This window comes from Mycolicibacterium sediminis, assembly GCF_010731735.1.
In the GTDB taxonomy this organism is placed as follows: domain Bacteria; phylum Actinomycetota; class Actinomycetes; order Mycobacteriales; family Mycobacteriaceae; genus Mycobacterium; species Mycobacterium sediminis.
Genome location: NZ_AP022588.1, coordinates 1,358,270 through 1,415,940, shown reverse-complemented (window position 1 = coordinate 1,415,940; position 57,671 = coordinate 1,358,270). Strand labels below are relative to the sequence as shown.

48 protein-coding genes and 1 pseudogene (2 of these 49 running past the window's edge) are annotated in these 57,671 nt (G+C 69.0%); 21 read left to right on the top strand and 28 right to left on the bottom strand.

Translation table 11 applies throughout. From position 1 onward, the window contains the following. The 4 genes in view from G6N64_RS06915 to G6N64_RS06900 are tightly spaced (at most 49 nt apart) and all read left to right on the top strand, a layout consistent with a single transcriptional unit that may run on beyond the window. Nucleotides 1-2,221, top strand: the end of a protein-coding gene (locus G6N64_RS06915; RefSeq protein ID WP_163796206.1) for a type I polyketide synthase. The gene continues 10,211 nt to the left of window position 1, outside the view; only the last 2,221 of its 12,432 coding nucleotides appear in the window; its start codon lies beyond the left edge, outside the window; it ends in the stop codon at nucleotides 2,219-2,221. An 18-nt stretch (nucleotides 2,222-2,239) separates the two neighbouring features. Next, nucleotides 2,240-4,582: a PEP-utilizing enzyme gene (locus G6N64_RS06910; RefSeq protein WP_163796205.1), complete on the top strand. Its 2,343-nt coding sequence runs from the start codon at nucleotides 2,240-2,242 to the stop codon at nucleotides 4,580-4,582. A 49-nt stretch (nucleotides 4,583-4,631) separates the two neighbouring features. Then, nucleotides 4,632-5,867 (top strand): acyl-CoA dehydrogenase family protein, encoded by a 1,236-nt coding sequence (locus G6N64_RS06905; RefSeq protein ID WP_163796204.1) that lies wholly within the window; start codon nucleotides 4,632-4,634, stop codon nucleotides 5,865-5,867. Continuing rightward, nucleotides 5,864-6,679 (top strand): tyrosine-protein phosphatase, encoded by an 816-nt coding sequence (locus G6N64_RS06900; protein ID WP_163796203.1) that lies wholly within the window; start codon nucleotides 5,864-5,866, stop codon nucleotides 6,677-6,679. The genes G6N64_RS06905 and G6N64_RS06900 overlap by 4 nt, the downstream gene beginning before the upstream one ends. Nucleotides 6,680-6,690: 11 nt before the next feature. Here the strand turns inward: G6N64_RS06900 and G6N64_RS06895 are convergent, their stop codons facing one another. From G6N64_RS06895 to G6N64_RS06860, 8 genes are all read right to left on the bottom strand, one after another. After that, on the bottom strand, nucleotides 6,691-7,011 hold the full coding sequence (locus G6N64_RS06895; protein WP_163796202.1) for an EthD family reductase: 321 nt from the start codon (nucleotides 7,009-7,011) through the stop codon (nucleotides 6,691-6,693). A 332-nt stretch (nucleotides 7,012-7,343) separates the two neighbouring features. Continuing rightward, on the bottom strand, nucleotides 7,344-7,826 hold the full coding sequence (locus G6N64_RS06890) for a DUF456 domain-containing protein (RefSeq protein ID WP_163796201.1): 483 nt from the start codon (nucleotides 7,824-7,826) through the stop codon (nucleotides 7,344-7,346). Nucleotides 7,827-7,835: 9 nt separating this feature from the next. Then, a complete protein-coding gene (locus G6N64_RS06885) occupies nucleotides 7,836-8,537 on the bottom strand; it encodes a haloacid dehalogenase type II (protein WP_163796200.1) in 702 nt (233 codons plus the stop codon). Continuing rightward, complete coding sequence (locus G6N64_RS06880; RefSeq protein ID WP_163796199.1) at nucleotides 8,534-9,499, bottom strand: NADPH:quinone oxidoreductase family protein; 966 nt, start codon at nucleotides 9,497-9,499, stop codon at nucleotides 8,534-8,536. The genes G6N64_RS06885 and G6N64_RS06880 overlap by 4 nt, the downstream gene beginning before the upstream one ends. A 6-nt stretch (nucleotides 9,500-9,505) precedes the next feature. Next, nucleotides 9,506-10,372, bottom strand: coding sequence for an SDR family oxidoreductase (locus tag G6N64_RS06875; protein WP_163796198.1), 867 nt, complete (start codon nucleotides 10,370-10,372; stop codon nucleotides 9,506-9,508). Between the two features lie 49 nt (nucleotides 10,373-10,421). Next, nucleotides 10,422-11,831 carry an aldehyde dehydrogenase family protein gene (locus tag G6N64_RS06870; RefSeq protein ID WP_163796197.1) on the bottom strand — a complete coding sequence of 470 codons (1,410 nt, stop codon included), beginning with the start codon at nucleotides 11,829-11,831 and terminating at the stop codon, nucleotides 10,422-10,424. A gap of 103 nt (nucleotides 11,832-11,934) precedes the next feature. Further along, nucleotides 11,935-12,891, bottom strand: coding sequence for a class I SAM-dependent methyltransferase (locus G6N64_RS06865; protein ID WP_163796196.1), 957 nt, complete (start codon nucleotides 12,889-12,891; stop codon nucleotides 11,935-11,937). A gap of 144 nt (nucleotides 12,892-13,035) precedes the next feature. Continuing rightward, complete coding sequence (locus tag G6N64_RS06860) at nucleotides 13,036-13,677, bottom strand: TetR/AcrR family transcriptional regulator (protein ID WP_163796195.1); 642 nt, start codon at nucleotides 13,675-13,677, stop codon at nucleotides 13,036-13,038. Between the two features lie 197 nt (nucleotides 13,678-13,874). Between G6N64_RS06860 and G6N64_RS06855 the strand changes: the two genes are divergently transcribed. Then, nucleotides 13,875-14,435, top strand: a complete 561-nt coding sequence (locus G6N64_RS06855; RefSeq protein WP_163796194.1) for a TetR/AcrR family transcriptional regulator — start codon at nucleotides 13,875-13,877, stop codon at nucleotides 14,433-14,435. Nucleotides 14,436-14,484: 49 nt separating this feature from the next. Continuing rightward, on the top strand, nucleotides 14,485-16,641 hold the full coding sequence (locus G6N64_RS06850; protein ID WP_163796193.1) for an FUSC family protein: 2,157 nt from the start codon (nucleotides 14,485-14,487) through the stop codon (nucleotides 16,639-16,641). A gap of 49 nt (nucleotides 16,642-16,690) precedes the next feature. Here the strand turns inward: G6N64_RS06850 and G6N64_RS06845 are convergent, their stop codons facing one another. Next, nucleotides 16,691-17,662: a pirin family protein gene (locus G6N64_RS06845; protein WP_163796192.1), complete on the bottom strand. Its 972-nt coding sequence runs from the start codon at nucleotides 17,660-17,662 to the stop codon at nucleotides 16,691-16,693. Between the two features lie 159 nt (nucleotides 17,663-17,821). Beyond that, nucleotides 17,822-19,522, bottom strand: coding sequence for a phosphoenolpyruvate--protein phosphotransferase (locus G6N64_RS06840; protein WP_174266770.1), 1,701 nt, complete (start codon nucleotides 19,520-19,522; stop codon nucleotides 17,822-17,824). Between the two features lie 102 nt (nucleotides 19,523-19,624). Here G6N64_RS06840 and G6N64_RS06835 point away from each other — a divergent pair, with 102 nt between their 5' ends. The 12 genes from G6N64_RS06835 to G6N64_RS06780 all read left to right on the top strand — a co-directional run bounded on the left by G6N64_RS06835 (nucleotide 19,625) and on the right by G6N64_RS06780 (nucleotide 34,848). After that, nucleotides 19,625-20,404: a DeoR/GlpR family DNA-binding transcription regulator gene (locus G6N64_RS06835; protein WP_163796191.1), complete on the top strand. Its 780-nt coding sequence runs from the start codon at nucleotides 19,625-19,627 to the stop codon at nucleotides 20,402-20,404. After that, complete coding sequence (gene pfkB / locus G6N64_RS06830) at nucleotides 20,401-21,378, top strand: 1-phosphofructokinase (protein WP_163796190.1); 978 nt, start codon at nucleotides 20,401-20,403, stop codon at nucleotides 21,376-21,378. The genes G6N64_RS06835 and pfkB overlap by 4 nt, the downstream gene beginning before the upstream one ends. 27 nt (nucleotides 21,379-21,405) lie before the next feature. Beyond that, nucleotides 21,406-23,421: a PTS fructose transporter subunit IIABC gene (locus G6N64_RS06825; protein ID WP_163796189.1), complete on the top strand. Its 2,016-nt coding sequence runs from the start codon at nucleotides 21,406-21,408 to the stop codon at nucleotides 23,419-23,421. 43 nt (nucleotides 23,422-23,464) lie between these two features. Then, on the top strand, nucleotides 23,465-23,722 hold the full coding sequence (locus G6N64_RS06820) for an HPr family phosphocarrier protein (protein WP_163796188.1): 258 nt from the start codon (nucleotides 23,465-23,467) through the stop codon (nucleotides 23,720-23,722). Between the two features lie 226 nt (nucleotides 23,723-23,948). After that, nucleotides 23,949-25,298, top strand: a complete 1,350-nt coding sequence (gene mycP / locus G6N64_RS06815) for a type VII secretion-associated serine protease mycosin (RefSeq protein ID WP_163796187.1) — start codon at nucleotides 23,949-23,951, stop codon at nucleotides 25,296-25,298. Then, nucleotides 25,295-26,692 (top strand): type VII secretion protein EccE, encoded by a 1,398-nt coding sequence (gene eccE, locus G6N64_RS06810; protein WP_163796186.1) that lies wholly within the window; start codon nucleotides 25,295-25,297, stop codon nucleotides 26,690-26,692. Before mycP ends, eccE begins: the two co-directional genes overlap by 4 nt. A 51-nt stretch (nucleotides 26,693-26,743) precedes the next feature. Continuing rightward, on the top strand, nucleotides 26,744-28,294 hold the full coding sequence (locus G6N64_RS30465; RefSeq protein ID WP_163796185.1) for a PPE domain-containing protein: 1,551 nt from the start codon (nucleotides 26,744-26,746) through the stop codon (nucleotides 28,292-28,294). Beyond that, nucleotides 28,291-28,635, top strand: a complete 345-nt coding sequence (locus tag G6N64_RS06800) for a YbaB/EbfC family nucleoid-associated protein (protein WP_174266769.1) — start codon at nucleotides 28,291-28,293, stop codon at nucleotides 28,633-28,635. The genes G6N64_RS30465 and G6N64_RS06800 overlap by 4 nt, the downstream gene beginning before the upstream one ends. Nucleotides 28,636-28,912: 277 nt before the next feature. Next, a complete protein-coding gene (locus G6N64_RS06795; RefSeq protein ID WP_163796184.1) occupies nucleotides 28,913-29,860 on the top strand; it encodes an ESX-1 system-associated protein in 948 nt (315 codons plus the stop codon). Nucleotides 29,861-30,031: 171 nt separating this feature from the next. Then, a complete protein-coding gene (locus G6N64_RS06790; protein ID WP_163796183.1) occupies nucleotides 30,032-31,153 on the top strand; it encodes an ESX-1 system-associated protein in 1,122 nt (373 codons plus the stop codon). A 1,041-nt stretch (nucleotides 31,154-32,194) separates the two neighbouring features. Beyond that, the gene (locus G6N64_RS06785) at nucleotides 32,195-33,688 is read left to right on the top strand and encodes an EspK C-terminal domain-containing protein (protein ID WP_163796182.1); all 1,494 of its coding nucleotides are present in this window, start codon (nucleotides 32,195-32,197) and stop codon (nucleotides 33,686-33,688) included. A 341-nt stretch (nucleotides 33,689-34,029) separates the two neighbouring features. Next, on the top strand, nucleotides 34,030-34,848 hold the full coding sequence (locus G6N64_RS06780; protein WP_163796181.1) for an ESX-1 system-associated protein: 819 nt from the start codon (nucleotides 34,030-34,032) through the stop codon (nucleotides 34,846-34,848). Nucleotides 34,849-35,135: 287 nt separating this feature from the next. Here G6N64_RS06780 and G6N64_RS06775 read toward each other — a convergent pair whose 3' ends face one another. After that, entirely contained in the window at nucleotides 35,136-35,360 is a 225-nt protein-coding gene (locus G6N64_RS06775) for a 9-bladed beta-propeller domain-containing protein (protein WP_163796180.1), read from the bottom strand. A 171-nt stretch (nucleotides 35,361-35,531) separates the two neighbouring features. On the opposite strand from G6N64_RS06775, the pseudogene istA reads away from it, so the two are divergent. Both istA and istB read left to right on the top strand, forming a co-directional pair. Further along, a pseudogene (gene istA, locus G6N64_RS06770) lies at nucleotides 35,532-37,051 on the top strand (IS21 family transposase). After that, nucleotides 37,048-37,860 (top strand): IS21-like element helper ATPase IstB, encoded by an 813-nt coding sequence (istB, locus tag G6N64_RS06765; RefSeq protein WP_174266768.1) that lies wholly within the window; start codon nucleotides 37,048-37,050, stop codon nucleotides 37,858-37,860. The pseudogene istA and the gene istB overlap by 4 nt, the downstream one beginning before the upstream one ends. On the opposite strand, the gene G6N64_RS06760 is transcribed toward istB, so the two are convergent. From G6N64_RS06760 to G6N64_RS06680, 17 genes are all read right to left on the bottom strand, one after another. Further along, nucleotides 37,857-38,213, bottom strand: a complete 357-nt coding sequence (locus G6N64_RS06760) for a 9-bladed beta-propeller domain-containing protein (protein WP_163796179.1) — start codon at nucleotides 38,211-38,213, stop codon at nucleotides 37,857-37,859. The genes istB and G6N64_RS06760 overlap by 4 nt on opposite strands. Before the next feature lie 16 nt (nucleotides 38,214-38,229). Continuing rightward, the gene (locus tag G6N64_RS06755; protein WP_163796178.1) at nucleotides 38,230-38,982 is read right to left on the bottom strand and encodes a hypothetical protein; all 753 of its coding nucleotides are present in this window, start codon (nucleotides 38,980-38,982) and stop codon (nucleotides 38,230-38,232) included. A 229-nt stretch (nucleotides 38,983-39,211) separates the two neighbouring features. Next, nucleotides 39,212-40,051, bottom strand: a complete 840-nt coding sequence (locus tag G6N64_RS06750) for a hypothetical protein (protein ID WP_163796177.1) — start codon at nucleotides 40,049-40,051, stop codon at nucleotides 39,212-39,214. 12 nt (nucleotides 40,052-40,063) lie between these two features. Continuing rightward, nucleotides 40,064-41,593, bottom strand: coding sequence for a type VII secretion integral membrane protein EccD (eccD, locus tag G6N64_RS06745; protein WP_163796176.1), 1,530 nt, complete (start codon nucleotides 41,591-41,593; stop codon nucleotides 40,064-40,066). Beyond that, on the bottom strand, nucleotides 41,590-42,993 hold the full coding sequence (locus tag G6N64_RS06740; protein ID WP_163796175.1) for a MinD/ParA family ATP-binding protein: 1,404 nt from the start codon (nucleotides 42,991-42,993) through the stop codon (nucleotides 41,590-41,592). Before G6N64_RS06740 ends, eccD begins: the two co-directional genes overlap by 4 nt. 119 nt (nucleotides 42,994-43,112) lie before the next feature. After that, nucleotides 43,113-43,400, bottom strand: a complete 288-nt coding sequence (locus tag G6N64_RS06735; RefSeq protein WP_163796174.1) for a WXG100 family type VII secretion target — start codon at nucleotides 43,398-43,400, stop codon at nucleotides 43,113-43,115. A gap of 37 nt (nucleotides 43,401-43,437) precedes the next feature. Beyond that, nucleotides 43,438-43,740, bottom strand: a complete 303-nt coding sequence (locus G6N64_RS06730; RefSeq protein WP_163796173.1) for a WXG100 family type VII secretion target — start codon at nucleotides 43,738-43,740, stop codon at nucleotides 43,438-43,440. 95 nt (nucleotides 43,741-43,835) lie between these two features. Beyond that, nucleotides 43,836-45,101, bottom strand: a complete 1,266-nt coding sequence (locus G6N64_RS06725; RefSeq protein ID WP_163796172.1) for a PPE family protein — start codon at nucleotides 45,099-45,101, stop codon at nucleotides 43,836-43,838. A 72-nt stretch (nucleotides 45,102-45,173) separates the two neighbouring features. After that, nucleotides 45,174-45,470: a PE family protein gene (locus G6N64_RS06720; RefSeq protein ID WP_163796171.1), complete on the bottom strand. Its 297-nt coding sequence runs from the start codon at nucleotides 45,468-45,470 to the stop codon at nucleotides 45,174-45,176. Between the two features lie 145 nt (nucleotides 45,471-45,615). Continuing rightward, nucleotides 45,616-47,388 (bottom strand): type VII secretion protein EccCb, encoded by a 1,773-nt coding sequence (gene eccCb / locus G6N64_RS06715; RefSeq protein WP_163801486.1) that lies wholly within the window; start codon nucleotides 47,386-47,388, stop codon nucleotides 45,616-45,618. A gap of 5 nt (nucleotides 47,389-47,393) precedes the next feature. After that, the gene (gene eccCa / locus G6N64_RS06710; RefSeq protein ID WP_163796170.1) at nucleotides 47,394-49,619 is read right to left on the bottom strand and encodes a type VII secretion protein EccCa; all 2,226 of its coding nucleotides are present in this window, start codon (nucleotides 49,617-49,619) and stop codon (nucleotides 47,394-47,396) included. Next, nucleotides 49,616-51,094, bottom strand: a complete 1,479-nt coding sequence (eccB, locus tag G6N64_RS06705) for a type VII secretion protein EccB (RefSeq protein WP_163796169.1) — start codon at nucleotides 51,092-51,094, stop codon at nucleotides 49,616-49,618. The genes eccCa and eccB overlap by 4 nt, the downstream gene beginning before the upstream one ends. A 13-nt stretch (nucleotides 51,095-51,107) precedes the next feature. Beyond that, nucleotides 51,108-52,829, bottom strand: a complete 1,722-nt coding sequence (gene eccA, locus G6N64_RS06700) for a type VII secretion AAA-ATPase EccA (protein ID WP_163796168.1) — start codon at nucleotides 52,827-52,829, stop codon at nucleotides 51,108-51,110. Continuing rightward, nucleotides 52,822-53,370, bottom strand: a complete 549-nt coding sequence (locus G6N64_RS06695) for a YbaB/EbfC family DNA-binding protein (RefSeq protein WP_163796167.1) — start codon at nucleotides 53,368-53,370, stop codon at nucleotides 52,822-52,824. The genes eccA and G6N64_RS06695 overlap by 8 nt, the downstream gene beginning before the upstream one ends. 23 nt (nucleotides 53,371-53,393) lie before the next feature. Next, the gene (locus G6N64_RS06690; RefSeq protein ID WP_163796166.1) at nucleotides 53,394-54,239 is read right to left on the bottom strand and encodes an ESX secretion-associated protein EspG; all 846 of its coding nucleotides are present in this window, start codon (nucleotides 54,237-54,239) and stop codon (nucleotides 53,394-53,396) included. A 13-nt stretch (nucleotides 54,240-54,252) separates the two neighbouring features. Beyond that, a complete protein-coding gene (locus G6N64_RS06685) occupies nucleotides 54,253-54,579 on the bottom strand; it encodes an ESX-1 secretion-associated protein (RefSeq protein ID WP_163796165.1) in 327 nt (108 codons plus the stop codon). A 20-nt stretch (nucleotides 54,580-54,599) separates the two neighbouring features. Further along, nucleotides 54,600-55,940 carry an EspA/EspE family type VII secretion system effector gene (locus G6N64_RS06680; protein WP_163796164.1) on the bottom strand — a complete coding sequence of 447 codons (1,341 nt, stop codon included), beginning with the start codon at nucleotides 55,938-55,940 and terminating at the stop codon, nucleotides 54,600-54,602. 378 nt (nucleotides 55,941-56,318) lie between these two features. Here G6N64_RS06680 and G6N64_RS06675 point away from each other — a divergent pair, with 378 nt between their 5' ends. Continuing rightward, nucleotides 56,319-57,671: the 5' portion of a MinD/ParA family ATP-binding protein gene (locus G6N64_RS06675; RefSeq protein ID WP_163796163.1), read on the top strand. It continues 135 nt past the right edge of the window; the window shows 1,353 of its 1,488 coding nt (coding positions 1-1,353); its start codon is at nucleotides 56,319-56,321; its stop codon lies off the right edge, out of view.

Genomic DNA, 57,671 nt, shown 5'->3' with positions numbered 1-57,671 from the left:
CGCCGACGAACCGCTGGGTGCGGGCCGCATCCGAGTCTCGATCAAGGCCATTGCGGCCAACTTCCGCGACGTCATGATCACGCTCGGGCTCTACCCGGGCGAGGCCGTGATGGGCATCGAGGCCACCGGCGTCGTCACCGAGATCGGACCGGACGTCGCGGGCGTCGCCGTCGGCGACCGCGTGATGGGCCTGTTCCCCGAGGGCACGGGCACCGTCGCCACCACCGACGCGCGGGTCGTGCTGCCGGTGCCGTCGGATTGGCGCGACGCGCAGGCCGCGGGCTTCACCGTCGGCTTCGCGACGGCGTTCTTCGCACTGCGCCAGATCGCCGACGTGCAGCCCGGCCAGTCGGTGCTGATCCACGCCGCGACCGGCGGAGTCGGCATGGCGGCCGTGCAGCTGGCCCGGCACTGGGGGCTGGAGGTCTTCGCGACCGCCAGCCGTCCCAAGTGGGACACGTTGCGCGCCATGGGCTTCGACGACGATCACATCGGCGACTCGCGCACCCTGGACTTCGAGCAGAAGTTCCTCGCCGTCACCGGCGGGCGTGGCGTCGACGTCGTGCTCGACTCGCTGGCGAACGACTTCGTCGACGCGTCGCTGCGGCTGCTGCCGCGCGGTGGCGCGTTCCTCGAGATGGGCAAGACCGACATCCGGGACGCGGACACGGTGGCGGCCGCTCACCCGGGCGTCCACTACCGGGCCTTCGACCTGTTCGAGGCCGGCGCCGACGGCGTCGCCCGGATCCTGGCCGGCGTCTCGGATCTGAGCCGTACCGGCGTGCTGAAGCCGCTGCCCGTCGACACGTGGGACGTGCGCCGCGCACCGGCGGCACTGCGACACCTCAGCCAGGCCAAGCACATCGGCAAGGTCGTCATGACCATGCCGGACGCGTGGACCACCGGCACCGTGATGATCACCGGCGGCACCGGCATGGCGGGCGCCTCGGTGGCCCGGCACGTCGTCGCAGAGCACGGTGCTCGGGACCTGCTGCTGGTGTCGCGTCGCGGGCCGGACGCCCCCGGGGCGGCCGACCTCGTCGCCGAACTCACCGAGGCGGGCGCCAACGTGCGCGTCGTCGCGGCAGACGTGTCCGACCGCGACGCGCTGGCCAAGGTGCTGGCCGAGATCGACCATCCGCGGGCGCTGTCGGCGGTGTTCCACACCGCGGGCGTGATCGACGATGCCGTCGTCACCTCGCTGACGCCCGAGCGCGTCGACACCGTGCTGCGCGCCAAGGTCGACGCCGCGGACAACCTGCACGAGCTGACCCGCCACCTCGACGTGTCGGTGTTCGTGCTGTTCTCCTCGATGGCCGGTCTGGTCGGCGGGTCGGGTCAGGCGAACTACTCGGCGGCCAACGCCTACCTCGACGCGCTCGCGACGCACCGCCGCAAGATGGGCCTGCCGGCGATGTCGCTGGGCTGGGGCCTGTGGGACCAGGCCGGCGGCATGGCGGGCGACCTCGACGAGGCAGGCATCGCCCGGCTCGCACGCGACGGCATCCTTGCGATGTCGGTGGGCGAGGCCCTGACGCTGTTCGACAAGGCGCTGGTCGTCGACGAGCCGTTCCTGGTGCCCGCCCGCATCGATCGTGCTGCGCTGCGGACGAAGTCGTCGGCGGGCACGCTGCCGCCGATGTTCAACGAGCTGATCTCCGGACCGGCGCGTCGCCAGGTCGGCGACTCGCTGGCGGCGGCACAGTCGCGGTCGGCGCTGACGTCGCGGCTGGCGGGGCTGCCGGTCGACGAGCAGCAGGCCGTGCTGCTGGACCTGGTGCGCTCGCACATGGCGACCGTGCTGGGCCTGCCCTCACCGGACGCGATCGGGGCGGACCTGGCGTTCCAGGACCACGGCTTCGACTCGCTGACGGCGGTCGAGCTGCGCAACCGGCTGAAGGCCGCGACGGGTCTGAACCTGTCGCCGACGCTGATCTTCGACTACCCGAACCCGACGGCGCTGGCGGAGTACTTCCGCACCCAGCTCGGCGGCGAGACCGACGACGCCCCGGCGGTCAACGCGGTCGAGGCCGAACTGCAGCGCGTCGTCTCGTCGATCCCGATCAAGCGACTCCGGCAGGCCGGTGTGCTCGACATGCTGCTGAACCTGGCGGGCCAGTCCGACGTCGTCGACGAGTCCGCGGGCGACCGCGGATCGCAGAGCATCGAGGACATGGACCTGCAGCAGCTGCTCAACGCGTTCGACGACGATGACGACTAGCTGCCCGGATCGGACCCCGTGAGGGTCCTCGTCGCCGGCGCCGACGGCCCCCTCGGCCGGGGGGTCGCATTGCGGCTCGTCAGCCTGGGCCACGACGTCGTCGGCGTCGGGGACGTCCGGCCCGAAAGTTGGCCCGGCTCGGTCGACTTCGTGACGACTCTCGGGGCGGGCGTCGACCTCGGCGGCTTCGACGCCGTCGCGATGTGCGCCGACGTGGACCTGCCCGGCGGGCCGGCCCGTCGCGTCGTCGTCCGGCATCCGCTGGTGCTGGGCCGCGACGCCGACGAGTCGGCGCTGCAGGCCTTCGCGCGGCCCGTGCACTTCTACTCCGGCGACGAGGTCGACCGGCCGCTACAGGTGGTGCACCCGCACGACCTCGAGCGTGCCTACGTCGCGGCCGTCGTCGGCGGCGTCACCGAACCCGTCGAGGTCGCCGCTCCAGGGCAGACCACGTTCCGCGCGATCGCCTCGGCGGTGGGACGCCCGCTGGTGCGGGTGCCGCGCGGACGCGGTTCGGCGCCCATCGAGTTCGGCCCGTGGCTGGACGGCGAGAGCTTCATCCATCCCACCTGGACCGCGACCGAGTGCCTCGAGGACTTCGCCCTGGTGGTGCGCGCCCGGTTCGCCGTCCGGTTCCCCGGTACGGCGGGCCACGTGATCGCACTGCCGTGGCGGCTCCCCCGGGTGCGCGAGATCCCCGCCGTCGACACCCCGTCGGACGACGGCGTCGTACCCGTCCCGGCCGAGACCACCGGCGCCGGAGGCGAATTCGACACCCCGATCGACCCGCGCTTCCCCGCGTTCGTCGCGACCAACCTGTCCGAGGCGCTGCCGGGCCCGTTCTCGCCGTCCTCGGCGTCGGTGACCGTCCGCGGCACGCGCGCCGCCGCGCTGGTGATCTCGCAGCGGCTGCGGCCGGGCGGCGCGGTGCAGCGCGAGATGGCCAAGCGCACGACCGGGGTGTTCGGCCACCGGTTGTACGCGGGCATCACGTCGGGCCACTTCATGGCGCAGACCGTGCCGCTCGTCGACCCGGACCTCATCATCAACGGCTTCTTCGGCCAGACCGTCGAGGGGCTGTCACTGTTCGGCGACGAGCTGCCACCCGTCGAGAAGCGAACGCTCCCAGGGCATCTCCGCGGTGTCCTGACGTTCGCCAACAACCTGCTCGGGCTGACGGCCGGTTCGGGGCGCGACACCCGCGACCTGGTCCGCGACGTCGACCGGCTCGAGGTGGCGGCCGCGCACCTCGCCGACGTCGACGACCAGAAGCTGCGCGAGCTGATCGTGCTGGCCCGCGACCACGTCGTGCACGCCTGGGTGCTGGCGTCGGCGTCGATCCTGGTGTGCACGGCCTACGGCGTCATCCTGCGCATCCTGTGCGGCCGCGACGTGCTGCCGTCGGCGGGACCGGACGTCGCGAGCGCACAGTCGCTCGCCGCGGTACACCGCCTGGCCGCCCTGGCGCGCCGCGACCCGGCGCTCAGCGCGCTGCTCAAGGCCGAGGACCCCGACCCGCAGACGCTGGCGCACGTCGCACCCGACTTCGCCGCCGAGCTGGCGCGCGAGATCCGGGCGATCGGCCACCGCGGGCCCGGCGAGGTCGAGATGCGCAGCGCGTCGTTCGCCGACGATCCCCGCCTGCTGCTGCGGATGGTCGCCAAGACCATGGAACTGCCGCCGTGGGAGCCGCCCGCGCCGCCCGAGATCCCGCTGCTGGTGCGGCCGATCGCCGCGGCGGCGTCCGGGCAGATGCGCGACCGCGAGGTCCGCCGCGACCGCATGGTCCGCACCATCTGGCTGCTGCGCGGCCTGCTGCGCGAGTACGGCGGCCGCCTGGTCGAGGCGGGCACGCTCACCGCCGTCGACGACGTGTTCTACCTCCTGGTCGACGAACTCGACGCGCCACCGCCCGACCTCGCGGGCGTCGTCGCCCGGCGCCGCGCCGAGCAGGCGCAGCTGGAGCGCATCGTCCCGCCCGAGGCGTTCAGCGGCCGGTGGGCGCCGACCGAGGTCGCCGCCGCGCTGGGCGGCGGCGAGGTGCTGCACGGCATGGGCGTCTGCGCGGGCGTGGCCCGCGGCCGCGTGCGGGTCGTGACGCCGGAGACCATCGACGACCTCGAACCCGGCGAGATCCTCGTCGCACAGGTCACCGACGTCGGGTACACCCCGGCCTTCGCGTACGCGGCGGCCGTCGTCACCGAACTCGGTGGCCACATGTCACACGCGGCGATCGTCGCGCGCGAGTTCGGCGTGCCCTGCGTGGTCAACGCGCGCGGCGCCGCGTCCCGGCTGTCGAACGGCACGCTGGTCGACGTCGACGGCACCACCGGCGACGTCACCGTCGTCGCCGATACCTGATCCCTGACGTGCCCGGAGCCCGACTCGACGGGTGTCATATCGTGGCGGTATGGACTTCGCGATGTCGGCCAAGGGTCAGGATTACCACGACCGGTTGACGGCCTTCATGCTTGAGCACGTCTTCCCCGCCGAGGCGTCCTACGACGCCTACCGGCACGAGAAGGGGCCGGGCGACCACACCGTGCCGCCGGTGGTCGAGGAGATCAAGAAGCACGCCAGGGCGCAGGGGCTGTGGAACCTGTTCCTCCCGTCGGAGTCCGGGTTGAGCAACCTCGAGTACTCGCCGCTGGCCGAACTGTCCGGTTGGAGCATGGAGATCGCGCCCGAGGCGCTCAACTGCGCCGCGCCCGACACCGGCAACATGGAGACCCTGCACCTGTTCGCCAACGAGGAGCAGAGCAGGCAGTGGCTGGAGCCGCTGCTGGCCGGTGAGATCCGCAGTGCGTTCGCGATGACCGAGCCGGCGGTGGCGTCCTCGGATGCCCGCAACATCGAGACGACGATGCTGCGCGACGGCGACGACTACGTCATCAACGGCCGGAAGTGGTGGACGTCCGGCGCCAACGACCCGCGCTGCAAGATCCTGATCGTGATGGGCCGCACCAATCCCGACGCCGCGAGCCACCAGCAGCAGTCGATGATCCTGGTGCCCATGGACACTCCCGGGATCGAGATCGTCCGCTCGCTGCCGGTCTTCGGGTGGCAGGACCAGCACGGTCACGCCGAGGTCGTGTTCGACAACGTGCGGGTGCCGGTCTCGAACCTGCTGGGCGAGGAGGGCAGCGGCTTCGCGATCGCGCAGGCCCGCCTGGGCCCGGGCCGCATCCACCACTGCATGCGCGCGATCGGCGTGGCCGAGCGTGCGATCGCGTTGATGATCGACCGGGTCAGCAAGCGCATCGCGTTCGGCAAGCCGCTCGCCGAGCAGGGCGTCGTGCAGCAGCAGGTCGCGTTGTCGCGCAACGAGATCGACCAGGCCCGGCTGCTGTGTCACAAGGCCGCGTGGACGATCGACAAGCACGGCAACAAGAGCGTCGAGGCGCGGCTGCAGGTCGCCCAGATCAAGGCCGTCGCGCCGCAGATGGCGTGCAACGTGCTCGACCGGGCCATCCAGGTGCACGGCGGCGCAGGCATCTCCGACGACGTGCCGCTGGCCCGCCTCTACGGCTGGCACCGCGCCATGCGGCTGTTCGACGGGCCCGACGAGGTGCACATGCGGACCATCGCGCGGACGTCGATCGGTGCGGAGAAGTCGGCGTTCGCTGCGGCGGTGACCACCCGGTGACGTCGAGCGGTCACGAACTATCCGGGGCGTGGAACTTCCGCGACGTCGCGGAGTCGACGGGCATCCGGCCGGGCCGGTTCTTCCGGTCCAGTGAGCTGAGTGCGCTCGACGACGCCGGTCGCGCGGCGCTGAGTGCCTACGGCATCACCGACGTCGCCGATCTGCGGTCGGTGCGCGAGTTGGAGCGGCGCGGGGCAGGTCAGGTGCCCGACGGGGTGTCGGTCCATCTGCTGCCGTTCCACGAGTTGTCGGCGGCCGGTGCTGCCGCGGCGGACTCACCGCACGAGCAGAGTTTCGAACGGATGATGACCGAGAAGCCCGACGACGAGGACGTCTCGGTCGCGGCCAAGCGGTTCATGACCGAGGAGTACCTGCGGTTCCCGACGCTGCCCGGCGCGCACATCGCTCTGCGCGAGGTCATCTCGACGCTCGGCGACGGGCGCCCGCTGATCGCACACTGCTTCGCCGGCAAGGACCGCACGGGCGTCACGGTCGCAGCGGTGCTCGAGGCCGTCGGTGTCGACCGGGACGCGATCCTGACCGACTTCCTGCGGAGCAACGACGCGGTGCCGCAACTGCGCGAGCGGATCCTCGAGTCGATCCGCACCCGCGCGGGCGAGGACGCGACGCCGGAGATCGTGACGTTCGCCGAAGCGCGCCTGACCGACGAGGTGCTCGGCGTCCGCGAGGAGTACCTCGACGCGGCGCGGCGCACCGTCGAGGCCGAATACGGTTCGCTGCCGGGTTATCTGGCGGCGATCGGCGTCACCGACGAGCAGGTCTCCCGGCTGCGGGTGGCCCTGCGCGACTAGCTGCGCCGCTGTTAGTGCTGCGCGATCTCGATGTCGGAGAACAACACCCGCACCCCACCGGTGGACAGCCGTCCCATCGCCTCGAAGAAGGCGCCGGCCTCGGGCGTCGTGACCGCCGCGCTGGCGGCGTCGTAGTCCGGGTAGTACAGATCGATCGACCGGTACGCCGGAGTCGGTGAGCCGTCCTCCTTGGGCCACACCTTCGACGTCTCGATGCGGATGTGGCCCGGGATCTTACGCGCCGCCTCGAGCTGCTCGGCCTCGTACGCCGCCTCGAACGCGGCCGGATCGGTCGGGTTGTCGTAGATGACGGTGATCTTCGTTTCGGACATGCTGCTCCTCCGGAGTTCCGTGTGCGACCGACGCCCTGGCCATCTACATCATGGTCCGCGCGAGACCTGGCTGCATGGATCTCCGGCAGTGCTGCCGGCCGTGCCAGCGGTGTCGCACCGTCGCGCTGAGCCTCAACCTGTGCGCGTGCCCGCCTCTGAGCGACAAGTCGCGACAATCCGGTCGCTGGGGCAATCGCAGAAGCGTAAAACTCGGCGGCGCCTTCTCCGCGTCCCTCGCCGTCCCCCATTGTCGCGAGTTGTCGCTCAGAGGTGGGCAGGTGCGGTTCCCGGCCCGGAGCCCCAGCGGCCACCGCCCCCGCAGCCCGCCGGCCCTAGCTCACCCACACGCCGACGACCCACACCACCGTCGCCAGGAGCGCCCCGGTGAGTTCCACGCCCACCGACAGCGCCACGCCCTTCAGCGCGTGTACCGTCGATGCCCACGCCCGCCGCTGGTCGTGCCGCCGCGCCAGTTCCGCCAGGTAGATGCCGAGCACGAAGCCGATCACCAGGCCGACGACGGGGATCACGAAGAAGCCGACGATGCCCAGCGCCGCACCCGCGAACAGCGTGCCGGTGCCGACGTCCGCCCGTTTCATCCGTCGGGCCGGCCACAGGTACTTGATCAACAGCGTCGCCCCGAGGATCGCCGTCACCACCCCGAAGGTCACCCACCCCGCGACGGTCTGCTCGACGAACGCCCACACGCCGATGGCCGCGAGTACCAACAGCGTCCCCGGCAGCAGGGGGATGACGACGCCCACCACGCCGATGGCGATCGCGACCGCCACCAGGATCAAGCCACCGGTGTCCACAACCCGAGCCTAGGCGAGCTGACCTGCGAGATCGAGGAAGTCCGCGGCCACGTAATCGAACTCGCCGTCCTCCACCCGTGGCGGCTCGCGGCCCGGCCCGCGTTCCAGCGGTCGCGCGACGTACGCGGTCCGCAGCCCGGCGTCACGTGCGGCGCGCAGGTCGCTGGGGTGCGCCGCGACCAGGGCCAGCTCACCAGGGTCGACGTCGAGCAGGTCGGCGCAGCCGAGATACGCCTCGGGGTCGGGCTTGTAGTGCCGGAACAACTCGGCCGAGATGACGCAGTCCCACGGCAAGCCCGCGCGCTTGGCCATGTTGGTCAGCAGCGAGAGGTTCCCGTTCGACAGCGTCGTGATCGTGTACGACTCCTTGAGCCGGGTCAGCCCCGCCACGCTGTCCGGCCACGGGTCCAGCCGGTGCCAGGCCCGGTTGAGGTGGTCGAGGTCGGCCTCGGGCACGTCGGCGATGCCGGCGTCGGCCAGCAGCACGTCGAGGATCATCCGGTGCAGGGCGTCGATCTTCAGCCATGGCAGCTCACCGGTGCGCACCCGGTTCATCGCGGCCGGGTAGCCCGCCCGCCAGTCGTCGGTGAACCGGGCCCAGTCCCGCTGCACGCCACGGGCCTCGCCGAACGCGGTCAGCTCCCGGACGACGCTGCCGCGCCAGTCCACGACGGTGCCGAAGACGTCGAACGCCAGCGCGCGCAACGTCACGGCTCCAGGACCAGCTTCCCCCGAATCTCTCCTGCCGCAAGCGCTTCGAGCGCCGCACGGCCATCCGAGAGCGGGTACCGCACGGGCGGCGGTGGACGTAGGCCCGCTGCGACCAGCCGGTTGAGGCCCGCGCCGATCTTCGCCTGCGCGCCCGGCGTCCGGTTCACGAACTCGCCGAGACCGACGCCGACCACCGACACGTTGCGCAGCAGCAGCCGGTTGACCTTGACCGTGGGAATGCCTCCACCGGAGGCGAATCCGACGACGAGCAGGCGCCCCTCGGTCGCCAGCACGCGGATCGCGTCGTCGAACGCGTCCCCGCCCACGGGATCCACCACGACGTCGACGCCTCGACCCTCGGTGTGCTCGCGAACCGCCTGCGCCCACCCCTCGGTGAGCGGTAGCACCACGTCGGCACCCAGCGACCTGACGAACTCGTCGGCGCCGGTGCGGTGCACCATCGCGATCACCCGCGCGCCCATGGCCTTGGCGATCTGGATCGCTGCCGTGCCGACACCACCGGCCGAGCCGAGCACCAACACGGTCTCCCCCGGCTGCAACGCCGCGCGGCGCTCCAAGCCGAAGAACATCGTGTAGTAGTTGCCCAGCAGCGCGGTGGCCGAGGCATCGTCGACGTCGTCGGGTGTCGGCACCACGCTGTCCGGGGACACCGCCACCGTCTCGGCCCACCCGCCGAGCATCGACAGCGCCGACACCCGCTGGCCGACGGTCACCGACGAGCCGGCGGGCGCGGAACGCACCACGCCCGCGACCTCGGTACCCGGGACGAACGGCGGGTCCAGCTTGAGCTGGTACTCGCCGCGGATCAGCAGCAGGTCGGGGAAGCAGACACCGGCCGCGCCGACGTCGACGACGACCGCGGAGTCACCCGCGACGTCGTCCACGTCGGTGTACGTCAGCCCTGCCGGACCGGTAAGAGATTGTGCAACAAGCGCCTTCACGCGTACTCAGCCGAGCTTGAAGCTGGCCGACTTCGCCGCCGACAGATCGGTGATCTCGCCCCACTTGGCGGCTACGTCGTCGACCGAGGGCACGCCATCGGAGAACGTGATGCCCTCGTTCTGGAAGAGCGCGGTGCGCTGCACCTTGCCGCCGCCGACGATGAAGATCGAGTCGGTGTCGGCCAGCTCCTCGGTCATCAGGTAGGCCACCACCGGCGCCACGTACTCCGGGGTCAGCTTCTCGAAGACCTCCTTGGGCAGGATGTCCTCGGTCATGCGGGTCGCCGCGATGGGTGCCACCGCGTTGGTCTTGATGTCGTACTTCGCGCCCTCCTGGGCGAGCGTGTTGATCAGGCCGACGAGGCCGAGCTTGGCAGCGCCGTAGTTGGCCTGGCCGAAGTTGCCGAACAGCCCGCTCGTCGACGTCGCGACGACGACGCGGCCGAAGCTCTGCTCGCGGAAGTGCGGCCATGCGGCGCGAATGACGTTGTACCCGCCGTAGAGGTGCACCTTCAGCACGGCGTCCCAGTTCTCGAACGTCATCTTGTGGAAGGTGCCGTCGCGCAGGATGCCCGCGTTGCTGACGACGCCGTCGACCTTGCCGAACTCGTCGATGGCGGTCTTGATGATGTTCTCCGCGCCCTCGGGCTCGGCGACGCTGTCGTAGTTGGCGACGGCACGGCCACCGGCCGCCTTGATCTCGTCGACGACCTGGTCGGCCATGTTGTGTCCGGCACCCGATCCGTCACGCGATCCACCGAGGTCGTTGACGACGACGCTCGCGCCCTCACGGGCCAGCGTCAGCGCGTACTCACGACCCAGTCCTCCGCCGGCTCCGGTGACGACGACGACGCGATCCTGTACTCCGGGCATTGCACTCCTCTTTCGAAAGGGCTCTAACGGGACTGGCTGCTGGACGCGGCTAGAACAACTTGCGCGCCAGCTTCCACGCCTTATCTGTATACGGCGGGTAGATCAGTGCGGTTAAGTCGGGTCGGGTCGGCTTGGTGAGCACCGACTTGCGGTGACTGAACTCCTCGAAGCCGAACTTGCCGTGATAGGCGCCCATCCCGGACGGGCCGACACCGCCGAACGGCAGCTTGGTCGTGGAGAACTGGAACAGCAGGTGGTTCACCAGCATGCCGCCGGCGGGCACCTCCTTGATGACGCGTTCCCGTACGGCCTTGGTCTTGGTGAACAGGTAGGCGGCCAGCGGCTTGGGCCGCGAGTTCACGAATGCGATTGCCTCGTCCAGGTTTTGGACCGTGACGATCGGCAGGATGGGGCCGAAGATCTCGTCGCGCATGAGCGGCTCGTCGAGGCTGGGGTCGACCACGACGGTCGGCTGGATCTTGATGGTCGCAGCGTCCGAGCCGCCGCCGACGGCGACGGTGCCCTTGGTCGCGGCGAGCGAGGACACCAACCGGTCGAAGTGCCTCTCGTTGACGATGCGCTTGCCCGACGGGTCGCCGGCTTCGAACGTCTCGACCGCCGCCCTGATCTTGTCGACGAGCTCGTCGCGGATGGACGCCTCGGCGATCACGTAGTCCGGTGCGATGCAGATCTGACCGGAGTTGATCAGCTTGGTCCACGCGATCCGCTTGGCGGCGACGTCGATGTCGGCGTCCGCGGCGACGATCACCGGGCTCTTGCCGCCGAGTTCGAGGGTGACCGGCGTCAGGTGCGCGGCGGCGGCCTCGTAGACGCGGCGGCCGATCTCGGTGCCACCGGTGAAGCAGAGCTTGTCGAACCCCTGGGCGATGAGTGCCTGGCTGACGGCGCCGTCCCCCTCGACGACGGCCACTGCCTCGCGGTCGAGGTACTTGGGGATCAGCTCGGCCATCAGCGCCGAGGACGCGGGCGCCACCTCGGATGGCTTGAGCAGCACGGCGTTTCCCGCGGCGAGCGCCCCGACGGCGGGGCCGAGCGTCAGCGCGAACGGGAAGTTCCACGCGCCGATGACGAGCACGACCCCGTACGGCTCGTATTCGACCCAGCCGCGGCCGGGGCGCTGCGAGAACTCCAGCATCCGGTGCTTGCGCTTGGTCCACTTGCCGACGCTCTTGGCGGCGTCGCGCGCCTCGGCGGCCGTGCTGGCGATGTCGGCGAGCCAGGCCTCGAACGGCTTGCGGCCCAGGTCCTGCTCGAGTGCCCCCGCGATGGCCGACTCGTTCTCGACGACGAGGGCCTCGAGGGCCTTGAGCTGCCGACGGCGCCACTCGACGTCGCGCGTCCGACCGCTGGCGTAGGCCCTACGCAGTCCGGCGACGATGCCCGGGATGTCTGCGGCGCCGGTTCCCGAGGTGGGTGGCGCGACGGATTCTGTGGTCACGGAGTGTCCTTCCTGGACCTTCGAGCCTGGAGCGTGCTCTGCGTCACGATCCTAACCAACCACCTGGTTGGTGAACAGGCCCGCGAATCCGGCGGACCGGGTCTCAGCCGCGTTCGCCCACCACGAAGTCGGAGAAGGCGTCCTCGTCGACCTCCTCGGTGAGCACCCAGCGGTCGAGGCGCTGCATCTCGCTCTCGGACGTCACCCCCGAGGCCGTCCAGCCGTGCTCGTTGAGCCAGGTCGCGACGTTGGCGCGGTCCGGATCGTTGTACATCAGCTCGGCGACGTCGGTCGGCGAGGCACCGTCGAAGGCGGCACCGAGTTCCTCGCCCATCTTCGTGCGCAGCGCGTCGAACTTCTCCTTCATCCGCGCCCGCCGCTCCTCGGAGTGCACGCCGACCGTCTCGGCGGCGACGCGGCTGCCCGGTGCGCTCAGCTCGGTGATCCGCTCGAACAGCCCGTCCTGGGCGTCCGCGGGCAGGTACATCAGCAGACCCTCGGCAAGCCAAGCCGTCGGCGCACCCGCGTCGAAGCCGGCGTCGCGCAGCGCGGCCGGCCAGTCGTTGCGCAGATCGATCGCCACCTCGCGGCGTTCGGCGGTGGGTTCGACGCCGTGCTCGGCGAGCCGCTCCGCCTTGTACTGCAGCACCAGCGGCTGGTCGATCTCGTAGACGACGGTGCCTGCCGGCCAGTCCAGCCGGTAGGCCCGCGAGTCGAGACCGGACGCGAGGATGACGACCTGGCAGATGCCGGCAGCGGTGGCCGCGGTGTAGAAGTCGTCGAAGAAGTGCGTGCGGACGGCCTGGTAGTTGCCCATGTGGGTGAAGATCTGGGCGACCTCGGCGTCCGCGTCGGCGACCTTCGCGATGAACGCGTCGTCCAGCATGAACTCCCAGACGCCGGTACCCGCACCATCGACGAGCACCTTGGCGTAGGGGTCGCGGATCAGCGGCTCGTCACGTGCGGTCTCCGCGGCGCGGGCGGCGGCGACCATGACGGCGGTCGAGCCGACGCTGGTCGCGATGTCCCAGGAATCGTCGTGGGAGCGAAGTGAACTCATGTGTCGTCCATCCGAAGGCGCTACGCACGGGCTGGGCAGCGATCATTCGGAATGCTACCGAATCAGTTAGCCGGACTAGATGGTGGTGGGGCGAACGCCCGCCGGTGTGGCCACCGAAGGGCCCCGCGACGCCGCGAGCCGTGCTTAGGAACGAGGCCCGACGGTCCAGAGCTTGTTCGCTAGGAGTAATTCCAATTTCTCGACGATGACGCCCAATTCGTCGTGGCCGCCGACGTATCCGGCGTAGAAGCCCATGCCCCACATGATCGCGACGAGCAATTCAACGAGCGTCGGCACGTCGGTGTCGGTCACCAATTCGCCGCGCTCGATCGCGTCGGTCACCGCCCAGGTGACGAATGCGCGCGACGTCTTCAGCGAATTGTGCTCGTCACGACTCAACTCCGGGTGCCGCTGCGACTCCAGCACCGACGTGACCAGGAACGCCGCCCCCGACCGGTCGCGCGACTCGGCCTGCATCGCAGCCGCAAAGAACGCCGACAGCCGCTTCAGCAGCGAGGTCTCGGTCTCCGCCTTGGCCATGCCGGCGGCAACCACCATTTCATTGGTCTTCTCGACCACTTCGCTGTAGAGCACGCGCTTGCTGGCGAAGTAGTGATTGATGGCCGGACGGGTCAAATCGGCGCGGATGGCAATGGCCTGGAAGGTTGCAGCGTCATATCCGAGTTCGCTGAACACTTCGCGCGCCGCGCGCACGATGCGCTCCCTGGTTTCGGCCGCCTTCGCTGCAGGCGGACGTCCAGGACCTCGGGTCGCGGTATACGGCACGGTCAAATTGTGCCATACCGCTGGTACCGGCCCACGAGGAAATGGTTGCGGGAGCGTAAGGAAAGGCCCAGTAGGAAACGGTCAGCTGCCCGAAGTACGGTGCTGGGCCACAATGATGACGAATTTCTGACCCATCGCGTGTGTTAGCCAGAGGGATCGCGCCCATGGTTGTCAGGTTCGCCAACTAAGGTCCCCCTATGGGGGGAACCATTTCACGGGAGTCGTATCTCGACACCGGGTTGGACGTGCTGTCCGACCAAGGCTACGGCGGGCTGAAGCTCGCCGAGGTGTGCAGTCGCCTCGGCGTCACGACGGGCTCGTTCTATCACTACTTCAGCAGCTGGTCGGTGTACGGCGAGGAACTCGTCACCAGGTGGGCTCGATCGGCGAGCGTCGCCTCGGAGGTGCGTGCCGAACCCGATCCTCGGCGCCGCATCAAGGTGCTCATTCAGGGGGCATTGCGGATCTCCTACGGCGCGGAGGCGGGCATCCGGGTCTGGAGTTCGATGGACGCCGCAGTCCACGCGACGCAGGTGGGGGTGGACAAGCAGCGGTACGACGTCCTCTTCGAATCCGCATTGGAGGTCGTCGGCGACGAGGTGGAGGCGGAGCGCTTCGCGACGTCGGCGATGTATCTGCTGATCGGGTGCGAGCAATCCACGCTGCCGCGCGCCACCGAGATCCTGCAGTGGATGGCGGGCCGCCTCATAGCGGCGATGGAGACGGGCAACTTCGGCCACGAACTCGACCTGACCTGACACACCCGGCTGGCCGCGCAGCCGTCCCGATCGGTCTACGATCCGGGACATGCTGACCCCGGCCGGCCTGTGGCGCCGGGCCGCCGGCCGGCTGGCGACACGCGATCCCGAGCACGACGCGCTGCGCCGCGCCGTCCGGGCGGCGATCGCGCTGCCGATCGCGGCGACCATCGGGTTCCTCATCGGAAGCGGTTCGCAGACACCGATGTTCGCGATCTTCGGCTCGGTCGCGCTGCTGATCATCGTCGACTTCCCGGGCAACCGGGCCGCGCGGGCGGTGGCCTACGGTGGGCTCGGCTTCAACGGGGCCGTGCTGATCACGATCGGCTCACTGGTGGCGCCCATCCCGTGGCTCGCGGTCGCCACCATGTTCGTGCTCGGCGTGGCGGTCACCTTCTCGGGTGTGCTGTCGGAGATCGTCGCCGCGGGACAGCGGTCGACCCTGCTCACCTTCGTGCTGCCCGCGTGTACGCCGCCGGGTCCCATCCCCGATCGCTTGCTCGGCTGGGGGATCGCGCTGGCCGTCGCGGTTCCGGCCGCGCTGTTCCTGCTGCCGCCACGTCACCACGACGACCTCCGGCGGCACGCCGCACAGGTCTGCCGCACGATGGCCGACCGGTTGGACGGCGCCGCCACCGCCGAGGACGTGTCGTCGGCGATGGGCGCGCTGCGCGCCAACTTCCTGGGCGCCGACTTCCGACCCGTCGCCCTGACCGCTGGCAGCCGCGCGCTGGTGCGGGTGGTGGACGACCTGCAGTGGCTGTCCGACCGGGTCACCGACGGCAGCGGCGACCTGCTGGCCCAGATGCGCGGACCCGTCACCCGGGTCCTGCGTGATGCGGCGAGGGTGTTGACGACGGCGCCATCGTCAGGCCGCGACGTCTTCCGCGAGGACCTCGCCGTCGCGCTGGCCGAGCAGCGCCGGGTCGCGCAGAGCCGCTACCGCGACGACATCGTCGAGATCCTCGGCGAGCCCAGTGATGCCGCGGCGATCGGCGTCGGACGGAAGCTGTTGACGCGTCGCACCATATCCGCGTGCGTCGGCGCGACGGGCCGCATCATCGGCATCGCCGCCGACGCGGACGCCCGCCCGGTCTGGGCCCGCGTGCTCGGACGCCGGCTGCCTCGGACCGGTGCCGCCGACCGGCTGCTGTCCGAGTCGGAGGCCCTGGCGTACCTGACGACCGGCTTCGTGGCGACCCGCGCGGTGGTCGTGCGCAACAGCCTGCGGACGGGGCTGGGCCTCGCGCTCGCCGTCGCCGTCACGCACGTCTTCCCCGTCGAGCACGGCTTCTGGGTGGTGCTCGGAGCGATGTCGGTGCTGCGCAGCAGTGCGCTCACCACCGGCACCCGGGTGGTGCGTGCCGTCGGCGGCACCGTCCTCGGCTTCCTGCTCGGGATCGTGTTCATCGAGCTGCTCGGCGTGGAGCCGGTCGTGATGTGGTTGGCGTTGCCCATCGTCGCCTTCGGCTCGGCCTACGTCCCCGAGGTGGCGTCGTTCGTGGCGGGCCAGGCGATGTTCACGATGATGGTGCTGATCATCTTCAACCTGATCGTGCCGACCGGGTGGAGCGTCGGGCTGATCCGCGTCGAGGACGTCGTGGTGGGCGCACTGGTCGGCGTCATCGTGTCGGTACTGCTGTGGCCGCGGGGCGCGGCGTCGTCGGTGACGCGGGCGGTGGACGCGTCGCTCGCGGTGGGCACCACCTACCTGACGGCGGCGGTCCGCCGGGTCACCTCCGGCGCGTCCGAATCGGCGACCGACCGGGTGTTCGCGCTGGGCCACGACGCGATGACCGCCTCGCGGACACTCGACGACGCGGTGCGGCAGTACCTGTCGGAGAGCGGCGGGTCCACCGACGGGCGGGCCCCGGTGGTTCGGGCCGCCAACCGGGCCATCCGGCTGCGCAACGCCGCGGAGCTGATCGCCGACGTCGTCCCGCCGCCGCTGGAGGCGTATCCGCGGGTACGCGACATCCTCGACGCCCACGCCGCCGCCGTGTGCGAGCGTCTGACCGGCACCGGCGGCCCCGACCACGCCCCGATCAGCGACGACTTCGTGCTGGCGCTGCGGGCCGAGGCCGGCGCCGAGCGGCTGGCCGTGTCGGCGGCGCTGCCGCTGGTCACCGTCGCCGCGAACATCGGCGAGCTGGAGCTGCTCTACGCGACGCCCACCGAGCGATGCGTACTCCCGCAGCCGCGGTGAGCGCGGCTGCGGGTGCACGAATCGGCTGGGACGTCGGTTAGGACGTCGGTCAGGACGAGGTGTGCGGGCGAAGCGCACCCGGCGGGATCGACCCGAACCGGCCGGCGTTGAAGTCGTCCATCGCCTCGATGATCTCCGACTTCGAGTTCATGACGAACGGCCCGTACTGGACGACGGGCTCGCGGATCGGCTGACCGCCGAGGATCAGCACCTCGAGCGCAGGCCGATTGGAGTCCTGGCTGCCGGCAGCGTCGACGCTGATCCGGTCGCCGGGCCCGAACACCGCGAGCTGTCCCTGCTGGATCGACCGCTTCAGCGGGCCGACGCTGCCCTGCCCGGACAGCACGTAGACCAGCGCATTGAAGTCGCGGTTCCACGGCAGGTTCAGCCGGGCCCCGGGCTCGATCGTGGCGTGCGCCAACGTGATCGGCGTGTGTGTCGCACCCGGACCCTCCTGGCCGTCGAGTCCGCCGGCGATGATGCGGATCAGCGCGCCACCGTCCTCGGACGCCAGCAGCTTCACCTCGCCGCCCTCGATCGCCTGGTACTTGGGTGCGGCGAACTTGTCCTTCTTCGGCAGGTTGACCCACAGCTGGACGCCGTGGAACGTGCCGCCGCTCTCGACGAGTTCGGCGGGCGGCGTCTCGATGTGCAGGATGCCCGAGCCGGCCGTCATCCACTGCGTGGCGCCGTCGGTGATGAGGCCGCCGCCACCGTGCGAATCCTGGTGGGCGAAGCAACCGTCGATCATGTAGGTGACGGTTTCGAAGCCGCGGTGCGGATGCCAATCGGTGCCGCGCGGCTCACCCGGCTGGTATTCGATCTCGCCCATCTGGTCCATGTGGATGAACGGGTCGAGGGCGGCGGCGCTCACGCCGGCGAACGCGCGGACGACGGGGAAGCCCTCGCCCTCGTAGCCGCGGGGGCCGGTCGTGATGGAGCGGACGGGCCGCTCGGTGTCGCTCGGCGCGGGTGCGCTGACGCGGGTCAAGGTCAGGGTGTCGGCGGTGACTGCGGGCATCGGTACCTCCTGGGATCGGAACTAACCGCTACAACCGGACTGCGGTCCGATTGTATTCCGGCGGTGGTTCACTCCCCCCGCAAGCAGACGTGAAATCCCCTCCGTAACCGGGAAACAGGGGAGTCGGCTGGAGCCACGAAGTGGACTGCTCGCCGGGCCTCAGGACAGGGCGGCCATCGCGGCCGCACGCGCGTCCGCGGCGGTCGCCGTGTCCAGCGCGGCCTCGGCGGCGGCCTGACACTGCGCCAGCGTGACCTGAGCGAGCCTCGCGCCGACGCCCGCGATCGCCGTCGCCGCCGCCGACAGCGACGTCACGCCCAGCCCGACGAGCACGCACGCCAGCGCCGGATCGGCCGCGGCCTCACCGCAGACGCCGACGGGCTTGCCGACCGCCGCACCGGCACGCGCCGCCATCGCGACCAGCGCGAGCACCGCGGGCTGCCACGGGTCGGTGAGCGTGGCCAGTTCGGCGGACATCCGGTCGGCGGCCATCGTGTACTGCGTCAGGTCGTTGGTGCCGATGGACAGGAAGTCGACGTGCTCGAGGATGCGGTCGGCGAGCAGCGCGGCGGCGGGCACCTCGATCATCACGCCGGGGGTCAGGCCCATCGACCGAGCCTCGTCGGCGAACGCCTTGGCCTCGGCGGCGGTGGCGATCATCGGGGCCATCACCCACGGCGTGGTGCCCGTATTGCGTGCCGCGTCGGCGATGCCCTGCAGCTGACGGGTGAGGATGCCGGGGTTGCCGACCGCGATGCGGATGCCGCGGACACCGAGCGCGGGGTTGGCCTCGTCGGGGTGGCCGGCGAACTTGAGTGGCTTGTCGGAACCGGCGTCGAGGGTCCGGACGACGACCTTCCTGTCGCCGAACGCCTCCAGCACCTCGCCGTAGATGCGGGCCTGCTCGTCGACGTCGGGTTCGGTGTCGCGGTTGAGGAAGCACAGTTCGGTGCGGAAGAGGCCGACGCCCTCGGCGGGGCTCTGCGCGGCCAGCCGCGCGGCGGCGCCGTCCTGGACGTTGGCCAGTACGGCGACGAGGTGGCCGTCAGCCGTCCGCCCCGGTCCGGTCCACTGTCGGGCGAGGTCGGCGTCGCGCTGGGAGGTGGCGACGGCGACGGTCGCCTCTTCCTCGTCGGGCGAGACGGTGACGGTGCCGAGCGTCCCGTCGACCATGATCATGGTGCCGGCGGGGACCTCGTCGAGACCGTCGACGGCGACCACGCACGGGATGCCGAGCTGGCGGGCGATGATCGCGGTGTGGCTCGTCGGCCCGCCCAGTGACGTGGCGAGCGCGACGACGAGCGACGCGTCGAGGCCGGCGGTGTCGACGGGCGCGAGGTCCTCGGCGCACAGGATCGACGGCCGGTCGGGCACCGGCACCCCGGGCTCGGGCAGGCCGCTGAGTTCGGCGATCACGCGGTCCCGGATATCACGCAGGTCGGTGACGCGTTCGGCCATGAGGTCGCCGGCCTTGGAGAGGGCTTCCGCGATCTTGTCGACGGCGCCGCCGACGGCTTGGGTCGCGGGACTGCCCGCCTCGATCCGCTTCTGTGCGTCGCGCAGCCACGCCCGGTCCTGGGCGAGCTGGGCGGTGGTGGCCAGCACCTCGGACGCGACGCCGGTGGCGTGCGCGGCGCGTGCCCGCAGCCGGTCGGCCACGGCGGCCGAGGCGGCCAGCAGACGCTCGGCCTCCCCCGCGCGCTCTGGCTCGGCCAGTTCGGCGATTGGCGCGTCGTCGACGCGGGGACGGGCGCCTGGCCGGATCACCGGCGCGTATTGCACGCCCCCGACCGCGGGGACACCCTGCAGCACCCGGCCGGTCTCGGTCGAGGGTGATGTGGCTGACGTCGTTGCGCTCATGTGATCGAGGTTACTAGAAATCATTGACAAGTCAACACAGTCAGGAGTAAAACAACAGATATCAACATTCAAAGCAGACAAATCCCACACGGACGGAGGGGCATGTACGCCGAAGAGCGCCAACAAGCCATCGCCGCGCTGGTGATGAGCCGGGGCCGCGCCTCCGTCAACGAACTCGCCGTCGAGTACGACGTCACCACCGAGACCGTCCGCCGCGACCTCGCCACCCTCGACAAGGCCGGCCTCGTGCGCCGCGTCCACGGCGGCGCCGTCCCGGCCCGCGCCCTGCACCTCGTCGAGCAGGGCGTCGGCGAGCGCGAGTCCAGCCGCGCCGACCACAAGGACGCCATCGCCGCGGCCGCCACCGAGTTCTTCCCGCTCAGCGGCGCCTCGGTCCTGCTCGACGCGGGGACGACGACGGCGCGCATCGCGGCCCACCTACCCACCGACCGGGAACTGGTGGTCGTCACCAACTCCGTGTCGATCGCCGCGCGCCTCGCGACCGTGCCGACGGTGACCCTCCAGATGCTCGGCGGACGGGTTCGTGGCGTCACCCAGGCCGCCGTCGGCGAGCAGGCGCTGCGGGTGCTCGACACCATCCGCGTCGACATCGCCTTCATCGGCACCAACGCCATCAGCGCCCGCCACGGACTGTCCACCCCGGACAGCGAGGAGGCGGCCGTCAAGCGCGCGATGGTGAAGTGCGCCAACTACGTCGTCGTCGCCGCAGACTCCAGCAAGGTCGGCCGCGAGGACTTCGTCAGCTTCGCGCCCATCTCCAGCGTCGACACCCTCATCACCGACACCGAGATCGCCGACGACGACCGCCGGGTCCTCGAGGGCGAGGGCGTCGAGATCATCCAAGCGGGAGGCCAGCCGTGATCGTCACCGTCACTCCGAATCCGAGCATCGACCGCACCGTCACGCTCGGCTCGCGGCTGACCCGCGGTGCGGTGCAACGCATTACGTCGGCAACGTCCGAGCCCGGAGGCAAGGGCGTCAACGTCGCCCGCGCGCTGACGCTGGCCGGTGTCGACGCGATCGCCATCCTGCCCGCCGCCGACACCGACCCGATCGTGACGGCGCTGCGCACCGGCGGCGTCGACTTCCGGTGCGTGCCCGTGACGGGTGCGGTCCGCACCAACGTCGCGATCACCGAGCCCGACGGCACCACCACCAAGCTCAACGAACCGGGCGCGCTGCTCGACGCCGCCGCGCGCGACGCGCTCACCCGCACGGTGCTCGACGCCGCCGCCGGGGCCGCCTGGGTGGTGCTGTCCGGCTCGCTGCCGCCGGGACTGCCAGACGACTGGTACGCCGAGATCGCCGCGAGCCTCGCCCCCGGTCGCTGCAAGGTCGCCATCGACACCTCGGAACGCCCACTCGGCGCACTGGCAGCGGCGTTCCGTACCGCCGCACCCGACGTCATCAAGCCCAACGCCGAGGAACTCGCCGGCCTCGTCGGCGTCTCCGGCGACGATCTCGAGAGTGCCGCAGCCGCAGGCGATCCGGAGCCGGTCGTCGCAGCCGCCCGGGAGGTCATCGAGCGCGGCGCGCGGACCGTGCTGGTGACCCTGGGTGCCGCGGGCGCCGTGCTGGTCGACGAGAACGGCAGCTGGATGGCGACGCCACCGCCGATCACCCCGCGCAGCACCGTCGGCGCCGGGGACAGCTCGCTGGCCGGTTACCTGCGCGCCGAGGTGGGCGGGGCCGAACCGCCGCAGCGCCTCCAGATGGCGGTCGCCTACGGCAGCGCCGCCGCCGCACTTCCGGGATCGGCACTCCCGGCGCCCCACCAGATCGACCTCAATGCCGTTCGGGTGTATGCCATTACGCCCGCGTCCACCCGCCCCTGATTCCCCGATCTACAAGGAAGTAGCGAGATGCCCATCATCACGACCGACCTCGTCGCCCTCGACGTCGACGCCGGCGGCGACAAGGAGTCGGTCATCCGTCTCCTCGCCGGCCGCCTCGCCGACGCCGGCCGCTCCTCCGACCGCGACGGCCTGATCGCCGCGGCGATGGCCCGCGAAGCCCAGTCCGCCACCGGGCTGCCCGGCGGAATCGCCATCCCGCACTGCCGGTCCCCGCACGTCGACCAGGCCACCATCGGGTTCGCCCGGCTGTCGCCGAAGGTCGACTTCGGTGCGCCCGACGGCCCGGCCGACCTCGCATTCCTCATCGCCGCACCGGATTCCGGCGGCGCCGAGCACATGAAGCTGCTCTCCAGCCTCGCCCGCGCACTGGTGCGCAAGGACTTCGTCGCATCGCTGCGGGAGGCGTCCTCGGATGCCGAGATCGTCGAATTGGTCGAGGGCGTCGTCAACCCGGCGCCCGCCGCTTCGGCCCCCACCCCGGCAGTCGCACCGGCCGCCGCACCCGCCGCCGAGACCCGCACCCTGGTCGCGATCACCGCGTGCCCCACCGGCATCGCCCACACCTACATGGCCGCGGACTCCCTCGTCGCCGCCGCCAAGGAAGCCGGCGTCACGCTGCACGTCGAGACGCAGGGGTCGTCGGGCAGTACGCCGCTGTCGCCGGACGTCATCGCCGCCGCGGGCGCCGTCATCTTCGCGACCGACGTCGGCGTGAAGGACCGCTCCCGCTTCGCCGGCAAGCCCGTCATCGCCTCCGGCGTGAAGCGCGCCATCAACGAGCCGGCCAAGATGGTCGCCGAAGCACTCAGCGCCGCAACCAATCCCAACGCCGCACGCGTCGAGGGATCCGCGGACGCAGCCGCCACCACCTCGGGTGGCGCCTCAGGTGGCGTCGGCTGGGGCACCCGGACGCGGCAGATCCTGCTGACCGGCGTCAGCTACATGATCCCGTTCGTCGCCGCGGGCGGTCTGCTCATCGCACTCGGCTTCCTGCTGGCGGGCTACGACATCGCCAACACCCCCGACGGCGAGACCAAGAGCCTCGGCAACCTCATCGCCGCCGCCAACTCGCTGACCGACCTGCCCAGTGGCGGTCTCACGCAGTACCTCGGCGCCGTGTTATTCACGCTCGGCGGCCTGGCGTTCTCGTTCCTGGTGCCCGCACTCGCCGGCTACATCTCGTTCGCGATCGCCGACCGACCCGGCATCGCCCCCGGCTTCACCGCGGGTGCGGTCGCGGTGTTCGTCGGAGGTGGCTTCATCGGCGGCATCGTCGGCGGCCTGATCGCCGGCTTCACCGCACTGTGGATCAGCAAGATCGCCGTCCCCAAGGCGATGCGGGGCCTCATGCCCGTCGTCATCATCCCGCTGGGCGCCTCACTGGTGGTCGGCCTGCTGATGTTCCTTCTGCTCGGCCGTCCGCTGGCCGCCATCACGTCGGGTCTCACCAGCTGGCTCGGCGGCCTGTCCGGCAGCTCGGTGATCCTGCTCGGCGTCATCCTCGGCCTGATGATGTGCTTCGACCTCGGCGGACCCGTCAATAAGGCGGCCTACGCGTTCGCCACCGCCGGGCTCAACGTGGCCGACCCGTCGTCGCTGCGCATCATGGCCGCGGTCATGGCCGCAGGCATGGTGCCGCCGCTCGCGATGGCCCTGGCCTCCACCGTCCGCCCGAAGCTCTTCACCGAGCCGGAGCGCGAGAACGGCCGTGCCGCATGGCTGCTCGGGGCGTCGTTCATCTCCGAGGGCGCCATCCCGTTCGCCGCTGCCGACCCGCTGCGCGTCATCCCGTCGATGATGGCCGGTGGCGCGGTCACCGGAGCGCTCATCATGGCGTTCGACGTGACTCTCAAGGCACCGCACGGCGGGATCTTCGTGTTCTTCGCGATCGGCAACCTGGTGTGGTTCATCCTGGCCCTGGCACTCGGGACCATCGTGGCCGCCGCCGCGGTGGTCGCGGCCAAGCAGTTCGCCAAGAAGGACACCACCGTCGAGGCCGACGCCGAGCTGGCGAACGCCTGATCCACCCTCACCACCCACGCACGTCCCTAGAAGGAGAGAGTTCATGCCCAGCAAGACCGTCATCGTTGGCTCCGCCATCGGCCTGCACGCCCGCCCGGCCGCCATCATCGCCGAGGCCGTCGTCGCCTCCGGTGCCGACGTCACCCTGTCCGTCGACGGCGGTGAGCCGGTGGACGCCGGCTCGGCGCTCATGATCATGACCCTCGGCGCAGCCAATGCCGCGCAGGTCACGATCGCTTCGGACGACGAAGCGGCGCTCACCACCATCGCCGACCTGGTTCAGAAGGACCTCGACGCCTGACCTTGATAGCTGACCCGAGACCCGCCTGAGCTGCGACACCGCGGCCGGGCGGGTCTTCGTCGTGAAATAAGCGGAACGGGGGCCCGTCAACCACCCGTAGGATTGCCCCCGTGCATGTGGATCGGGGGCGTGACGTCATGGGATGCGCCGCCAAACAGTTGAGCAGAAGTTTGCTGTTGGCGGGTCAGCACATCCACAACGGGTCAGAGTTGGCAGGGGGTGACACATGGTTCGTCGGATAGCGGTGATCTTCGCGGTGCTGAGCCTCGCGTTGCTCAGCGCGCCGCCGGCCGTGGCGATCGACCCGCCGGTGATCGACAAGGGCGCCTTGCCACCAGACGAGACGGGACCCGACACGCCCACCGAGCAACGTCGGGAGTGCTCGTCGCCGGCCATCTTCCCCAACTCGAACTTCGCCGACAAGCCGTGGGCCAACAACTACCTGCGGATCGCCGACGCGCAGAAATTCGCAACGGGCGCAGGGGTAACTGTCGCCGTCATCGACACCGGCGTCACCGGCTCGCCCCGGGTTCCCGCCGAACCGGGCGGTGACTTCGTCGACAAGGCCGGCAACGGGATGTCCGACTGCGACTCCCACGGAACGCTCACCGCGGCGATCATCGCCGGCAGGGGTTCGCCGACCGACGGCTTCATCGGCGTCGCACCCGACGCGCGCATCCTGTCGCTGCGACAGACCTCGGACAACTTCCAGCCCGTCGGCGCGCGCAGCGACCCCAACGACCCGAACTCGACGCAGACCGCGGGCTCGCTGCGCAGTCTGGCGCGAGCCATCCTGCACGCCGCGAACCTTGGCGCGCAGGTCATCAACATCAGTGAGGCCGCCTGCTACAAGGTGACCCGCCGCATCGACGAGACGAGCCTCGGCGCCGCCATCGAGTACGCGGTGAACGTCAAGGGCGCGGTCGTGGTGGTGGCGGCCGGAAACACCGGCGGCGACTGCACCCAGAACCCGCCGCCCAACCCCGCACTGCCCGCCGATCCGCGCGGGTGGCAGGGCGTGCAGACCATCGTGTCGCCGGCCTGGTACTCGCCGCTGGTACTCACCGTCGGTGGCATCGGCGAGAACGGACAGCCCAGCACCTTCTCGGTTTCCGGACCGTGGGTCGGGGCGGCCGCGCCCGCGGAGAACATCATCGCGCTCGGCTACGACGGCAACCCCGTCAACGCGCTTGCCGGCCAGGACGGGCTCATCCCGATCAACGGCACCTCCTTCGCCGCGGCGTTCGTGTCCGGTCTCGCCGCGATGGTCAAGCAACGCTTCCCCGACCTCACGCCCGCGCAGATCATGAACCGCATCACCGCGACGTCGCGGCATCCGGGCGGCGGCGTGGACAACTACGTCGGCGCCGGCGTCATCGACCCCGTCGCGGCACTGACCTGGGACGTGCCCAGCGGTCCGCAGAACGTGCCCTACCAGGTGAAGCAGCTGCCGGCACCGGTGTACGTCCCGCCGCCGGACCGTGGCCCGATCACCATCGTCGTGATCGCGGGCGCTAGCCTCGCCGCGGCACTCGGCATCGGCGCGATGGCACGACGGGCCCTGAGGCGCCGATGAAGGAGTTCTTCGGCCAGTTCGGCGTCCGCGCCACCACGGGGCACCTGCTGTGGGCCGCGCTGCTCATCCCGGCGATGATTCTGCTGTTCATGCAGCTCGAGCTGTTGTGGGTGGGCATCACGCTCGCGGTGCTCATCGCGATCGCGGCGGTGCTGACCGTGCGCGGCCGGCGGTTCGCCGGATGGATCGTCGCAATCTTCTCGTGGCGCCGGCGTCACAAGGCCGCGCCGTCCGCGCCGTCCGAACCCGCCGTCGGTGCGACGGTCGAGCCGGGCGACCACGTGGCGGTGCGCTGGCAGGGCGATCACCTGGTGTCGGTCATCGAGCTGGTGCCGCGGCCGTTCACGCCGACCGTTCTCGTCGGCGGCGAGGCCATCACCGACGACGTGGTGAGCACCAAGCTCGTCGAGCAGCTGATCAAGGCGCACTGCCCCGACCTCGAGGCCGACATCGTCTCCGCGGGACACCGCGTCGGCAGGACCGCGCCCGCCAGCCTGGTGGCGCTGTACGACCAGGTGGTCGGGCCGTACCCCGCCCCGGCCAACCGCCGGACGTGGATCGTCCTTCGCGCGCTTCCCGAGGAGACGCGGAAGTCCGCACTGCGCCGAGAAGTCGGCCTCGCGGGTCTGGCGCGCTACCTCGTCTCGTCGACGACGCGCATCGCAGACCAGTTGGCCAGCAACGGAGTCGACGCGCGATGCAGTCGCAGCTTCGACGACTACGACAAGGCCACCGAGATCAGCTTCGAACGCGAGAGCTGGTCGTCGATCAAGGGCCGCAGCACGTTCACCGCCGCGTACACGGCACCCGGCGGGCCCAACGTGTGGTGGTCGGCACGGGCCGACCACACCATCACCCAGGTGCGGGTGCGCCCCGGCGTCCCGCCGACGACCACAGTGCTGCTGACCACGCTGTCCAATCCGTCGACGCCACGCGGGTTTTCGTGCCTGTTCGGTGGCCAGCGGGCCGCCCTGCTCGGGCAGAGCCCCGTCACCGATCAGCACTACGACCTGCCGATCGGCTCGGCCGGCGTCCTGATCGGCGAGACGGCCGACCGGTACCCGGTGTACATGCCGTTCGACGACGTAGACGTCAGCATCAACCTCGGCGATTCGCGGCTGTTCACGCAGTTCGTGATCCGGTCCGCAGCCGCGGGTGCGATCGTCACGCTCGGCCCGCAGTTCACCGAGTTCGCCGGGATCATCAACGCCCGCGTCGGCAAGGTCGCCAAGATTGGCTGGCCCAAGGCCACCACGTACCTCGGACCGCACCGCGGTGTGGGCCGAGTCGTGTTGCGACACAACTTCATCGACACTCCTCGCCACCGTCAGCTGCCGATCCGGCTGATCAATCCGCGCGAGGAGAGTCGCTACCAGATGGTGCTGGAACAGTGAGGGACGTCAAGGAGGGCTCGTGGCGGGGAAGTAAAGGTCGATCCAACTCAGTTGGACGCGAAGGCGGCGCAGATCAGCGCGCCGATGCCGGAGCCGCCGGGGGAACCGTTGCCGCCGTGCGCCCTGGACATCGCGAAGAGCGCCGTGAACGAGCTGAACAAGTCGGCGACGGCGCTGCGCGGGTACTCGACGTCGGGCGGAGCCGAGGCGACTCGTCTGTCCGAGGCGTTCAAGTCGGCGGCCACCGCCTACCGGAAGGTGGACGAGAATTCCGGGGGGGCGCTCGCCAACGGGGAGCAGGCGCCGGACATCCCGCCCGTGATCCCAGAGCCGCCGACCACGCCGTCGGTCGCACTGCCTTCGCCCCCGGCGTACGTCTGCCCGGCGCCAGGTTTCGTGATGCTGGAAATGGCCGCCTTCCAGATCTCCCAGCCGGACCAGGCGGCCTCCCTCGCGACATTCAAGACCGCGTGGGAGACCTATGCGACCGCACTCGATGCGCGCAAGGAGACATTCGGCTCGAGCGGCGTGGAGTGGAATGGCGGCGCGGCCGAGGCGGCGTTCGCATCCCTCGAGAAGCACAAGCAGTGGCTGGAGGACATGGCGGCGTCTGCGCGAGAACTGGCCGGTAAGGCCGGGGCGCTCGAAGAGGTCCATCGCGGCGCTGTCGCGGAGCACCCCACGGTCATGGAGGTCGCCGCCCTCGACGCCGAGATCCTGGCCTCGACCATGGTGCCGGCACTGACCGTCATGCTGATGAACAAGCGCAAGAAGATGCAGGAGAAGTCCGAGGAGATCCTCGCGCGGTATGCGACCGGCGCCAACCAGCAGGCGATGACGCTTCCCGAGCCGCCGAAGATCAACCCACTGCCTGGTGCGTCGGGTGGCGACACCAGTAGCAACCCGAATCAGCCGCAGCCAACGCAGCCCGGCACGGGGCAGCCCGGTGGTGGGGGCGGGTCCGGTGGTGGTGGTGCCGGGAGTGGTGGAGGCGGCGGCGCTCCAGAGACCCCGAAGATGCCGTCGATTCCACAGCCCGACGTACCGGTGTCCGCGGCGTCGGCGCAACCTGAGACGGGGTCCGGCGGTGGGCAGCCGAGTGGCGGATCACCTTCTGGTGGCGGCGGATCGCCCAGCGGCGGCTCCGGAGCCGGGGCCGGCGGCGGGATGCCCAGCCTTCCCGACCTCGGTGGAGAACCGTCGACCGACCTTCCTTCACTCGACGACCCTGGGGTCAGCCCGGCCTCGGCCGGCGGCGGCTCGGGCGGCGGATCCGGAGGCGGGGGTGGCGGTATCGGCGCAATGCCGTTGCAGCCCAACGTAGGCGGCGTGTCCGTCGGACCCGGCGCCGGGGGCGGCGCGCCCGCCGGTGTCGGTGGTGGTCCGTCGGGAGGTGGGCCGGGCGGCGGCGGAGGCGGCATGGGTGGCGGTATGCCCATGCACGGCGCCGGCCACGGTCAGGGCGGTGCTTCGGAGAAGAAGCGCTCGCCAGGTCTGTCGCCCGACGAGGAGCTGTACAAGGAGGACCGCGCGTGGACGGAGGCCGTGATCGGCAATCGTCCGCGGCGCAAGGACACCGGTGACGCCAAGGACACCAAGTGACCGACGACATGCATCCCGAGGTCGCCGCCGTTCTCGCGCAGGCGCAGCGACTTCAGTCCCTGATGGACGATCAGCTCGACAAGATGAACACTCAGACGTTCACCGCGACGGATGAAACCGGAACGGTGGAGGTCACGCTCAACGGGCACAGCTGGCTGACCAACGTGTACCTCGAGGACGGCGTCCTGCGGTCCGGCGCCGAGGTCGTCTCGGCACGCGTCAACGAGGCCTTGGGGAAGGCGATGGCGGAGGCCGGCATGTCGATCGAGGCGGACCGTGAGTACATCGACTCCGTCGTCGCGGAGATTACCGGCGACGCGGCTGAGGAGCGCTGGACGTGAGGTGCTTGCGCCGGGTGTCGCTTTCTCGTAGCGGGGACCGCGTCTTCATGTTGTTTACCTCGGGCCTTGCCCGATGAGCATGCCGCCGCAAGGTGGGTGGCAGCCTGATCGACCGGGTGAACCGCCTTATGGGCGGCCGTCGTTCGGTCCGCAGGGTCCTCCGCCGCCGGGTTTCGCGCCGCCGCCTCCGGGCTTTCCAGGAGGACAGTGGCCGCCCCAGCAGCCACCCCCACCGAAGGGTGGCGGCTCGCTCAAGTGGCTGCTGATCGCCGTTGCGGTGCTGCTGGTTATCTGCATCGGTGTCGGTCTGACCCTATGGGTTACGCGTGACAACGACGGCGGACGGCCATCGGCTTCGCCGACTGAAGGCGCACCGTCGGACGTTGCCAGCGCCGCCGACACCGGGCCCATAGCGATCATTACGGAGGATCCGACGTGCGAAGAGTACACGGAGATCAACAACACGCTCAGCCGCGTCGAGGCTAACGGATGGAGCGATGTGCGCGAGCAATTGGGTCCAGCGGCGGAATGGACACCTGCTCAGCGTCAGATAGTCCAAGAGGTCGTCACTGCGATGGGCAGTGCAGCCGAGCAGGCCGCACAGCTCGCTGACCAAACACCCCATCGTGTGGTCCGGGAATTGTACGAACAGTTCATTGCATACGCGAAGGCCTACACGGACGCACTACCGGCCTACGCACCAGTCGACAACAACTTGGCCTCTGCCAACGTTAGCGCTGGCTCTGCGCTACTCGGAATATGCCAAGCAGTCAGTGGTGGCTCATCACGACGATCGATCGTCGTCGGCCCCGGTCCGAAGCCTGCCGCTCGCGTGCAGACACCAAGCGGCGAGGTGCCGGAACGCTTCGTTCAAACTTTCGACGAAACATGCCGCGAATGGGTCGACCGCGAAGCTGGCTTCGTTGCCGCCATGAAGGCCTGGGAGCAACTGGATCCAAGCAGCCCAGCTTCACAGTGGACCCCCGAGCAGCGCGCTGTTCAGGACGGTGCCTACGCGTTGATGGAGACACTGGCGGATCAGATGGACGCTGCGGCGGCGAGTTCCGATAACCCCGTGTTGTCCGATTTTAGCGTGCTCGCGGGCCGCTACCTGCGCGCCTACGTCTCTGCAGGCGACGCGTACACGGGTGCCGACAGTTGGCTGGCGTACACCGCGCTTCGGTTGAACAGCTTGGTGGGCAGTGCGTGCGACGCTGCATCTTGAGCACGGGCGAGCGGGCTACAGATCGTGGCCCAGTTGTCATGGCCTCTAGAACGGTGCAACGCGACCTCAACTCCTTGAATTAAGATTGCAGACGCAGCCTCGGTAGGCTGTCCAGATTTATCAGGAGCGTCGGGGGTCGAAGATGAGAACTCCGCACATCGGAGCGTGCCGGTGACAATGCCACCAGGAGACGGCTGGAACTATCAGCAGCGTCCACAGCCGCCCGGCACACCCGAGCACAATTACGGCGAGCAGTTCAGCGGTCAGCCGCTCCCCACTGCAGCGGTGTGGCCTCAGCAGCAAGCCCCGTCAAGAAAGCGCCGCACTGCGCTATGGACGCTTACCGGGCTGGCCATCGTTCTTGTCATCGCAATCACTGCCGGCGTCACCCTTCTCCTCGCCCGCGGCAATGATCCGCAACCGTCAAACCCTCCCTTACCAACGGATGTCGCAAGCACCGCTGACGCCGGAGCTGTCGGGGTCGTCACGAACGACCCCACATGCAAGTCGCTGACCGAGATCAGTCGCGTTCTCGCCGGCGTCCAGGCAAACGGTTGGAGCGCACAGAGGAAGACTTTGGGGCCAGTAAACGAGTGGACCGATGAGCAACGAGCTTTTATCGAGCCTGTCTCGACTGCGGTAGAAAACGCGTCCAACCAAATGCTCGGGCTTGCCGGGCAGACGCCACACCGGGTGATGCGAGAATTGTATGAGCAATACGCCGCATACGGACGCGCCTACGTTGAGAGCCTCCCCCGGTACGTGCCGTCCGACGACGCTTTGGCGGGCGCAAACGTAAGTATCGGTAACGCGTTAGTTGGAATCTGTACATCGATCGATCGGGGGTCTGTCAGCCGAGCGCTTACCTTGACAACGGTCGACTCACCCTCAGCTGCAACTGAGAACGCCTCGGGGGACGATCCCAAAATGTTTCTAACCACGCCGGGTGCGGAATGCGGAGCTTGGACCGACGTAAACGACAGGTTCTTGGCGGGGACGAACGCGTGGGCTTCACTCGACACTGATGTGCCGGCAGCACAGTGGTCGCCAGAACAACGGTCAGTACAGCTAGCGGCGCTGCCTACCTTTGCAACTTTCGCTGACGATGCCGAAGCGGTTGGCAGGAAAAGCGGCAACCCGGTTTTCGAAGATTTTGCCGTTCTAGCGGCGGAGTACGCCCGCGCCTACGTTACGACAGGCGATGACTACACAAGCGCTGACAGCTGGTTGAGCTATACGGTCCTCCGGTTGATAAATACGCTTTCTGCCGCGTGCCGGTTTGCGGCAAGCTGATCACGACCGAAGGCGAATCAATATGATGTCACATCGCCCAGCATCCGGCCATATTCAATGACTATTCCCCGTCCTGTCGAGAAGGACATGGACAAGATGACTACGCCGCCCCACGCGTGGCCGGCGTCCGACGAAGACGCCCTAAGTGATCGATCGACTGAGCTCAAGAATCTTTCGAATTCAGTTCGGCCAGCAGGTGACTCATGGCTCAACTCGACGACCAAAATATTCGACGGCAAGACATGGTTTGGTATCTCCGCGAGTGCTGCGCAGGGGAAAGTCCGCCGGCACGTTGCAGATATGCGAATCCTCGAAGGCTTGCTGAAGGCCGCAAGCGACTATTTTGCGACGAGCAGCGAAATTGTGAAGGCCGCCAAAACGGATATCACTGGTATCTCGAACGCTGCGCAAGCAGCTATAGATGAGATTCGCGCAATGAGTTTCGAAGACGAGCAGCGACGTGGGTCGATTATCGAGGACCTTATCGAAGCGGCGCTGAAGGCTAATACTAACGTTGTATCGTCGGCGCCGAATGCGTTGATTTCCGGCATGCCTTACCAAAGCGTGTTCGATAAAGGTGGAAATCCCCCGAACTTCGAGCCTTTCGTGACAAGAGCGGGCACCGAGGCCACGATGTCGCCTGCGAAAGCAGGTGGCGCATCGTCCAACCTGCGCTCCGAAGCCGGGGGCAGCGAAGCACCCGAGCGACCCCAAGAAGCTAAGGGTCCCGAGTCAGCCTCAAAAGAGACCACCACCGAGCAATCCACGTCGACAACCCAAGGGTCTGGTTCGGGCAATCAAACCGAGGCTGACGGAACTACGGTTGCCTCGCCAAACCAAGCGCCGGCACAGCCCGTCATCCAGCAAGTCACAAGCAGATCAGTTGGTCAAGATTCGGTGATCACGCCGGGTGGCCAGAGTGATGGCGCGGGTGGTGCTGTTCCTGTCCCTGCATCAGGCGGCCCGGCCGCAGTCGGCAACCCAGCTGCACCCCCCGCAAGTCCTGGCCCTCGCGCCTCGACGCCCGGGTCCACTCCCTCGATGTCCGGCCCCGGCACCACCGGCACCACCGGCAGCAGCGGCTCGCCCGGCTCCCCGTCATCGTCGTCGTCCTCCCCCGGCAGCCAGAACACCGGCGCGTCCGGCCTACAGGACGGTCGGAACCAGCTCGGCGAGAACGGCAAGGACGGTTCGCAAACCGGCGCTGGAGCCGGAGGCCAGGCCGGTGCTGAGGTCGGCCACGGCGCGGCCGTCCCCGGCGATCTCGCCAGCGCCGTGGACTCGGCCAACACCATCCCCGCGTCCCAGCAGCCGATCTCGGCCGCCGGTGCCGGTCCCATGCAGCCACTCGCTCACGCTCCCCTTCCCGTCGACACGGCCGCAGCGGCCGCCGCGAACGCCTCCAGTCACTCGGGCGGCGCATCTGGCGGATCCGGCGGCGGCCTGGGCAACCTCGGCGGAATGGGCGGCGGTGGCGGTTCGGGTGGTGGAGGCGGCGGTGGCGGCGGAGGTACGCCGTCAGCCCCGCCTCCGATGAGTGCTCCGCCCATGCCTCTCGGTGCGCCGGCAACGCCGACGCCAGCGGCACCGACGGCACCTGGTGCTGGTGGAGCCGCGGCCAACCCGGCATCGACCACGGCCCCCGGCGGTCCCAACGTCAACCCGGCGTCCGCCGGCAGGATCGACCAGGGCGCGATCGGTGCTGCACCCATCCCGGTGTCGACGTCGCGCCTGGAACGCGATGCGATCACTTCCGCCGCTGTCGGCGGCGGGGCAAACCGCAAGTCCAACAACGGCAACGCGGCCCTGATCATGGCGCGCCGGATCGCCGCCGCGTTGAACATCGGCGTGTCCGACTTCGGCTTCTACTGGGTCACCGGTCTGACTGCAGATGGTTCGATCGTGGTGGCGAACAGCTTCGGTCTCGCCTACATCCCCGAGCACGTCAACCTGCCGCGGCAGGTGGCCATGGCAACAGCCGACGAGAGCATCCCACCCGCCGAGCGCGCCAAGTGGGCCACCTACCCGGTCCTCGCGATCCAGGGTTGGGCCCGCGCGCACGAGCAGAAGTTGCGCGCCGTCATTGCCACCGAGGAGCAGTTCGCAAGCTTCGATCCTGGTGCGGCGAAGGTGATCCTGCGACCCGACGACATCCCCGAGTCGGGTCGGATGGAGGGCCGCAGCCGTCTCGAGGTCATCGCGCCGAACGCCGCCGCACACCTGGCGTCGGTTCCGGCCGCCTCGCTGATCGATCTCCTGCCACCTGCGCCGGCGGACACCATTGCGCCGGCGGATAACTCGAACGCGCTGTGGTTCGAACTCATCAAGCCGTTGATGAGCACTCAGCCCGAGCGCGCCGCCGTCCACCTCGAGGCGTTCGTCACCTACGCAGAGCACGCGCAGGAACAGGCGCTCTACCGTGCCCACGTGGCCGTCGACTCCGAGGCGCAGCGCGCGGCGATTGCCGACTGGGTCTACTGGCAGCACCTGGCGGTTTTGATGTGGGAAGCGACCGGCGCAGACGCCAACGCCTGAGTCGGCTTCGCCGTGGGGATTGAGGGGAGAATGGGATGACGATGCCGCCGCAAGGTGGGTGGCAACCGGATCGGCCCGGCCAATCTACATATGGGAGGGGCCCTTCGGGTTCGCAGGGTCAGCCGCCGCCGGGGTTCCCTGGCGGACAGTGGCCGCAGCCGATCCCTCCGTCGAAGGGTGGCGGCTCGATCAAGTGGCTGTTGGTAGGGATCGCCATTCTGCTGGTGGTCTGCATTAGCGTGGGCGTGACTCTGCTGGTTACGCGTGACTCCGACGGCGGTGGGACATCCTCGACTGACGCTGCACCGTCGGACGTCGCCAGTGCCGGTGACGCCGGACCGGTGTCTATCATCACGGAGGAGCCGACATGCAAGACGCTCAACACGATCAATCAAGGGCTATCAAAGATCCAGTCGCAAGGCTGGGGCGCCATGCGCGCGACGCTCGGCCCGGCCGCTACTTGGACTCCAGATGAACGGATCCAGATTCAAGCCGTTGCTGATGCCATGCGACGAGCTGCGGACCAAGCCGTTCCGTTAGCGAAGCAAACCCCGCACCGCGTCATTAGAGAGATTTACGAGCAGTTCATCGCCTACGGGCGGGCTTACGCGGACAGTGTGTCTGACTACCAACCGTCGGACAACGGATTGGCTTCAGTGAACGTGAACGCCAGCAGCGCGCTAGTCGGTGTCTGCAACACTATTGAGTACGGATCGGCCGGGCGGTCGTTGTCCGTGCCGGAAGAGTCGTCTCCAAAACAACTTAGTCCTGTCGGCGATCCCGGGAACCCTTCGCGCTTCATCCAGTCTGCCAGCGCAGCATGCACCAATTGGATTTCGCGACTCGACACGTTCAACGCATCTACATCAGATTGGCAAAGTAGAGATGGTGCGGTTCCTGCGTCGGAATGGACACCGGAGCGTAGAGCGATCGAAGAAAACGCTGCACCGCTGCTCGTACAGTTCGCAGATGCCTCATCGGATGCTGGTCGCAGCAGCGGCAACGCGGTGCTCGAAGATCTATCTGTAATGGCTTCTGTCTACGTCAAAGCATACGTATCAGCCCTCAGCAGTTATACAGACGCTGACAGCTGGCTTGTCTACACAGGATTTCGCATCGCGAATTTGATTTCCGGAGCGTGCGTTTCTATTTCCGAGTAAGTCGCCTGAAGTCCCTCGTCCGTTGACAAAGGAACGGGCCGCATGACGAAACCCCGTACCCCGGCCGCATAGCTGGCCCCTGGTTAAGCGAGGATGCCCCTCCTGAGCAATCGACGATCTCCCCGAGCGGGCACCGGAGGAGGCCGCCTGCTGCGGTGCGCCGTCGACTCCGAGGCGCAGTGCGCGGCGATGTCCGACTGGATCCACTGACAGCATGCCTCATCATCGATGCTGGCAACCAGGTAGTCGCCGACCTGCTGGACAGCCGGATCTGCCCTGGACATAGCCTAATTCAGATCAAGGGGTCCGTTGTACAGCGACTCACCGGTGTCAGTGTCGATGACCCAGGCATGCGGCGGAGCATCTGGTTCGGCGCCACCTCGAAGACACACGACCGTCTTCGGACCATTGGCGAAACAGCCCGAGGCGAGCATCCCTTCGGCGATCTCATGACGGTCCAACCGAACAGGATCGAACAGAAGTCTTCCCCTGGCCACATCGATGCCGATCACCAACCAGTGTCCATGGCCATGAAAAAGTCCCCACTGGTGGCCAAGCGGAGGTCCCCACTGGTGGCCAGATAAAAGTCCCCACCCCGTGTTCGTCGTGTCGATCAGGAACTGCGGGCCCCGATGGTGACGGTGAAGGTGCCAACCAGTCATCGTCACCATCGGGGAGTTCCATTGAAGTCTGCGAAGGACCGCATGGACATCATTTCTGCCTACCAACAGCTCGGGTCGTATCGGGCCGCCGCCGATCAGTGCGGCACCACCCACAAGACCGTCAAACGTGTCGTGGACAAGTTCGAGGCCAGCCAGGCCGGGGTGTTGCCGGCCCCGCGGGTCGAACGCGCGCACAACTATGATGAGGTCACCGGGTTGGTGGCCGAACGGGTGGAGAAGTCTCACGGCCGGATCTCAGCGAAGCGATTGCTCCCGAAGGCCCGAGCCGCCGGATACGCGGGTTCCGACCGTAACTTCCGCCGCCTCGTCGCCGAGGCGAATTCCTGTGGCGCAGTGAGAATCACCGCGGTCGCCGCCCGGCGGTATGGGAACCGGGCGAGTATCTGGTGATCGACTGGGCTCAAGCGGCACCGGGTTTGTTCCTGTTCTGCGCGGTGCTGGCGTTCTCCCGGTGGCGGTTCGTGCGCTTCGCCACCAACGAACGGGCCTCCACGACGCTAGCGTTGATCGCCGAGACCATGGCCGCCGCCGGTGGCGTCCCGGCGAGGGTGTTGGCCGACCGGATGGCCTGCCTCAAAGGCGGCGTCGTGGCCAACGTCGTCGTCCCCACCCCGGACTACGTACGACTGGCATCCCATTACGGGTTCGCCCCGGATTTCTGTCACGCGAGTGATCCGCAGTCCAAGGGCATCGTGGAGAACCTGTGCGGCTACGCCCAGGACGATCTGGCCGTGCCGTTGTTGACCGAGGCCGCCGTCACCGGGAAGCCGATCACTGTGCGCGATGCGAACGCCGCGGCCGAGGTGTGGTGCGCGGAAGTCAACGCGGCCGTGCATTCGCAGATCTGCGCGATTCCCGACGAGCGACTGATGATTGAACGGGAACTGCTGCAACCACTTCCATCGCTACGGTTGCAGATCGGGGCTCCCTCGGTGCGACGCAAGGTCGACCGCCTGTCCTGCATCCGGTACGGGTCGGCCCGCTACTCGGTGCCGATGAGATTGATCGGGACCACGGTGACCGTCATCGTCGATCACCACGAGATCCGCCTGCTCGAGCCCGCCACCGGGGTGATCGTCGCCGAACACGACCTCGTCGCCCCCGGTGGCGTCTCGGTCCTCGACGACCACTACGACGGACCCAGGCCGGCACCAAACCGTGGGCCGCGCCCGAAGACCACCGTCGAGAAGCAGTTCTGCGCCCTCGGCGCCGACGCGGAGGCGTTCCTGGTCGGTGCTGCGGCGATCGGCAACACCCGCCTGGCCTCGGAACTGGAGGTCCTGCTCGCCCTGGGCGCTGCCCACGGCACCGACGCCCTCGTCGCCGCGCTGCACCGGGCGGTGGCGTTCCGACGATTCCGGGCCGCAGACGTGCGCTCCATCCTCGCCGCTGGGACCGGAACACCCCAGCCCCGCCCCGCCGGCGATGCGCTGATCCTGGACCTGCCGGTGGCCCCGACCAGGTCGCTGGACGCCTACAAGATCACCCCGACCGTCGCCGACGGCGAGGTGAACCCGTGACCAAGCGGCCGCCGGTCATCGGCACCGAACCCGTTGCCCCACCGTCAATCCCGCCCTTGGCCGCCGACCTCGACGCCGGACTGCGCCGTCTGAAGCTCGCCGCGGTGCGGCGCACCGCACCCGAAGTACTGATCACCGCCAAGACTCAACGCTGGACCCCCGAGGAAGTCCTGCGCACCCTCATCGAAACCGAGTTGGCGGCCCGCGACGCCTCCAACGTCGTCAACCGACTCAAGGCCGCAGCATTCCCGGTGCCCAAGACGTTGGAGGGCTTCGACGTGGCCGCCTCCTCGATCCAGCCCAAGGTATTCGACTACCTGGCCAGCCTGGAATGGATTCGGACTCAACAGAACCTGGCGATCATCGGCCCAGCCGGCACCGGCAAGTCCCACACCCTGATCGGCCTGGGAACCGCAGCGATCCACTCCGGACTCAAGGTCCGCTACTTCACCGCCGCCGACCTCGTCGAGACCCTCTACCGCGGCCTTGCCGACAACACCGTCGGCAAGATCATCGAATCACTACTGCGAGTCGACCTGATCATCCTCGACGAACTCGGCTTCGCCCCGCTCGACGACACCGGCACCCAGCTGTTGTTCCGACTCGTCGCCGGAGCCTACGAACGCCGCTCCCTGGCCATCGGGTCGCACTGGCCCTTCGAACAATGGGGCCGATTCCTTCCCGAGCAGACCACCGCGGTCAGCATCCTCGACCGGCTGCTGCACCACGCCACCGTCGTCATCACCGACGGCCAGTCCTACCGCATGAAAGACGCCCACCACCGGAAGGAGCACCCCACACCAACCTAGGAATCACCGCACGGGGTGGATACATTTATCTGGCCACCAGCGGATACTTCAATCTGGCCATTGACAAACCAGTCCAGCGTGGTCATCGCGAGGAACGCGGCACGGTCCCCAGCGTTGCGGATCGTTGAGTAGCGGATGTGGGCGTTCGAATCCAATCCGAGTGCGGCTGCGCCAATCCTCCAGCCCGGCAACGGTTGACGCCGCATCGGCAGCGCGAATAGCGACTGCTGCGGCAACCCCAATACCGCAGCGGTGGGCAATTCGTTGCGCCCGGGCGCCCGTCGACGGCACAGCCGGTCGTCGTCGTCGTCGTCAGCATCAGGAGCACGACAAGTGCCGTCGCTGTCAGTCAAATCCGGATACGGGCAGTCACTGCACGGTGAACTTCTCGTCATGCAGCCGCTGAAGGGCGCGTGCGTCGGTCAGTTCGTCACGGTATTCGGGATGCTGCCAATAGAACCGCGTCCACTGAAGGAGCGCGTCACTGTTCGCGGTGATCGTGCCGGAGCCCAGCTTTGCGCTGCGGTTCTTGGGGAGGACGAAAACGATCATCTCGGTGAATGATGTCCTGCCCTTGAGCGGGTGATCGCGGATTTGTTCGACATCGTCCCAGGCCCGACGTGCGTATGAATTCCACTGACTGTCCCAGACTTCGAAACCTTCCGGATTCAAGCGCAGGTGTTTTCCGTCACGATATTTGGCACTGCGATAGAGAGTCGGGACCCCATAGACGACGTAGAAGATGCACGCGGCCGGCATGACCAATCCGTTCACATTGGACGGAATGAAGTCGACCAATCCGAATTGCGAGAATACGAGGAAGGCAATCGCCGACAAGACGCCCGTCAGGAGACCGGCGCTGAAGATTCGATCCGCGTATCTCTGCGGACGGACTGTGGTGCCTCCGGCTCCGTGTTCGGCTCTTGGATGCGCTGCTCCCGTTAAGGGAAAGGCCAAATGAAACAGAATGCTGAAAAGCAACAGTGAGGCGCCCGAGCAAAGCGTTGCCGTCAAGAGGCTGCCTCGGGCAAACCAGATTGCCGTCCAGATAGCGGTGAAACCGCCGCCGCCCATCAGAATGGCGAAGATGAACGCGAGGCTGAGGTAGCCCGAGGTCTTCATCGGGGACAAAGGATTGTTCCGATCCAGTTGGTCGGCGGGCCGTCGTGTTTCGGCAGACGATAAGTCGCCGTGGGCGGCAGGCTTTCGTGTGCGCCGTTTATGGCGGACCAGGGCGAGCGGGTGGCAAGCGGATGGACCGGCAGGCGGCGCATGCCTGAAATAACCCCCAAGCCAAAGCATGGATCGAGGTGACGCCAGGCCCGGACCCCATCCAGCCCCGAAGTCCCACCTACAAACTGATCGTCGAATCCGGCGCGGCGTGCCGCGGGCCCGAAGGCTTCTGGTCGGGCACGGCCGAATCCGACTGCGGAGCAGGCTGAACGGGCGCCCGATCGCTTCGATGCTGACCGCCGGCGGCCTCGTGCTTCTCGCGCTCGCGGCGCTCCTCGGCAGCACGCTGTTCTGCGGCACGCTCCTCGGCGCTCTTCTGATCTGGCGCGGGATCCTGCGGAGGCGTCTCCGCCCCGGCCTTACCGGTTCCCTCGCCGCCCTTGCCCGCCATCTGACTGATCTGCTGCACGCCCTGCTGCGCGCCCTGCGTCAGACCGCCGACGGCGCCACCGAGTGCGCCCATGGCCTGCTGCGGCATCTCGGCCGCCTTGCCCGCCATGCCCATCATTTGACTCATCACGTCACTGCCGCCGCCCGCCGACGCGCCTGCACCAGCGCCCGCCTGAGCGGCGGCACCGGCACCGGCAGCGGCTCCCCCACCACCAGCACCGGCGCCGGCACCGCCGCCACCCGAGCCGGTCTGATCGAACCTGTGCTGCTCGTACTTCGACGCGAGGTCCTCGTCGGTGCCGAGGTACTTCTGCGCAGCGGCGATGATGTTCCCCGCCGTCTCGCTGGCTGCCGCCTTCACCTTCGGCAGGCCCTCGATGATGGGCGTCTCGAGTTCGGACACCTTGCCCCTGATTGCCATCGACAGCGCGTCAGAGCCCGTCACGCTGAACTCGGCGGGTGGGTCGGGGAGAGATTTGGCCGACGTCTGGAGGTCGTTTCCCAAGCGCGACAGCATCTCCGGATCTACCCGGAGGATGTTGCCGCCTGCACTGTTGCCCACACCCATGTCACACCACTCCTAGAACCGCAGGTTCCGCAGCACGTCATACACGCCGGCGATCCACAGCAGCAGCGGGATCACCGAGGCGATGGCGATGCCGTCGAGAAGTTCGAGGATTCGCTTCGTCACCGGCGACACGCGCCGCACGCTGTCAGTGGCACCGATGATGATCAGCGCGAGTCCGCCCAGCGCCGCATAGACGATCAGCACCAGCCACGCGCCGCTGGGATCCCAGTTGCACAGCCGGAACGCCACGCCCGTGGGGATGACGACGACAGTCGCGAGAAGCGCCCACGCACACCACCGTTCGGCGTACAGGCGCGACCTGAACGCACACACTGCCGTCACCAGTCCTGCGACGATCAGGCTGTGCACGAAGAAGTGCCCCTGCACCACCACGGTGACGGCTCCGGCGGCCAGCACCAGCGCGCCCGCGCTGACGAAGCCGATCAGGAGTTGCTTGGCGAGGTGGCTGCGCTCGGTCAGCCGCGCGGCCGACTCCGGCACCGAGGCGATGATCGCCTGCCACGTCGGCGTCTCCTCCTCCGACGGGTTCGGCGTCGACACCGGATCCAGCAGTTCGTCGTTGTGGACGGACTCGCCGGGAGCCGGGATCGGCGGCAACGCGATGCGCGCCACCGCGACGGTCAGCTTCGCCGCGTTCGTGACGACCATCAGACCGAAGGCGATCGCGCCGGCCGGAACCCAGAACGCCCACCCGTAGCCGAAGGCGATCGCCGCGGCGGTGACCGCGACCGCGGACACGGCGAGGAACGAGGCCAGTTCCGCGCGCTTGCGCGGACCGCCGCGCGTCGCCAGCACCATGAGAAGCACCACCGCGGATGCACCGGCGACGTTGGGGGCCCCCAGGCCCTCGATGCCCCGTGGGATCGGGACCGCCAGCGCGGCGGCGCCCGCCAACAGCGGCGCCGCGGCGACCAGCAGGCTCTCGCACATGGCGACGTTGCCGTACCGGTTCTTGGCGAGGAAGCTGCCGCCCAGGACGGCGAGGCCGAGCAGTCCGATGGCCGCCGTCCACCACCAGCTGTGCCCGGTCGCCGACCACGCACGCAGCACCGCGATCGTCAGAACCAGCGTCACCACCGGGACGGCCAGGCCGACGAACCGGTTCAGCGCGGTGCGATCGAACTCCGGCGACTCGTCGAGGACGGCGATCGCATCGATCACGTCCTCGACCAGCGGCCGGTAGCGCTCCGTGCGGCTCACCGACACCAACGTCAGCAGCGACCCGTCCACGATGCCGGCCTCGTCGAGCGACTCCGAGGCCTTCAGCGGCGGGGCACCCGGACGCGCGAACGCCCACTCGCCCTGGGCCTTGAAGTCGAAGCCCGCGAGCACGTCCTTCGGGGAGTCCTCGAGCAGTTCGGCCAGCACGGAGACCGTCTCGTCGATGTAGGTCTCGACGGGTGCAGCCGCGGGCAGCACGAGGTCGGTCATGCGCTTGCCGGTCAGGATCGTGACCCGTGTGGTCGACGGCCGCCCGGACGTCACGCCCGACGTGCTGGGTGCGGCTGCGGTGGTGGTCACCGCCGTTCGAGCCGGTCGAAGTCGTCGGACAGCGCTGCGGCCAACTCCACGATCCGGCGTCGGAACGTGTCACTGAGGAGTTCGAGCTGGATCTCCGTGCCCGCGGCGATGTGCTTGTCCCACGGCAGGACGATGACCCGGCCGGGCGCAACGTGACGCTCGAACTGCTGGACGAGGTCGTCGACGTCGATGTTCGGCTTGCCCGGGACGACGTGGTTGATCACCACGCAGGACCGGCCGAGCAGATCCTGATAACCGTTCTGCCGCAACCAGTCCATGGTCACGGCGGCCTGCCGCGCGCCGTCGATCGAGGCGCTCGCCACGATCACAAGCCCCGACACGGTGGACAGCACGCCGCGCGATCCGGACTGGAACAGACCGGCGCCGCAGTCGGCGAGGACCAGGTTGTAGTACCGCGACACGATGCCGACGGCGGCGGACCAGTCCTCCTCGTTGAACTCGCGACGGGCGCCGCTGTACTCGTCGGACGACAACACCTCGAGGTTGGAGGTGTTCATGCTGGTGTACGCGCGAATGTCGTTGTAGCGCGCCAATTCCTTGTCGGACAGCAGGTCCGCGATGGTCGCCGCCGACTGCCGGCCGGCGCGGTCGGCGAGGTTGCCGCCGTCGGGATCGGCGTCGACGGCCAGGATCCGGTCACCGCGGATCTTGCTCAGCGCCGAACCGAGCGCGACGGTGGTCGCGGTCTTGCCGACGCCGCCCTTGAGACCGAACACGCCGATCTGGTACGAGTCGCGGGCGTTCCTGCGGATGCGCGCGAACAGGTCGAGTTCGTACAACTCGTCGGGCGAAAGGCCGACGTTGATCCTCGTCAGCAGGAAGAGGAAGCGACGCCACCCCTTCTGCGACGGCATCTTGACCGCCGAGCGGACCCCGACGTGGGACAGGGCGTCGATCGCACGGTGGTTGCCCATCGACGCGGCGGACGCGACGGCGGGCTGACCGCCCGTCCACGCGCCCGGGTTGTCGGTCTGGTCGAGGAAGTGCTGCGACGGCGCGGGCGGAGGCGCGTGGCGCTGCTGCTGCGCGGGAGGCGCGGCGAACTGCTGCTCGTAGCGCGCACCCTGCTGGCCCTGGGACTGCGGCGACCGCATCATGCCGTTGGGCTGCGCGCCGTGCTGCGGGCCCGCGGCGCGGGTCGGGGGGATCTGGCTGGTCACCTCGCTGGCGCGCGGCGGCGGCGTGCTCGACTGCGTGGCCGTCGGCGTCACGGGCATCGGCTCGGCCGGCGGCGCGGTGCGTCCGGTGCCGGTGGGCATCGGGGTCGCCGAAGCCGCCAGTGCGGCTTGCACGGCCTTCGGGTCGACGGTCGTCGTCTCGTCGTCGCCCGCTTCGGCGGGGTCCGACGAGTGGAAGAGCCGGTCATAGTCGGCCGACATGGAAACCCCTCAGCTGATCGAAGATGGTGAAACACGAAGTGAGGTGGGCGGGAGGGCCTCAGTCAGACGAATCCAACCAGATATCGAGGCCAACCCGCCCACCTTCGCGCTTCGTGGTGCTACGCGAACATCCCGGTGACGCCGGCTTCGGTCTGCGCCATGGTCTGGCCCGCCTCGCCGATGGTCTGCGCCAGGTTCTGCAGCGCGTTGTTCAGTTCGAGCGACGCCTCGTCCCAGCGCATCTGCACGGCCTGGTAGGCCTCCGAACCGGAGCCGCCCCAGACTGCACCCAGTGCGCCGAGCGACTGCTTGCCCTCGTCGAGCAGGCCTGCGGTGGTTGCGACGGATCCCTGGATCTCGCCGGAGCCGCCCTCGATGCCTGCGAAGTTCCACAGCTGTTCACCCATGTTGATTTTCTCCGTTTCCGTGTCTGTTTGAGCTAGGTCAGATGTTCATCGCGGACGACAGCGTCGAGGTCTGATCCTCGTCGGTCGACGTGTACTGCGTGCCGGACTGGTGGATGTTGCTCGAGATGTCGTTCAGCTGCGTGATCTGCTGCTGAGCGGCCTCGTGGAAACGGACCAGCGCGGCCTGGGCGGCCGTACCGGCCTGGCCGTGCCACTGGCCGGCCAGCGAGCCCGCGGTGGACTCGACCTGTGCGATGACGCCCTTGAGCTCTCCGGAGATGCGCTCGAAGTTGGCTGCCTCCTTGGCGAGGACAGCGGCATCGGTATTCATCTGTGCCATCGGTGTTTACCTTTTCTCTTTTCCTGTGTCCTCACCATGGGACATGGCGAGTCCTTCCGCCCCCTTGGGCCGGGAAGTCTTTGTCGAGAGACGACTCACCAGTCGTCGCCCTCGTCCTCACTCAGGTCCTGAGTGAGTGGTGACGGCGCCTGCAAGCCCTGCTTGTTGCCGCCACCCTTCTTCTGCTGGGCCATGTGGCCCATCGGGGCCCCACCACCCGCGCCGTTGACCGGTGCGAGACCCGCTCCACTGGAGCCGGCTCCGGCGCCCACCGGCGCCTTCTCGGTGCTGCCGACCAGGTTGCCCATCAGCGGCGTCTGGGCCATCGAGCCACCCATGCCGGGCAGCGACGCCGCCCTGACCAGCCCGGCACCCGAACTCAGCCCCGACCCGCCCGCAAGCGGATGGTTCGAGAACGGGCTCGCCCCGATCAGTCCGATCTGGGCGGGTTCCGAATTGCCCATCGAGCTGAACATCGACGTCATCTGCTGCAGCGGGCCGGTGAGCTGCTGCAGCGGCTGCGTAACCATCTGCATGCCCTGCTGCGGCAGCTGCATCGCCATCTGCCCCAGCTGCGACCCGACCTGCATCGCCATCTGGGTGCCCTGCTGCATCGGGTTCTGCTGCGCAGTGGTCTCGGCCTTCTGCGCCTGACTCTGCGCCTGCGTGCTGCCCTGGTTCCCCATGGCCGACATGCGGCCGGCGGTCAGTGCCACCGACTCGAGCTTGGCCCTCGTGCTCACCGAGGCGATCGACATCTCCCGGACCAGTGCCCCCGGCGCCATTGCCGCGGTCTGAGCCGACGCCGTCGCCACCGCGCTCTCGCCCACCCCGGGGATGACGACGGGCTTGACCGGGAGGATCGGCTCGAACAACGTGTTGGCCGTGGTCTCTGCCTGGTAGGCGTCCATGACGCCCGCCGCCTGATTCCACATCCGGACGAAGTAGTCCGCCTCGTTCATCCCGATCGGGACCGTGTTGACCCCGAGGAAGTTCGTGGCGTGCAGGACCCCTCGCGTCACGTGGTTCTGTTCGATCTCCGCCAGCGGTGGCGTCGTCGTCAACGCCGCGGTGTAGGACGTCGCCTGGGCCGACGCCTGCAGTGCGCGCTTCTGCGCCTGCATCGCCGTGGTCCGCAGCCACGTAACCAACGGCATCGTCGCCGCGACCGCCCGCTCACTCGCCGATCCCGACCACGCACTGGTCAGAGCCGCCAGGCTCGACATGAGTTCGTCGGCCTGCGTCTCCAGCAGAATCGCCAGCGCTTCCCACCCTGCTGCAGCCTGCAGCATCGGCACCGGCCCGGCACCCATCATCAACCGTGAGGTGTTGACCTCCGGAGGGACGGCATGCCACAGCATCGTGGGAATAGCAGCGATAGCGACCATGATTTGCTAGAAACTCGTTTTCAGCTCACGGAGTTGATGTCGTTATTACGACAGGACGGCGGCGTTCTCGCCGTCGACCGTCGTGTAAACGCTGGCGATTTCCATGTAGGCGGCGCCGGTGCGCGACAGCTCCTCCTGAGCGAGGGCGTTGAGCGCGAGGGTCGAGGCACCCTCCATGGCAAACGCCATCGCGGCCTGCAGCGAAATCTCGTCCGCACCGGCCGGCGCGAGTGCCGTGACCTCGGCCGTTGCGGCAGTACCACCGGCGAGACCACGCACGCCATTCGCGACCACCTGGGCTCCGACGCCGACTGCAGCGGGGTTGTGTGACATGGGTTCCATTAGCGGATTCTCCTCATCAATTCCGAACACACTGGGAAGCAACCGAAGCGGCGGCATTACGAGATTTACCCATCCCCGTCATGTGATCCCCCGACCCGTTTGCTGACTTCTATTCGTCAGCGTTGCTGAATGACTGCGTTGAATATTACCGGGCCTCTGGAGGTGCTGCGAACACTTCTTCTTCGGGGGGATCCACGTAGGGGGCCTGGATGACCTCCTTGCCCTCCGGCGACACGAGAAATGCCTGGCCAGGGGGCCTGCGCTTGAGCTTGATCTCGCTGGACGGGAACTCCGTCTTCTCGCCCGAGAGGAACATCGTGGGGGATCCGGCACCGAATGCGGCACCCACGAACTTGTCCATCGTCGCCCGATGCGCCTGGCTCATCTGACACGTCACGACGATGTGCAGCCCGATGTCGGCGGCCGCCGGGAGCAGCGGACCGAGCGGACCCATCGGCGGCATCACGCCGCCGGCCGCGACGATCATGTGCCAATCGTCGACGAGCAGCACGATGTCCGGACCGGTCCACCAGGACCGGGCACGCAGTTGCGCGGTGGTCAGGTCCGGCGGTGGGAGCCGCTTCTGCAGGTTGACCGCGAGCGCCTTGATCGACTCCTCGAGCGAGGAGTTGTTGCGGTTCACCGCGCCGGCGGCCAGCAGATGGCTCTGCGGGACCGCGTCGAGCAGGCCCGACCGGTAGTCGGCCAACATGAACCGCACCTGCGACGGGTCGTTGCGCGAGCAGATCGCCTTCGCGACGGCCTGAGCGATCGTCGTCTTGCCCGACTTGGGCGCCCCGAAGATCAGCATGTGCGGCGTCGAGTGCATCGGGTTGTACGCGACCGAGAGGTCGGACTCGCGCAACCCGATCGGCACCGTCCACCTGGTGCGGTAGTCGCTCTCCGGTCCCGGCGGGTTCGGGTCGAGGTCGTGTAGGTAGATGCGTTCGGGCAGCACCCTGACCTGCGGCGCCTGCACCGAGGTGAGCGACGCGATGTGCGCCACCGCCTCGGTGATGGCCGGCACCATGTCCTGTGCGCTGTGCACGCCGTCGAGGCGCGGGACGCCGATCATCAGGTGGTGCTTCTCCATCGACACCGCTCGGCCGGGCCGGTTGGCCGGGATCTCGCGGGTGATGCGGTCGATCTGCGTCTCATTGACGTCACCGAGCCTGAACTCGACCTTCGTCCCGAGGTAGTCGCGGACGCGCGCCTTCAGCTCAGTCCAGCGCGGCGTCGAGATGATGGTGTGCACGCCGAACGCCAGGCCCTGGCCGGCGATGTCCTGCACCACCGGCTCGAGGTCCGGGAACTCCGAGACGAAGGCCGGCCACCCGTCGATGACGAGGTAGACGTCGCCGAACGGGTCGGCCGACGCCGGGTGACTCGGATCCTCGCGCAGCTGCCGGTACGTCGCGATGGAACCGACGCGGTGCTGCTTGAACATCGCCTCACGGCCGCGCAGCACGGCCTTCATCTCCGCCACGACGCGGTTCACGCGGTCGGGCTCCGACCGGGTCGCGACGCCGCCGACGTGCGGCAGGTCCTCGAGGTACATCAGACCGCCGCCGCCGAGGTCGATGCAGTAAAACTGCACGGTCCGCGGGGTGTGCGTCGCAGCGGCCGACAGGATCAGCGTCTGCAGGAACGTCGACTTGCCGGTCTGCGGCGCTCCGCCGATGGCGATGTTGCCGCCCGCGGCCGACGTGTCGATGCCCCAGACCTCCTGCCGGTGCCGGCGCGGCTCGTCCATGATGCCCAGCCCGAAGCGCAACGGCTGGCGCTGGTCGCGCTCGACGAGTTCGTTGACCGGCGTGGGATCGGTCAAGGGCGGCAACCACATCCGGTAGGCGCGGACCTCGCCGATCGCCAACTGGTTGAGGACGACCTCGCGCAGTACCCGCTGTTCCGGGTCCATCGTCGTCACGAGATCACCGGCTCGGCGATGGGCGCGGCGGTGAACGGCCGGATGTGCACGCGGCTCACCGCGGCGTGCTTGGGCGCCGCGTCACCGTTGTCCGACAGGGATGCGGTCGGGACGTATGGCTCGCCGGTGTAGATGCTCTTGAACTTCGCGGGGTCCTCCATGCCGACGCGCAGGAACCCGACACCGCTCTCCTTGTTGGTGATGTACTGCGCCTCCGGCGTGCCGATCACCGCCTTGGACTCCGCGGAACTGGTGGTACGCAGCGCGATTCGATACGTCAGGTTCGGCTCCAGCTTGTCGATGCGCACGCCGCCGGTGTTCAGCGACTGCGTCGCGAGCAGCAGGTGCACGCGCAGCGACCGGCCGACGCGACAGATGCGGTCGAACAGTGCGATGAAGTCCGGGTGGTTCTGCAGCAGCTCGGCGAACTCGTCGACGACCACGAACAGCGTCGGCAGCGGGGCGAGGTCCGCCCCACGCTCGCGGTGCTTCTCGTACTCCGCGACGCCGGACAGCGCGCCCGCCGCGCCGACCTGGATGCCCGCCTGTCGCAGGATGGACTGGCGCCGGTCGAGTTCACCGGAGAGCACCTCGCCCATGCGGCTGACGAGTTCGGCTTCCTCCTCCATGTTGGTGACCACCGCGGCGGTGTGCGGCAGCTTCTCCATGCCGAGGAACGTCGATCCGCCCTTGAAGTCGGTCAGCAGCAGGTTGACCTGATCGGGGTGGTGCGTGGCGACCAGCGACAGGATCAGCGTGCGCAGGAACTCCGACTTGCCGGAACCCGTTGTCCCGATCAGCATTCCGTGCGGACCGGCGCCGAACTCCGCGCCCTCCTTGATGTCCAGGTACTGGATGTCGCCGGTCTTCAGCTCGTGCCCGAACGGGATCTTGAGGCGGTCGCGGTCGGTGTCGCTGAACATCCGCCACCGGTTGGGCGTGACCTCCTCGATGGTCTGCGCGCCCACCAGCTGGTGCCACTCGGTGGCGACCTTCTTCTGCACCCGCGTGCTCTTGTCGATGATCGTGCCGGTGATCGACCACCCCGCGAGCTTGCGGGCGATGCGGGCCGCCTGGCCGGAGGTCATCGTGTCGGTGGTGCTGGTGACCAGCCGGAACGTCTGGTTGGGCAGCCGGTCGTCGGCCGTACCGCTCGGGTCGACGCGGATGCGGTAGGCCGAGCCGCGGTGGTTGCCGAGGGTGATGACGGTGACGCCGGCGCGGCCGTCCACCGGGAACCCGGCCTTGCCGCCGGTGAGGTCGATGACGACGACGTAGGGACCGGCGGGTGCGGAGTCGGCGGTGTGCGGTCCGCGCGCCGTCAGGTCCGAGAGCCCGTCGGGACGGGTGAACACCAGGCGCGTCGCGCCCGCGGCGTCGGTGTCGGTCTGGTGCTGGGTGTGGGGCAGCCACTTCAACCAGGACCACTGCGGGTCCTCGGGGTTGTCGGTGAGCACCCGCAGCTGCAGGAGGTCCGGCGGATGGAACACCGCCAGGTGGCAGATCATCGCGGTGAGCAGCCCCGCGGAGTCGCCGTCGCCACCAATCGCGATGGTCGGGAAGGTGCGCAGCTGAACGAGTTTCGGGCAGTCGTGGATCAGGCCGTGGGTGCGCAGGAACTTGGTCACCCACATGTGGCTGACCGGCTCGAGGTGGGGTTGCGGGGCGGCCTGCGGGCCTGCCAGCTCGCCACCGACCGACGGCTTCAGCAGCCGGTCGACGGCCGGTTCGGTGCCCAGGCCGATGCGCACGGCGGCGTAGAAGTCCGAGCTGGCCTGACGCGACCATTGCCGGTGCGTACCGATCAGCGACAGCAGGTCGTCGGGATGCGGTGCGTGGTAGTTGAAGAACGTGACCTGTGCTGCCGCCGACGAGGTGACCCGGGTCCGCAAGCCGGCGAGGTAGCGCAGGTATTCCTTGCGGTCGGCGTTGATCTCGGGCACCTTCTTGCCGCCCGAGCCGCCGCCCGCCATCATGCCGACCGTGCCCATGACCATCATCAGCGGCATCATCAGCATGTACGGCGAAAGCTGCCGAACGCCGGTGAAGATCATGATCGCGATCATGCCGAGCATGCAGCCGCCCATGACGTAGGGCAGCGCCTTCTGCATGCCCGACGGCGGGATCTCGACGCCGAGGTCGTCGGGTGCCGTCACGTTGATCTCGCCGGGCGTCAACCGGGGACCACGCTTGATGGTGGGCGTGAACTTCTTCGTGGTCATCGGGGACCTCCGGTGTTGGCGGCGGGCTGAGCGCCGTTCTTGCCGTTGGGGATTGGCCTCGGATCGGGATCCGCCGGCAGCGTGTCGTGCTCGAGGAGTGCCGCCTCCTTCGACAGCACCGGTCCGTCGACCAGCAGGCTGACCACCTGCCAGGGCGCGGTGACGGGCCCCGACAGGCCCAGGGTGCCCGCGGTCTCCTCGTTGGGCAGGCCGTAGCGGACGCCCTGCGGGTCGATGTAGTACAGACTCTCGCCGTACCGCGGGTCCGGCGACTGCAGGCGGATGAACTGTCCGCCGTTGATGTAGACGGTCGAGTCACCGCCGATCTGGTCGATGCCGTTGTTGATGGCCGTCGCCGGGATGGGCAGCCGGCGGCCGACGACCACGCTGGACTTCGGCGCCTGCGAACCCGCCTCCCGCGTCCACGCCCAGCACAGCGTCGGGGTCTCCTGACGCTGGAGCGTCTGCAGCGGCTTGTCCGGCAGCGGCGACACGAAGACCTGCTCGGTGATCTTCGCGACGTCGCTCGACTCGATGGCCGGCGGCGCCACCAGGTCGTAGGAGTTGGTCGCGCGCAACGCCGCCGCGGTGGTGTCGTTGACCTTCGCGACGCCGTCGGTCAGGACCACGTAGAGCTGCTCACCGGACTCGGTGACGGTCTTGAACACCGACCCGTTCACCAGGTTCGCCGGCAGTCCGACACCGTTGGGCGCACCCGCGGCGGCGATCGCGGGCAGCTGCCACGGCCCCACGTTGGGCAGCGCGTTGAACAGGCCCTCCGAGATGGGGGTGGCCTTCGCGGTGACGGGGATGCCCACGGCCGAGGTGACGGCGCGGTCGGACAGGTCGATCGCATGCCGGCCGGTGGCGGTCACCAGCCAGTCGTCTCCGGCGTAGGTGACCAGCATCGCCTGGTCGGGACGCATCACGCCGACCGTCGAGTCGGTCGTCAGCGGCAGCACGATGACCGACGTATCGATGGTCGGCGCAACGCTTTCCGCCTTGGTGACGGTGTCGCACAGCGTCCACGTCGACTCGCCGACCGCACTCACGGGCGTCGCATACGGCGCACCGGGGATGCCGATGGGCTGTCCCTTCGACATGCGGTTGAGTTCCTCGGACTTCACTGCCGACGGCGTGCCCGCGTTGCCCAGCACCAGGCGCGCCGACGTCAGGTTGTACACCGGGCGCAGCTGATCGCTGTTCGGCATCACGATGTAGAGCTGGTTGGTGGTTCGATCGACCAGAAGCGTGTCGCCGCTGCGCTTGCCGAGCGGCTTGAAGTAGGCGAGCAGCGCGGCGCCCAGACAGATCACCACGGCCAGGATGATGCCCGCCGACACCGCGCGGCTGTAGAACTGCAGCGGATCGTCGAACATGCGGGTGTCGCGCCGCACGATGGCGTGCTCGACGCGGCGCAGCAGGAAGCGCCAGCCGCTGACCTGGATCTTGGTGGTGAGTCTGAAACCTGCCATGACGTCGTCTGCCCTAACCGCTGATGTTCAGTCGCGCGTGCACGGCATCGATGGCATCGGCCATGTCCTGTCCACCGATCTCGCTGAGCTGCTCGACGCCGAGGTTCTCGAAGTCCATCGACCTGGCCAGCCGCATGTCCCGGTATTGCTCCCCGGCCTCGACCAGTTGCCGCGCGTACCGCCCGTTGCCCGCGATGTCGAGCGCCGGCTTGTTGTTGAGCGTCCGCTGGCTCAGCAGCGTCGCGGCCTCGAAGATCCGCTTGCCCGCCTCCTCGCTGAGCACCGAATCATTGTTCTCAGCAAGCACTCTCGCGATCTCACCGATCTCCTCGGGTGCGTACGAGTCGAACTCGATGCGGGTGGAGAAGCGGGAGCGCAGGCCGTCGTTGGTCTCGAGCAGGCGGTCGATGTCGTTGCCGTAGCCGGCGATGATGACGACGAGGCGGTCGCGGTCGTTCTCCATCCTGGCCAGCAACGTGTCCAGGGCCTCGGTGCCGAACGGGTCGGCCTGCCCATTGCGCTCCTGCACCAGGGTGTACGCCTCGTCGATGAACAGCACACCGCCCAGCGCCCTGTCGATCGTGCGGGCGGTCTTCACCGAGGACTGGCCCTCGTACTCGGCGACGAAGTCCTTGCGGGAGGTCTCGACGAGCTTGGGCTCCGCGATCACGCCGAGGCCGGCGAGGATGTTGGCCACCACCCGGGCGATCGTCGTCTTGCCGGTACCGGGCGGGCCGGTGAAGATCATGTGCTTGGACTGCTGGGCGACCTTCATGCCCCGCGCCGCCCGCACCCGCGCCATCTGCGTTGCGGCACGGTATCTCTCGATCTGATCCTTGACCCTGGCGAGGCCGATCTGACGCTCGAGTTCCTCCTGCGCCTCGGCCAGCAACCGCTCCCTGCCCGACGTGTCGGCCACGACGCTGCCCGGGTCCCACGGATCCGTGCGCGACGCGATCTTCTCCGGGGTGGTGGTGGTGATCCGGTAGGCGGGATCACGAAGTGCGGCAGTGACCTTGGGCTCCGCGTGGGTGGCCTGCAGCCACTCGAGCAGCGCCATGGCGGACTCCTCGTTGCCCTGGCTGCGCCGCGTCATCGCGAGGTACCACGCGATCGCCGTCGCGCACGCCTCGCCCGCCGGGGATGAATTCGACTCGGTGAGACGGCGTTCGGCCTCGGTGAACAGGCCGAGGTTGGCGGCGGCCACCCCATGGGCGACGCCGCCTGCCGCACCGAGGAACTTGTCCGGCCAGTTGCTCGCGCCGCGCACCTCGTCGATGACGTCGGTCCACCGCTCGGCCGCGGCGTACACGACCGCCTTCATCCAGGACACGAGGTGCTCGGCACCGGCCGACTGCGCGCCCTCGAGCGCCTCCATCGCGTCGGCGTAGTTGCCGCCGTTGGCCTCGCTGACCGCGAAGCCCATCACGAGGGCCAGCGGTGAGTTCACCGGATAGGTGATGTCGCCGAACTGCCCGCCGATCGGCACCCGCGCATTGACGGCGTTCATCGAGATCTCGGCGGCACCCGCCAGCTGACCGAAGTTGCCCCGCGAGAACCAGGCCCGGAACAGCGTCACGCGGTCGGTGTCGCCGCACCGGATGCGGCCCACCCACGCGTCGCACGCCGTCTCGTCGTACGAGGTGATCTCGGTGAAGAGTTCCAACGCGCGGGCCGGGGAATTGCCCAGCATTCCGACGGCGCTGCCGAAGAGTCCTGCCAACTGGTCAGTCATGGTCACCTGCATATCGGGTCGAGAAGACCGACGCGCGCGTGCGGTCGGCGTCCTCGGGGGACGGGAGGTCGAGGTCTCGTCGGAGGAAGTCACGGGTGGCGGCGTCGTCGTGGCCCTGTTGTCGCATGCCCTCCAGCATGAAGGCGTACTGGGCGGACCGGGCATCCTGCGTGGCCAGCCCGGCGATCACCACGATCTCGTCGGCGAGTTGCGACTCGCTCATCCGGGTGACGCGCGGGGACAGTTCGACCAGGCTGATCCGGCCGTCGAGGAACGCCGACACGGTCACGGTGCCGGGAGGGTTGGTGACCGTGAACAGCGGGACCGGAGGCTCGTCGGACACCGGGTCGGCCGAGACGGCCATGACCGGCCAGGCCTCGTCGTCCTGACCGGAGTGGACCGCCTCGTCGTCGACCGCGGGGTAGTTGACGTAGTCGTCCAGACCGGCGAGTTCGTCTCCGGGCGCGGAGAAGTCCAACGAGGACAGGTCGTCGTAGTCGTCCTGCTCGTCGTCGAAGTGGTGAGGCGAGTGGTCGTCCACCAGTGGTGTGTCTCCGTCCGTGCTCAGTCGGCGTAGGCGTCTGTCTCGGATTTGTCGAACCACCCCTTGGACGGCAGGAAGTCGAGCAACCCGTCGAGCGCGCGCTGCAGGTTCTCCTTGGTCCCCGGGAGGAAGCTGCCGTACAGGTCACCGTTGACCCGTCGCGGGATGGACACGATGCGCCCGTGGCGGGAGTCGAGGACGCCCGCGGCCACGTCGGTGTTCGTGACGGTGCCGCCGGGATGCCGCTCGATCGCGGTGATCTCGACCCAGCTGTTGGGTGCCGCGATCGCATCGGAATAGATGCGTGCGGACGGCGGCGCGATGCCGAAACGGCCCAGCTCGTTCGCCGTCGCCGACTCGCCCAGCAGGCTCGCCTGACCCGTCAGCGGCTCGACGTCGGCGGGGGTTCCGGCGCCCAGGACGACGTTCACCATCCCGGCCAGCCCGACCTGGGGTGCGACGCGCTGCAGGACCAGCAGATCCCCGTCCCGAGCTGCGACGACATGGCGATCCCCCTTGCGGCACACGGTGAAGCGGATCATCTTGCCACCGACGTCGCGGCGCCACCACCTGCCTTCGAGGGTGCGATCGGCGCGGCTGAGGGTGTCGAGCATCGCCGCGACCTCGGCGTGCGGTTCGCCGAACACGTCGAGCACGCCCTGGGCCGTCAGGTCCCGCGTCACCTGCTCCCAGACGATGTCGCGGAGTTCGGGGATCGGGATGTTGGGCCGGATTCCCATCGAGGGCGGGAAGTCCATCAGGTTGAGCTTGTCCGCCACGACCAGGAGGCCGTCGATGGTCAACTCGACCGCGACGACGTCGTCGACGTGCGTGCCGCCGTGGTTGGTGCCGTAGGAACTCGTCATCTTCCCCCCTCGTCTAGTGGAACCGTGCGTGCGCGGGCAAGCCGGCGATCCGGCCCGCCGTGCGTCGGTCCGTGTCGTCGTAGCGGCCCGCGGCGGTCCCGAGGTCGTCCCCCAGCGCGTCGGACGCCCGTTCCATCGACCGCCCCGTCGCGCGTCGCACCCGGTTCGCCGACTCGACGGCGTTCGCGGTCGACCAGGCGATGACGCCATGGCTGACGCGGACCGACTCGTCGACGCCGTGCGTCACCCCGGTGGCCGACTTGATCTCGGCCGCCGCCCGGCGCTGGGCGGCGGACAGTTGCCGCAGGTGGGCCGTCATGACCCGCACACCGCTCGACATCGTAAACCCCCTCCTCCTACCTATCTTTGTACCGTTACGCCGGGGTCGGCGAGGATTCGCGCATCCGGATGGTTCACGGCCTCCCGCCCACCGTCGGCGGCGTCCGGGCCCGGCCCTGCCGCGGTGTCGGGCCGCCCGTCGCCGTCGCGGTCCTGCTCGATGTCGAGGACGCCGTCGCCGTTCTCGTCGTCCTCGGCATCGGAGACGCCGTCATGGTCGGTGTCGTCGTCGACGTTCGGAATGCCGTCGCCGTCGGAGTCCTTGGCCCGCGCCTCGTCCTCCCGCTCAGCCTCCTCGGCGGCCTCCTGCCGCGCCTTCTCGTCCATCGCCTGGTCGACCATGGCCTTCACCATCGACGCGAGCTGCGTCGTCGTTCCAGTGCCGGTCTGGGCGGCGGCGGGCGCGGCAACCGGCGGCGCGGGCATGGCCGCGGGCATCTGGGCGGGCATCGGTGCGGGCGGCGCGACGGCCCCGGCCGGTGCGACCTGGACGGGTGGGACGACGGGCGTCGGTTCGGGTGCGGCGCTCACCGAGGGGCCACCACCTCTCGAGGGGCTGGCGCCGGCAGAGGGGCTGGCGCCGGTCACGTCGTCGCCGGTCACGTCGTCGTCGGGGGCCGGGTCTCGATCGGTGGTCTCCTCCGGAGACTTCTCCTCGTCGCCGGGTGGCGGCGGGCCGTCGGGGATGGGATCGGCGGGCGACCGCTCGCCGACGGCGTCCTCGTAGCGATCGGTGGCTCGCCGGATCTCGGCTGCATTGGCGTCGACCTGCTGGGTCAGCTCGGCCAGGTGCGACGTGCACGTCCCGAGCGCCTTCGTGACGGCGGCGATCTCCACGGCGACCGACGCACCCTCGCCGACGAACGGCGTCGCGGCGACCAGCATCGACACGGCGCCGAGCCAGTCGCTCTGATCGTCGAGCGTCCGTCGCGCGGCGACGATCTGTCCCGCCTCGCGCACGAGGACGGCCTGCACGGACCGATCCGCTTCGGCTACGGCGTCGGCGCGGCCGGTCTGGCCGGAGGTGGAGGACGCGTAGGCGTCCGATGCGGCGCCGGTCCACGAGTCGTCCGGGTAGGCGGCCGACAGCGTCGTCGCCGCCTCGTCGAACCGTGCGGAACCCGCGCCGAAGCGCTCGCCGTCATCCGGATCGCCGACGCCCGTGGTGCGCCGCATCCCGGCGATCGTGACCTGTCCCCCGCTGAGGATCGGCGTCCGCGCGCGCTCGACGAATCCGACGACTCCCCGCCCGTGGAGCTGCCTCCCGGCCGCCGTCACACCGCGCACCACGTCGTCGGCATTCTCGATCAGTTCTTTGCCGACCCCGCCCACCGACAGCACGGCCGAGCCGTCGTCCGTCACGTCTCCCCGCACCCGCACTCACCCCGTCCCCTTGGCCGACAGCGACGTTACCAGCGGTCGAGCACCCGCATCCGCACCAAGTTCACCCTCGGGAAGGGCCCGGAAACCCGCCCTGATCGGCTACTTTCGGATTCCGACGGTGTTCCGGGACGTACGACGGACGCCCGGCCGTCGGCCCAGGCTCCTCGTGCGCACACTCGCGGCCCGTCGACGACGACCGTTCGCCCCCGCGCTTCTTCGGTGTCTGCCATCCCGTTGCGGTCGCGCGACTCGGCGGAGTGAGCACTCCTGTCCGTCCGGTCCGTGGTTGATACTTGATCCGAAGGTCGACCGTCGCGTCGTCTGGAGAGCGTCCGAGGAGGAGAGGAGCCCGGTGCCGTGAGCGACCGCGACGACGCCTTGCGCAGAGAGCTCGGCTGGACGGGACCCGAGGAGACCGACTACGAGCCGCCTCCCGCCGAACCGGCGTTCACCCCGCCCCCGGCACCGCCGCCGAGCCGGCCACCCGTCGACTTCGTCCCGACCCAGGAGCTTCCACAGCACGAGGGCCTCGTGCCGGAGCAGGGCGCCGATGCGTCGTCCCCCCGCGAGCCCGAGCGCCAGGATCCCGCCGCGCCGTCGCAGACGCCCCCACCTCCGCCGCCCCGGTACGGTCCGCCGCCCGGGCTGCTGCGCGACCCAAGCCAGCGCCACGACACCGGCCAGTTCCCGGGCCACCAGCCGCCGTGGGGGCAGCAGCAGCACGGGTGGTCCCAGCAGCCACCGCCACCGCCACCCCCGCAGCAGCCACCGCGGCCGCCCCGCCCGGGCATGCCCCCGCAGGGCCCACCGCCGCAGGGTCCGCCACCACAGGGAGCCTGGCCCGGACAGCCCTACGGGCCTGACCCCCGCAGCGCGCCGCCGCCACCGCCCGGGTCGTACGCCGACCGCATCCGTGCGGGCGACCTCGTCCCGGCCAAGCGCACGCCGCCGTCACGCGGCTGGCGTCTCGCGGTGTTCCGCGCGACGTTCGGCCTGGTCAACCTCGGGCAGTCGCCGGAGGAGATCCAGGAGGCCGAGATGGAGGCGCGCATCAGGGGCGTCCTTCGTGGCCACTTCAAGATCGGCGTGATGGGCAAGGGCGGCGTCGGCAAGACCACGGTGTCGGCCAGCATCGGGTCGGTCTTCGCCGAACTGCGCCAGGACGACCGCGTCGTCGCCATCGACGCGGACACCGCCTTCGGCAAGCTGGGCAGCCGCGTCGACCCGAAGGCCATCGGCTCCTACTGGGAACTCGCGGCCGACCAGCACCTCGAGACGTTCGCCGACGTCCGCAGCCGCGTCGGCAACAACGCGGCCGGGCTCTTCGTCCTCGCCGGTGAGGGCAGCCCCGCCCGCAGGCGGGTGCTCGACCCCGCGATCTACCGCGAAGCCACCGCACGGCTGGACCGGTACTTCACGATCTCGATCGTCGACTGCAGTTCGACCATGGACACCCCGGTCACCCAGGAGGTGCTGCGCGACCTCGACGCGATGATCGTGGTGTCGTCGCCCTGGGTCGACGGTGCCGCCGCGGCGGGTCAGACGCTGGACTGGCTCGCCTCGCGCAACCTCACCACCCTGCTGCAGCGGACCGTGGTGGTACTCAACGACTCCGACGGGCACGCCGACAAGCGCACCCGCGGCATCCTGGCCCAGCAGTTCGCCGGCCAGGGGCAGAAGGTGGTCGAGGTGCCGTTCGACGGGCACCTC

What these genes read in the sequence shown, in the direction of transcription:
- G6N64_RS06905 (WP_163796204.1), top strand. Translation starts at nt 4,632, where the DNA reads ATGGACTTCGCGATGTCGGCCAAGGGTCAGGATTACCACGACCGGTTG.
- G6N64_RS06895 (WP_163796202.1), bottom strand. Translation starts at nt 7,011, where the DNA reads ATGTCCGAAACGAAGATCACCGTCATCTACGACAACCCGACCGATCCG.
- G6N64_RS06875 (WP_163796198.1), bottom strand. Translation starts at nt 10,372, where the DNA reads ATGCCCGGAGTACAGGATCGCGTCGTCGTCGTCACCGGAGCCGGCGGA.
- G6N64_RS06865 (WP_163796196.1), bottom strand. Translation starts at nt 12,891, where the DNA reads ATGAGTTCACTTCGCTCCCACGACGATTCCTGGGACATCGCGACCAGC.
- G6N64_RS06855 (WP_163796194.1), top strand. Translation starts at nt 13,875, where the DNA reads ATGGGGGGAACCATTTCACGGGAGTCGTATCTCGACACCGGGTTGGAC.
- G6N64_RS06850 (WP_163796193.1), top strand. Translation starts at nt 14,485, where the DNA reads ATGCTGACCCCGGCCGGCCTGTGGCGCCGGGCCGCCGGCCGGCTGGCG.
- G6N64_RS06845 (WP_163796192.1), bottom strand. Translation starts at nt 17,662, where the DNA reads ATGCCCGCAGTCACCGCCGACACCCTGACCTTGACCCGCGTCAGCGCA.
- G6N64_RS06840 (WP_174266770.1), bottom strand. Translation starts at nt 19,522, where the DNA reads ATGAGCGCAACGACGTCAGCCACATCACCCTCGACCGAGACCGGCCGG.
- G6N64_RS06835 (WP_163796191.1), top strand. Translation starts at nt 19,625, where the DNA reads ATGTACGCCGAAGAGCGCCAACAAGCCATCGCCGCGCTGGTGATGAGC.
- G6N64_RS06825 (WP_163796189.1), top strand. Translation starts at nt 21,406, where the DNA reads ATGCCCATCATCACGACCGACCTCGTCGCCCTCGACGTCGACGCCGGC.
- G6N64_RS06820 (WP_163796188.1), top strand. Translation starts at nt 23,465, where the DNA reads ATGCCCAGCAAGACCGTCATCGTTGGCTCCGCCATCGGCCTGCACGCC.
- mycP (WP_163796187.1), top strand. Translation starts at nt 23,949, where the DNA reads ATGGTTCGTCGGATAGCGGTGATCTTCGCGGTGCTGAGCCTCGCGTTG.
- eccE (WP_163796186.1), top strand. Translation starts at nt 25,295, where the DNA reads ATGAAGGAGTTCTTCGGCCAGTTCGGCGTCCGCGCCACCACGGGGCAC.
- G6N64_RS06785 (WP_163796182.1), top strand. Translation starts at nt 32,195, where the DNA reads ATGTCCGGCCCCGGCACCACCGGCACCACCGGCAGCAGCGGCTCGCCC.
- G6N64_RS06755 (WP_163796178.1), bottom strand. Translation starts at nt 38,982, where the DNA reads ATGAAGACCTCGGGCTACCTCAGCCTCGCGTTCATCTTCGCCATTCTG.
- G6N64_RS06750 (WP_163796177.1), bottom strand. Translation starts at nt 40,051, where the DNA reads ATGGGTGTGGGCAACAGTGCAGGCGGCAACATCCTCCGGGTAGATCCG.
- G6N64_RS06740 (WP_163796175.1), bottom strand. Translation starts at nt 42,993, where the DNA reads ATGTCGGCCGACTATGACCGGCTCTTCCACTCGTCGGACCCCGCCGAA.
- G6N64_RS06735 (WP_163796174.1), bottom strand. Translation starts at nt 43,400, where the DNA reads ATGGGTGAACAGCTGTGGAACTTCGCAGGCATCGAGGGCGGCTCCGGC.
- G6N64_RS06730 (WP_163796173.1), bottom strand. Translation starts at nt 43,740, where the DNA reads ATGGCACAGATGAATACCGATGCCGCTGTCCTCGCCAAGGAGGCAGCC.
- G6N64_RS06725 (WP_163796172.1), bottom strand. Translation starts at nt 45,101, where the DNA reads ATGCTGTGGCATGCCGTCCCTCCGGAGGTCAACACCTCACGGTTGATG.
- G6N64_RS06720 (WP_163796171.1), bottom strand. Translation starts at nt 45,470, where the DNA reads ATGGAACCCATGTCACACAACCCCGCTGCAGTCGGCGTCGGAGCCCAG.
- eccCb (WP_163801486.1), bottom strand. Translation starts at nt 47,388, where the DNA reads ATGGACCCGGAACAGCGGGTACTGCGCGAGGTCGTCCTCAACCAGTTG.
- eccCa (WP_163796170.1), bottom strand. Translation starts at nt 49,619, where the DNA reads ATGACCACGAAGAAGTTCACGCCCACCATCAAGCGTGGTCCCCGGTTG.
- eccB (WP_163796169.1), bottom strand. Translation starts at nt 51,094, where the DNA reads ATGGCAGGTTTCAGACTCACCACCAAGATCCAGGTCAGCGGCTGGCGC.
- eccA (WP_163796168.1), bottom strand. Translation starts at nt 52,829, where the DNA reads ATGACTGACCAGTTGGCAGGACTCTTCGGCAGCGCCGTCGGAATGCTG.
- G6N64_RS06690 (WP_163796166.1), bottom strand. Translation starts at nt 54,239, where the DNA reads ATGACGAGTTCCTACGGCACCAACCACGGCGGCACGCACGTCGACGAC.
- G6N64_RS06685 (WP_163796165.1), bottom strand. Translation starts at nt 54,579, where the DNA reads ATGTCGAGCGGTGTGCGGGTCATGACGGCCCACCTGCGGCAACTGTCC.